This window comes from Streptomyces sp. NPDC085524, from assembly GCF_044541755.1.
Classification (GTDB): Bacteria; Actinomycetota; Actinomycetes; order Streptomycetales; family Streptomycetaceae; genus Streptomyces.
The window spans coordinates 222185-277026 of record NZ_JBITTH010000007.1; the positions used below are offsets into that span (position 1 = coordinate 222185).

61 protein-coding genes (2 of these 61 running past the window's edge) are annotated in these 54842 nt (G+C 70.5%); 35 read left to right on the plus strand and 26 right to left on the minus strand.

Annotated elements, in window-relative coordinates:
• The 6 genes from ACIGFK_RS13300 to ACIGFK_RS13325 all read left to right on the plus strand — a co-directional run.
• Window positions 1–376, plus strand: partial view of a hypothetical protein gene (locus ACIGFK_RS13300; RefSeq protein ID WP_400051623.1) — the final stretch only. 395 nt of this gene lie to the left of the window's left edge; 376 of the gene's 771 nt are visible here — the last part of the coding sequence; its start codon lies beyond the left edge, outside the window; it ends in the stop codon at window positions 374–376.
• Between the two features lie 53 nt (window positions 377–429).
• Window positions 430–1017, plus strand: a complete 588-nt coding sequence (locus ACIGFK_RS13305; protein ID WP_400051624.1) for a hypothetical protein — start codon at window positions 430–432, stop codon at window positions 1015–1017.
• A 15-nt stretch (window positions 1018–1032) separates the two neighbouring features.
• Window positions 1033–1989 (plus strand): phage major capsid protein, encoded by a 957-nt coding sequence (locus ACIGFK_RS13310; RefSeq protein WP_400051626.1) that lies wholly within the window; start codon window positions 1033–1035, stop codon window positions 1987–1989.
• Window positions 1989–3002: a glycosyltransferase family 4 protein gene (locus tag ACIGFK_RS13315; RefSeq protein WP_400051628.1), complete on the plus strand. Its 1014-nt coding sequence runs from the start codon at window positions 1989–1991 to the stop codon at window positions 3000–3002. The genes ACIGFK_RS13310 and ACIGFK_RS13315 overlap by 1 nt, the downstream gene beginning before the upstream one ends.
• Window positions 3003–3012: 10 nt before the next feature.
• Window positions 3013–3429, plus strand: coding sequence for a hypothetical protein (locus ACIGFK_RS13320; RefSeq protein ID WP_384581290.1), 417 nt, complete (start codon window positions 3013–3015; stop codon window positions 3427–3429).
• A gap of 152 nt (window positions 3430–3581) precedes the next feature.
• Window positions 3582–3791: a hypothetical protein gene (locus tag ACIGFK_RS13325; RefSeq protein WP_400051630.1), complete on the plus strand. Its 210-nt coding sequence runs from the start codon at window positions 3582–3584 to the stop codon at window positions 3789–3791.
• Here ACIGFK_RS13325 and ACIGFK_RS13330 read toward each other — a convergent pair.
• Entirely contained in the window at window positions 3781–4110 is a 330-nt protein-coding gene (locus ACIGFK_RS13330) for a DUF4429 domain-containing protein (RefSeq protein ID WP_400051632.1), read from the minus strand. The two genes, ACIGFK_RS13325 and ACIGFK_RS13330, sit on opposite strands and share 11 nt — an antisense overlap.
• A 30-nt stretch (window positions 4111–4140) precedes the next feature.
• Between ACIGFK_RS13330 and ACIGFK_RS13335 the strand changes: the two genes are divergently transcribed.
• The 18 genes from ACIGFK_RS13335 (at window position 4141) to ACIGFK_RS13420 (ending at window position 18754) form a co-directional block, all read left to right on the plus strand.
• Window positions 4141–4467 carry an HK97 gp10 family phage protein gene (locus ACIGFK_RS13335; RefSeq protein ID WP_400051634.1) on the plus strand — a complete coding sequence of 109 codons (327 nt, stop codon included), beginning with the start codon at window positions 4141–4143 and terminating at the stop codon, window positions 4465–4467.
• Window positions 4467–4868, plus strand: a complete 402-nt coding sequence (locus ACIGFK_RS13340) for a hypothetical protein (RefSeq protein WP_400051636.1) — start codon at window positions 4467–4469, stop codon at window positions 4866–4868. The genes ACIGFK_RS13335 and ACIGFK_RS13340 overlap by 1 nt, the downstream gene beginning before the upstream one ends.
• 75 nt (window positions 4869–4943) lie before the next feature.
• Window positions 4944–5528: a phage tail protein gene (locus ACIGFK_RS13345; RefSeq protein ID WP_400051638.1), complete on the plus strand. Its 585-nt coding sequence runs from the start codon at window positions 4944–4946 to the stop codon at window positions 5526–5528.
• Between the two features lie 90 nt (window positions 5529–5618).
• A complete protein-coding gene (locus ACIGFK_RS13350; protein WP_400051640.1) occupies window positions 5619–5951 on the plus strand; it encodes a hypothetical protein in 333 nt (110 codons plus the stop codon).
• Between the two features lie 122 nt (window positions 5952–6073).
• Complete coding sequence (locus tag ACIGFK_RS13355; RefSeq protein ID WP_400051642.1) at window positions 6074–6367, plus strand: hypothetical protein; 294 nt, start codon at window positions 6074–6076, stop codon at window positions 6365–6367.
• 19 nt (window positions 6368–6386) lie between these two features.
• Window positions 6387–10550 (plus strand): hypothetical protein, encoded by a 4164-nt coding sequence (locus tag ACIGFK_RS13360; RefSeq protein WP_400051644.1) that lies wholly within the window; start codon window positions 6387–6389, stop codon window positions 10548–10550.
• A gap of 10 nt (window positions 10551–10560) precedes the next feature.
• Complete coding sequence (locus tag ACIGFK_RS13365; protein WP_400051646.1) at window positions 10561–11415, plus strand: hypothetical protein; 855 nt, start codon at window positions 10561–10563, stop codon at window positions 11413–11415.
• Between the two features lie 11 nt (window positions 11416–11426).
• On the plus strand, window positions 11427–12542 hold the full coding sequence (locus ACIGFK_RS13370; RefSeq protein ID WP_400051648.1) for a hypothetical protein: 1116 nt from the start codon (window positions 11427–11429) through the stop codon (window positions 12540–12542).
• 105 nt (window positions 12543–12647) lie between these two features.
• Window positions 12648–13625, plus strand: a complete 978-nt coding sequence (locus ACIGFK_RS13375; protein WP_400051737.1) for a hypothetical protein — start codon at window positions 12648–12650, stop codon at window positions 13623–13625.
• Window positions 13622–14200, plus strand: a complete 579-nt coding sequence (locus tag ACIGFK_RS13380) for a hypothetical protein (protein ID WP_400051649.1) — start codon at window positions 13622–13624, stop codon at window positions 14198–14200. The genes ACIGFK_RS13375 and ACIGFK_RS13380 overlap by 4 nt, the downstream gene beginning before the upstream one ends.
• 154 nt (window positions 14201–14354) lie before the next feature.
• Window positions 14355–15035 (plus strand): glycoside hydrolase family 25 protein, encoded by a 681-nt coding sequence (locus tag ACIGFK_RS13385; RefSeq protein WP_400051651.1) that lies wholly within the window; start codon window positions 14355–14357, stop codon window positions 15033–15035.
• 2 nt (window positions 15036–15037) lie between these two features.
• Window positions 15038–15769: a hypothetical protein gene (locus ACIGFK_RS13390; protein ID WP_400051653.1), complete on the plus strand. Its 732-nt coding sequence runs from the start codon at window positions 15038–15040 to the stop codon at window positions 15767–15769.
• A 2-nt stretch (window positions 15770–15771) separates the two neighbouring features.
• On the plus strand, window positions 15772–16032 hold the full coding sequence (locus tag ACIGFK_RS13395) for a hypothetical protein (RefSeq protein ID WP_400051655.1): 261 nt from the start codon (window positions 15772–15774) through the stop codon (window positions 16030–16032).
• An 11-nt stretch (window positions 16033–16043) separates the two neighbouring features.
• The gene (locus tag ACIGFK_RS13400) at window positions 16044–16427 is read left to right on the plus strand and encodes a hypothetical protein (RefSeq protein ID WP_400051656.1); all 384 of its coding nucleotides are present in this window, start codon (window positions 16044–16046) and stop codon (window positions 16425–16427) included.
• A complete protein-coding gene (locus tag ACIGFK_RS13405) occupies window positions 16428–16862 on the plus strand; it encodes a hypothetical protein (protein ID WP_400051658.1) in 435 nt (144 codons plus the stop codon).
• On the plus strand, window positions 16852–17205 hold the full coding sequence (locus ACIGFK_RS13410) for a hypothetical protein (RefSeq protein WP_400051660.1): 354 nt from the start codon (window positions 16852–16854) through the stop codon (window positions 17203–17205). Before ACIGFK_RS13405 ends, ACIGFK_RS13410 begins: the two co-directional genes overlap by 11 nt.
• A 278-nt stretch (window positions 17206–17483) precedes the next feature.
• A complete protein-coding gene (locus ACIGFK_RS13415) occupies window positions 17484–18518 on the plus strand; it encodes a tyrosine-type recombinase/integrase (protein WP_400051662.1) in 1035 nt (344 codons plus the stop codon).
• 29 nt (window positions 18519–18547) lie between these two features.
• Window positions 18548–18754: a hypothetical protein gene (locus ACIGFK_RS13420; protein ID WP_400051663.1), complete on the plus strand. Its 207-nt coding sequence runs from the start codon at window positions 18548–18550 to the stop codon at window positions 18752–18754.
• 149 nt (window positions 18755–18903) lie between these two features.
• On the opposite strand, the gene ACIGFK_RS13425 is transcribed toward ACIGFK_RS13420, so the two are convergent.
• Genes ACIGFK_RS13425 through ACIGFK_RS13435 form a run of 3 tightly spaced genes read right to left on the minus strand, consistent with a single transcriptional unit; the run spans window position 18904 to window position 19699 of the window.
• Window positions 18904–19113 carry a hypothetical protein gene (locus ACIGFK_RS13425; RefSeq protein ID WP_400051665.1) on the minus strand — a complete coding sequence of 70 codons (210 nt, stop codon included), beginning with the start codon at window positions 19111–19113 and terminating at the stop codon, window positions 18904–18906.
• Window positions 19110–19337, minus strand: coding sequence for a hypothetical protein (locus ACIGFK_RS13430; RefSeq protein ID WP_400051667.1), 228 nt, complete (start codon window positions 19335–19337; stop codon window positions 19110–19112). Before ACIGFK_RS13430 ends, ACIGFK_RS13425 begins: the two co-directional genes overlap by 4 nt.
• A 23-nt stretch (window positions 19338–19360) precedes the next feature.
• Window positions 19361–19699, minus strand: coding sequence for a DUF6233 domain-containing protein (locus ACIGFK_RS13435; protein WP_400051669.1), 339 nt, complete (start codon window positions 19697–19699; stop codon window positions 19361–19363).
• Window positions 19700–19764: 65 nt separating this feature from the next.
• Here ACIGFK_RS13435 and ACIGFK_RS13440 point away from each other — a divergent pair, with 65 nt between their 5' ends.
• The 3 genes from ACIGFK_RS13440 to ACIGFK_RS13450 are packed head-to-tail and all read left to right on the plus strand — an operon-like array spanning window position 19765 to window position 20439.
• Window positions 19765–20079 (plus strand): hypothetical protein, encoded by a 315-nt coding sequence (locus tag ACIGFK_RS13440; RefSeq protein ID WP_400051670.1) that lies wholly within the window; start codon window positions 19765–19767, stop codon window positions 20077–20079.
• 2 nt (window positions 20080–20081) lie between these two features.
• On the plus strand, window positions 20082–20216 hold the full coding sequence (locus ACIGFK_RS13445; protein WP_400051672.1) for a hypothetical protein: 135 nt from the start codon (window positions 20082–20084) through the stop codon (window positions 20214–20216).
• Window position 20217: 1 nt separating this feature from the next.
• Window positions 20218–20439: a hypothetical protein gene (locus ACIGFK_RS13450; RefSeq protein ID WP_400051674.1), complete on the plus strand. Its 222-nt coding sequence runs from the start codon at window positions 20218–20220 to the stop codon at window positions 20437–20439.
• Window positions 20440–20625: 186 nt separating this feature from the next.
• Here ACIGFK_RS13450 and ACIGFK_RS13455 read toward each other — a convergent pair whose 3' ends face one another.
• The 7 genes from ACIGFK_RS13455 to ureA form a co-directional block, all read right to left on the minus strand.
• Window positions 20626–20916 (minus strand): hypothetical protein, encoded by a 291-nt coding sequence (locus ACIGFK_RS13455; protein ID WP_400051676.1) that lies wholly within the window; start codon window positions 20914–20916, stop codon window positions 20626–20628.
• Window positions 20917–20925: 9 nt separating this feature from the next.
• Window positions 20926–21087 (minus strand): hypothetical protein, encoded by a 162-nt coding sequence (locus ACIGFK_RS13460; RefSeq protein WP_400051678.1) that lies wholly within the window; start codon window positions 21085–21087, stop codon window positions 20926–20928.
• Window positions 21088–21097: 10 nt separating this feature from the next.
• On the minus strand, window positions 21098–21856 hold the full coding sequence (locus tag ACIGFK_RS13465) for a helix-turn-helix domain-containing protein (RefSeq protein ID WP_400051680.1): 759 nt from the start codon (window positions 21854–21856) through the stop codon (window positions 21098–21100).
• Window positions 21857–22407: 551 nt separating this feature from the next.
• Window positions 22408–22641, minus strand: coding sequence for a helix-turn-helix transcriptional regulator (locus tag ACIGFK_RS13470; RefSeq protein WP_400051682.1), 234 nt, complete (start codon window positions 22639–22641; stop codon window positions 22408–22410).
• A gap of 360 nt (window positions 22642–23001) precedes the next feature.
• Window positions 23002–24042 (minus strand): agmatine/peptidylarginine deiminase, encoded by a 1041-nt coding sequence (locus ACIGFK_RS13475; protein WP_400051684.1) that lies wholly within the window; start codon window positions 24040–24042, stop codon window positions 23002–23004.
• Between the two features lie 33 nt (window positions 24043–24075).
• Window positions 24076–25758: an urease subunit alpha gene (locus ACIGFK_RS13480; protein WP_376656565.1), complete on the minus strand. Its 1683-nt coding sequence runs from the start codon at window positions 25756–25758 to the stop codon at window positions 24076–24078.
• 56 nt (window positions 25759–25814) lie between these two features.
• A complete protein-coding gene (gene ureA / locus ACIGFK_RS13485; RefSeq protein ID WP_400051686.1) occupies window positions 25815–26606 on the minus strand; it encodes an urease subunit gamma in 792 nt (263 codons plus the stop codon).
• Window positions 26607–26764: 158 nt separating this feature from the next.
• Between ureA and ACIGFK_RS13490 the strand changes: the two genes are divergently transcribed.
• Complete coding sequence (locus ACIGFK_RS13490) at window positions 26765–28201, plus strand: cytosine permease (RefSeq protein ID WP_386464716.1); 1437 nt, start codon at window positions 26765–26767, stop codon at window positions 28199–28201.
• A gap of 67 nt (window positions 28202–28268) precedes the next feature.
• On the opposite strand, the gene ACIGFK_RS13495 is transcribed toward ACIGFK_RS13490, so the two are convergent.
• The 4 genes from ACIGFK_RS13495 to ACIGFK_RS13510 all read right to left on the minus strand — a co-directional run bounded on the left by ACIGFK_RS13495 (window position 28269) and on the right by ACIGFK_RS13510 (window position 31985).
• Window positions 28269–29354: a branched-chain amino acid aminotransferase gene (locus tag ACIGFK_RS13495; protein ID WP_376656553.1), complete on the minus strand. Its 1086-nt coding sequence runs from the start codon at window positions 29352–29354 to the stop codon at window positions 28269–28271.
• Between the two features lie 225 nt (window positions 29355–29579).
• Window positions 29580–30620 (minus strand): 3-isopropylmalate dehydrogenase, encoded by a 1041-nt coding sequence (locus tag ACIGFK_RS13500; protein WP_376656552.1) that lies wholly within the window; start codon window positions 30618–30620, stop codon window positions 29580–29582.
• 88 nt (window positions 30621–30708) lie between these two features.
• A complete protein-coding gene (locus ACIGFK_RS13505; RefSeq protein ID WP_376656551.1) occupies window positions 30709–30843 on the minus strand; it encodes a hypothetical protein in 135 nt (44 codons plus the stop codon).
• Between the two features lie 260 nt (window positions 30844–31103).
• A complete protein-coding gene (locus tag ACIGFK_RS13510) occupies window positions 31104–31985 on the minus strand; it encodes a LysR family transcriptional regulator (RefSeq protein WP_376656550.1) in 882 nt (293 codons plus the stop codon).
• A gap of 98 nt (window positions 31986–32083) precedes the next feature.
• Between ACIGFK_RS13510 and ACIGFK_RS13515 the strand changes: the two genes are divergently transcribed.
• Entirely contained in the window at window positions 32084–33100 is a 1017-nt protein-coding gene (locus tag ACIGFK_RS13515) for an NADP-dependent oxidoreductase (protein ID WP_376656549.1), read from the plus strand.
• A 119-nt stretch (window positions 33101–33219) separates the two neighbouring features.
• The gene (locus tag ACIGFK_RS13520) at window positions 33220–35250 is read left to right on the plus strand and encodes a phosphocholine-specific phospholipase C (RefSeq protein WP_400051689.1); all 2031 of its coding nucleotides are present in this window, start codon (window positions 33220–33222) and stop codon (window positions 35248–35250) included.
• A gap of 48 nt (window positions 35251–35298) precedes the next feature.
• Here the strand turns inward: ACIGFK_RS13520 and ACIGFK_RS13525 are convergent, their stop codons facing one another.
• Window positions 35299–35625, minus strand: a complete 327-nt coding sequence (locus ACIGFK_RS13525) for a hypothetical protein (RefSeq protein ID WP_400051691.1) — start codon at window positions 35623–35625, stop codon at window positions 35299–35301.
• 137 nt (window positions 35626–35762) lie between these two features.
• Here ACIGFK_RS13525 and ACIGFK_RS13530 point away from each other — a divergent pair, with 137 nt between their 5' ends.
• Window positions 35763–36464 carry a nitroreductase family protein gene (locus tag ACIGFK_RS13530; RefSeq protein WP_400051693.1) on the plus strand — a complete coding sequence of 234 codons (702 nt, stop codon included), beginning with the start codon at window positions 35763–35765 and terminating at the stop codon, window positions 36462–36464.
• 82 nt (window positions 36465–36546) lie between these two features.
• Here the strand turns inward: ACIGFK_RS13530 and pruA are convergent, their stop codons facing one another.
• Both pruA and ACIGFK_RS13540 read right to left on the minus strand, forming a co-directional pair.
• Window positions 36547–38178 carry an L-glutamate gamma-semialdehyde dehydrogenase gene (gene pruA, locus ACIGFK_RS13535; RefSeq protein WP_376656545.1) on the minus strand — a complete coding sequence of 544 codons (1632 nt, stop codon included), beginning with the start codon at window positions 38176–38178 and terminating at the stop codon, window positions 36547–36549.
• Between the two features lie 31 nt (window positions 38179–38209).
• Window positions 38210–39136 (minus strand): proline dehydrogenase family protein, encoded by a 927-nt coding sequence (locus ACIGFK_RS13540; protein ID WP_376656544.1) that lies wholly within the window; start codon window positions 39134–39136, stop codon window positions 38210–38212.
• Window positions 39137–39296: 160 nt separating this feature from the next.
• Here ACIGFK_RS13540 and ACIGFK_RS13545 point away from each other — a divergent pair, with 160 nt between their 5' ends.
• Together ACIGFK_RS13545 and ACIGFK_RS13550 are read left to right on the plus strand one after the other, a co-directional pair.
• On the plus strand, window positions 39297–40487 hold the full coding sequence (locus ACIGFK_RS13545; protein WP_376656543.1) for a PucR family transcriptional regulator: 1191 nt from the start codon (window positions 39297–39299) through the stop codon (window positions 40485–40487).
• 98 nt (window positions 40488–40585) lie between these two features.
• Window positions 40586–41563: an NAD(P)-dependent alcohol dehydrogenase gene (locus ACIGFK_RS13550; protein WP_386464701.1), complete on the plus strand. Its 978-nt coding sequence runs from the start codon at window positions 40586–40588 to the stop codon at window positions 41561–41563.
• Between the two features lie 7 nt (window positions 41564–41570).
• On the opposite strand, the gene ACIGFK_RS13555 is transcribed toward ACIGFK_RS13550, so the two are convergent.
• Together ACIGFK_RS13555 and ACIGFK_RS13560 are read right to left on the minus strand one after the other, a co-directional pair.
• The gene (locus ACIGFK_RS13555) at window positions 41571–42485 is read right to left on the minus strand and encodes a hypothetical protein (protein ID WP_400051696.1); all 915 of its coding nucleotides are present in this window, start codon (window positions 42483–42485) and stop codon (window positions 41571–41573) included.
• Window positions 42486–42624: 139 nt separating this feature from the next.
• Window positions 42625–43206: a TetR/AcrR family transcriptional regulator gene (locus ACIGFK_RS13560; protein WP_386464698.1), complete on the minus strand. Its 582-nt coding sequence runs from the start codon at window positions 43204–43206 to the stop codon at window positions 42625–42627.
• 102 nt (window positions 43207–43308) lie between these two features.
• Here ACIGFK_RS13560 and ACIGFK_RS13565 point away from each other — a divergent pair, with 102 nt between their 5' ends.
• Window positions 43309–44877: an MFS transporter gene (locus tag ACIGFK_RS13565; protein ID WP_376656539.1), complete on the plus strand. Its 1569-nt coding sequence runs from the start codon at window positions 43309–43311 to the stop codon at window positions 44875–44877.
• A 155-nt stretch (window positions 44878–45032) separates the two neighbouring features.
• Here the strand turns inward: ACIGFK_RS13565 and serA are convergent, their stop codons facing one another.
• The 6 genes from serA to ACIGFK_RS13595 form a co-directional block, all read right to left on the minus strand.
• Window positions 45033–46622: a phosphoglycerate dehydrogenase gene (gene serA, locus ACIGFK_RS13570; protein ID WP_376656538.1), complete on the minus strand. Its 1590-nt coding sequence runs from the start codon at window positions 46620–46622 to the stop codon at window positions 45033–45035.
• A 266-nt stretch (window positions 46623–46888) separates the two neighbouring features.
• Window positions 46889–47890, minus strand: a complete 1002-nt coding sequence (gene ilvC / locus ACIGFK_RS13575) for a ketol-acid reductoisomerase (RefSeq protein WP_376656537.1) — start codon at window positions 47888–47890, stop codon at window positions 46889–46891.
• A 99-nt stretch (window positions 47891–47989) separates the two neighbouring features.
• Complete coding sequence (gene ilvN / locus ACIGFK_RS13580) at window positions 47990–48514, minus strand: acetolactate synthase small subunit (RefSeq protein ID WP_376656536.1); 525 nt, start codon at window positions 48512–48514, stop codon at window positions 47990–47992.
• A 31-nt stretch (window positions 48515–48545) separates the two neighbouring features.
• Window positions 48546–50432, minus strand: a complete 1887-nt coding sequence (locus ACIGFK_RS13585) for an acetolactate synthase large subunit (protein WP_376656535.1) — start codon at window positions 50430–50432, stop codon at window positions 48546–48548.
• Between the two features lie 203 nt (window positions 50433–50635).
• Window positions 50636–53509 carry a putative bifunctional diguanylate cyclase/phosphodiesterase gene (locus ACIGFK_RS13590; RefSeq protein ID WP_376656534.1) on the minus strand — a complete coding sequence of 958 codons (2874 nt, stop codon included), beginning with the start codon at window positions 53507–53509 and terminating at the stop codon, window positions 50636–50638.
• A gap of 282 nt (window positions 53510–53791) precedes the next feature.
• Window positions 53792–54739 carry a 2-hydroxyacid dehydrogenase gene (locus tag ACIGFK_RS13595; protein ID WP_400051701.1) on the minus strand — a complete coding sequence of 316 codons (948 nt, stop codon included), beginning with the start codon at window positions 54737–54739 and terminating at the stop codon, window positions 53792–53794.
• 73 nt (window positions 54740–54812) lie between these two features.
• Between ACIGFK_RS13595 and ACIGFK_RS13600 the strand changes: the two genes are divergently transcribed.
• Window positions 54813–54842, plus strand: the 5' portion of a protein-coding gene (locus ACIGFK_RS13600) for an aldo/keto reductase (RefSeq protein ID WP_376656532.1). 978 nt of this gene lie beyond the right edge of the window; 30 of the gene's 1008 nt are visible here — the first part of the coding sequence; the start codon lies at window positions 54813–54815; its stop codon lies beyond the right edge, outside the window.

Below are 54842 nucleotides of genomic sequence, written 5' to 3' on the forward strand. Positions count from 1 at the left end.
CCAGGCGGAGAAGAAGGCTGAGGCGGTTGCTCAGAAACTGGTGACCGACCAGGGCCGCGGCACCGTCCGGGAGGCGGTGCGCCAGGACCCGCAGGCAACCGCCTGGGCCCGTTCGGCCGCCCTTGGCGCGTGCTCCTTCTGCAAGCTCCTCGCCATCCGTGGCGCGGTCTACAAGCGGGACACGGCGGGTTTCCGGTCGCACGACGGCTGCCACTGTGGCGTCCTGCCCGTCTTCAAGGGGCAGCGCTTCGAGCTGGCCACCCATACACGCGAGTGGGAGCGGCTCTACAAGGAGTTCGCCGCGCCCTACTCGGGCGATCAGCTGCGGCGTTTCCGGCGCGCTCTCGCCGACAACGGGCACCTGCCCGCTCTGTAACCCCTGGCCGCCCTGGAGGTGGCCTTTCTCAGCCCCTGGAGGGCCGGTTCACCATGCCTGAAGAGACCCAGACCGAGCAGGTCGAAGAGCAGTCGCAGGAGACCGAAGCCGCCCCGGAGGCGGATACCTCCGAGGAGGAGCCCTTCGACCGCAAGCGGGCCGAGGCCGCGCTGCGGAAGAAGAACTCCGAGGCGGAGAACCTGCGCAAGCGGCTGCGCGAGCTGGAGCCCCTCGCCGCGAAGGCGAAGGAGCTCGAGGACGCGCAGAAGACGGAGGCCGAACGCCTCGGCGAGCAGCTCACTGCTCAGCGCGAACGCGCCGAGAAGGCAGTGCGCGCCGCGGTGGCCTCGAAGGTGGAGGCGTTGGCAGCCAAGCAGTTCGCGGATCCGGAGGACGCGGTCAGTGCACTCGACCTTGCCACCTACGTGGACGGGGACGGCGTCATCGACACCGACCAGATCCGGGCCGACCTCAGCGAGCTGCTGAAGCGCAAACCGCACTGGGCTCTGCCCGACGACAGCGGCCCCCGCCGTCCCGCTCCCGACCGCACGCAGGGCTCCTCAGGCAACGGCGCACGTACCCCCACCAGCCCCGGCGACGAGTTCGCCGGGTTCATGCAAAGGGCCCTCAAGGGCCGCTGAGAGAGGTAGCCCAAGATGGCACACACCAATCCGATCAAGCTGTCGGACGTTGACAGCACCTTCCTGCCGAAGACCCTCGTCGGACCGATCTTCGCGAAGTCCGTCGAACAGTCCGCGGTCATGTCGCTGGCCAAGCGCGTCCCGCTCGCCATGACCGCCAACACGGCGGTGCCGGTGCCGCTGGACGTTCCCACGGCTGACTGGGTCGAGCAGGCCGGTCGTAAGCCGCTGTCGTCCGGCGGGGTCAGCATCAAGCAGATGACCGGCAAGAAGATCGCCGTCCTCATCCCCGTCGCGATGGAGGTCGCGGACAGCAACGCCGCCGGCCTGTGGACCCAGCTCCAGCAGGATCTACCGACCGCGTTCGCCCGCGCCTTCGACCGCGCGACCGTCCACGGCAAGACCATGAAGGGCGCCACCGGCCCCTTCGCCGACTACCTGGCCGCGACGACCAAGTCGGTCACCATCGGCACGGCCTCCCAGGCCACGGGCGGCATCTACAAGGACATCGTCAACGGCATGAAGGAGGTCATCGACGACGACTGGGACTACACCGGATCGGTCCTGGACCACCGGATGAAGCCGTCCCTGCTCGGCGCGACCGACACCACCGGCCGCCCCATCTTCGTCGACACGACCGTCCCCGGGACCGGCGCCGCGCTCGCGGGCACCCTCGTCGGCGAACCCGTCGCCTACTCCCGGGCCGTCTCCGGCAAGCTGCGCCGCCAGTCGGGCACCGTCGACACCGGCCTGCGAGGCATCGGCGGCGACTGGTCCCAGGCCGCATACGGCGTCGGCATGGACATCACCGTCAAGATCAGCCGCGAGGCGACGTACATCGACGAGGACGGCGGCGTCCACTCCGCCTTCCAGGAGAACCTCGTGCTGCTGCTCGCGGAGGCCTACTACGGCTTCGTCCTCGGCGACGCCGAGGCGTTCGTGAAGTACCTGGCCGCGGGCGGATCGTCCTGATGCCCGGCGTGGAGGGTGGCCGGGCGCCGATGCGGATCGTCGCCCGGCTGCACGGCTACCCGCCGCGCCACAACGCCGGAGCCGAGTGGATGGCCCACTCCATGCTGCGGGCCCTCGTCGAACGCGGGCACGACGTGTCGGTGTGGCTGTCCCGGTACACCGCGGACAGCGCCGACTACGAGCTGGACGGCGTCAAGGTGGTCCCGCTGCAGTCCCGCCTCGATGCAGGCTCGGCGATCCGGCAGTGCGACGTCGTGGTCTCGCACCTGGAGAACGTCCCCTCGGCCGGCGCACTGGCCCGCGGCTACGGCAAGCCGCTGGCTGTCATCTGCCACAACACCCACCTCCAGTCCTTCCGCGAGATGGCGCAGGGCGCGGAGCTGACCGTCTACAACTCCCACTGGATGAAGCGGGAAGCCGAGCTCTTCTTCGCCGAGTACCCGAAGGGTGTGCGACCTCGCGCGGAGGTGATCGTCCGCCCGCCGGTCTTCGCCGAGGAGTACAGGACGAAGCCGGGTACGAAGGTGACCCTCGTCAACCTGAACGAGGAGAAGGGCGGCCGGCTCTTCGAGAAGCTCGCCCGCCGCATGCCGGACGTCCAGTTCCTCGCGGTCGTCGGCGCCTACGGGGAGCAGATCATCCCTGACTTGCCGAACGTCGAGGTCATCGACCACATGTGCGGCCACGAGATGAGGGACGCCGTCTACCGCAAGACGAAGATCCTTCTGATGCCGTCGTCCTACGAATCGTGGGGCCGCGCCGGCGTCGAGGCCATGGCCAGCGGTTTGCCCGTGATCGCCCACCCGACGCCGGGACTGTGCGAGTCGCTGGGTGAGGCCGGCGTGTTCATCGACCTGCACGATGTGGACGGCTACGAGATGGCCATCCGCAAGCTGCTGTCATCCCGGACCGAGTACGGACTCGTCTCGAAGAGGGCGAAGGCGCGGTCCGCTGAACTGGACCCGTCGGCGGACCTTGCCACGTGGTGCGATGCCGTGGAGGCCCTCGCCTAAGGAGGCACCGGTGACCTTCATTCCTCCGACGGCCGAGCAGCTGGGCCTGTACCTGGGCCTGCCGGAGATCGACGGCGACCGGGCCGACCTCCTCATCGAGCAGGCCGTCGCGCTGGGACAGTCCGTGGTCAAGCCGCTGCCCGACGAGGCCACTGCGGTCGTCCTGTCCGTGGCCGGCCGCGCCTACGTCAATCCGCAGCAGGTGTCATACGAGACGATCGGCCCGATGTCGGTCCAGCGCCCGACGGGCAGCGGCGGCCTGTACCTGACCAAGGCTGACAAGGCGGCCCTGAAGTCGCTGGCCGGACGTGGCGGCGCCTTCACGGTCGACCCCACACCGGAGACGGCCGACCCGTCGCCGACATGGCCTGTCGACGACAGCTACGGGCCTGGGCTGACCTACGAGCCTGGCTGGGGGTGGGTGTAGTGCCTGCCCCGTATCCCTACGGGGAGACCGTGGTGCGTCTGCGCCGCGGTGTCTCACCGGGCCGTGATCCGCGTGGGCAGCCGATCCCGGGGGCGCTGACGGAGACCCCTGTCGCGGGCTGCGTGGTCGCACCCAGGGCGGAGACTCCCCAGGTGGGCGGCGAACAGCAGCAGGCCCGGGACACGGTCATCGTCGGCTACACCGTCTACGCCCCGTCCGGATCCGACTGGAAGACCACGGACCAGGTACGGATACGGGGCGAGGTCTGCGACATCACCGGCGAGCCCGGCAACTGGGGCCGGAGCCCCTTCACCGGCCTGGCCGGTCCCATTCAGTTTGCCGCGGACAGGGTCACCGGCTAGGGCGGGCCTGCTCGACGGCCGCGATCAGCTTCACCGCGGATTCGTTGCTCTTCCGCGGAATGGACAGGCTGTAGGGGTCTTGGTAGGGCGGCCGGCCGCCACCCGCATGCCCCATTGCCTTCTCCGGGGCCTGACCGCTGCCGGGCAGCACGAACTGCACATAGCCGTGGAAGAGGCGGCTGCCGGGCTTGTACCGACTGGCCGTGACATCCGCGGCCCGGATCCGGACGGGCGCCGGCTTCGGGCCGACGGGCGTTTTCGTGATGGTGATCCACTCTCCGTCGAAACTGATGTGCCCGAGCACGCCCTTGACGTCCACGTGTCCCCCTTCAGGTGAGGAGCTGAGGGTATGGCAGCGCGCTTCAAGATGTCCCGGAAAGGCGTAGGCCAGCTCCTGCGCTCACCCATGATCCTGGCGGAGATGGTCCGCCGCGCCGAGCTGATCCAGAGCACCGGCGAGGTGATCGCGCCTGTCGGCGGGCCTTCCGACCCGCACTCGGGGCGCTACAAGGAGAACTTCTTCGTCACCTCGACCACCCGCGGCGGGCGGCGCCGTGACAGGGCCACCGCCACCGTCGGCAACGGCTCCTACTACGCACGCTGGGTGGAGTACGGCACGGAGAAGGTCGACGCCCATCACGTGATGCTGCGGGCCGCGCAGGCCGGGGGTGACTGATGGCTGCCGTCGGATCGGTCGACGTCGAACTCCTGCTCATCCAGTGGATCCAGGCGCAGCTCGGCAGCACAGTGGTGGTCCGGGACGAACTCGACAACGAGCTCCTCGACGAGCTGCCGACCGTGCAGGTCGAACGCGTACCGGCCGGTGACGACGACGGATTCCGGCTGGACCGGGCCCTCGTCGACATCGATGTGTACGCCGCGACCCGGGGCAGCGCCATCGCGCTGGCCCTGCAGATCCGCGGGCTGCTGCTCACCCAGCTGCCCGGCTCCACCACCGGCGGCGCCGTCGTGGGACGCGTCAGAACCGTCTCAGCGCCCGGCCCCCGCCCCTACGAGAACGTCGGGCTGCGCCGCATCGGCGCGACCTACGAGCTGTACAGTCACCCGGTCTCCTGACCGGCTGACGGGACCGCGCCGGCCCCTGTCCCGACCCCGTCCGCAGGCGGGGTCTTCGCATGTAGGAGACCCTTCATGGTCAACATCACCCGCGCCGCGGACCTCACACAGATCGGCGCCAACGGCGGCGGCTGGGTCGCGGACCTCGGCACCGCTGCGCCCGCCACCCCGCTGACCCAGCCCGCCGCGGCATGGAAGCCCCTCGGCTGCATCTCCGACGACGGCCTCGTGCAGGGATTCGACGAGGACAGCCAGGAGTTCACCCCTTGGGGCCTGACCTCCCCGATCCGCACCCAGATCACCAAGTCCCTGAGGACGTTCAAGCTGACGGCCTGGGAGACCAGTCGGACCACGGTCCAGTCGCTGCAGTACCGGATTCCGATCGGCGACCTCACCCCTGTCGGCTCCCTCACCTCCTTCGCGGAGACCGCCAGCCCGGTTCCCGACCGCCGCGCGTTCTGGTTCGCGATCTTCGACGGTGACACCGCGCGCGGGTTCTACGTCCCCGAGGGCGAGATCAGCGACCGCAGCGACGTCACGCACAAGCAGGACCAGATGGCTGGCTTCGAGTGGACCATCACCGCCTACCCGGACGCCGCCGGCAACACCGTCTACCACGCCGACATCGTTCCCGTCACGCCCGCCTACACCGGGTCCTGACCCCCTCAGCGGCGGACAGGCCGATACCTGGCGCGGTCCCGGCCTGTCCGCTTCAAGCCCCCGACCGCGCCCCCGTGAAAGGACCGCGCCATGACCGAGACCGACCCCGAAGTCACCCCTGCCGAGGCCCAGGAGATCGAGGCCTCCGGCCACTACGTCACCGCCGAGCTGTGCGGCAAGGCGCTGGAGGTAGTGCCCTCCGGTGCATGGAAGCAGAGCACCATGCGCATGCTCCGCAGCGGAGACATTGACGCGTTCATGGACCGGATCCTCAGCCCGGACTCCTACGACCTCTACCTCGACCTCGACCCGTCCAACGACGAGGTCGGCGAGTTCGTCAACGACGCCGGTGAGGCCGCCGGAGAGTCGGTGGGAAAGTCCAGTGGACCCACGGCGTCGCAGAGGCGCACGCGGAAGCGCTAGAGGCTGACCTCGCCCACTACTACCCCCGCGACGGCGACCAGCTCGCGGCCTACCACCGCGGGGAGCTGACCTCGAGGCGGCTGCGCGTCCTCATCCAGGGCCTTCCACCGGAGTCCGCCACCATGACGGCACTCCGCGCGGCCCTGCCGGACGAAGAGCTCGCCCAGCAGGCGGATGCCGGGGAGCCGGAGAAGGCGCGCTGGTCCCAGGCCGAGCTGCTCCTGGCGTCGGCGATCGATACCCTGCGCCGCGTCGAGTACGTGCTGATCTGCGCGAACACCGACAGCAAGAGCAAGAGGCCGGCTCCACCTGAACCGATTGCCAGGCCCGGCGTGACGACCCGGCGGTCCAAGCCGGTCCTCACCGAGGCCGGCGCAGGCCGGCTGTTTGAACTGATCAACGGAGGCGCGGCCTGACGCGCGGGAGGAGGCTCCTGTGGCGATCAGCGTGGGCTCGGTCGAAGTCGACGTCATCCCCAACACCCAGGGGATCTACGCACGCCTGCACGCAGGTCTCGTACCTGCCGCTGAGCAGGTCGGTGACGACATGGGGCGGGTCATCGGCCGTCGGCTGGAGGCCCGCATCGCCCCGGCGATCCGCGACGCGATCGAGGGAGGCGCCCGCGCCGCCCGGCCGTCGGCAACCAGGCAGGGCGACGAGACCGGCGGCGCATTTTCCCGCAGCCTGAAGACCAGGCTGGAGGCCGCCTTCCGCAGCCTTCCGAAGATCCGTATCGACGCGGACACCTCGGAAGCCGACTCGGATCTGCAGGCCCTCCGTGTCCGCATGGAATCCCTCGCCAACAAGAGGATCGGCATCGACATCGACGCCGGGGCGGCCCGCGCGGAAGTACGGCTGATCGAAGCAGAGCTGCGGCGCCTCGGCGCCGAACATCCGAACGTCCAGGTGCGCGCCGACACCGCGGCAGCGCGCGCCCAGCTTGCTCTCGTCCACGCCGAGATCGACGCGGTCGACGGCAAGCGGGCCCGCATAGACGTCGACACATCCGGCGCGCTCTCCGCCATCCTCCAGCTCACAGTGGCCATCGGCGGGGTCGCAGCACTGCCGGCCATCCCGATTCTCGCGGCCGGCGTCGGGGCGATCGGGTCGGCTGCCGTGGCGTCAGCTGCCGGTGTCGGTGCTCTGGCGGCTGTTGCCGCCCCGGCGTTCATCAACATCGCGGGCGCCCTGCAAGCCCAGAAGGCGGCACAGGACGCCTCCACCGCGGCCTCCGGCCGGGGTGCGCAGGCCGGAGCGCAGGCGGCATCTCGTGCTCTACAGATGGCCGGCGCACAGCAGTCCCTCGCCTCGGCCCAGCGCAACGCCGCCGCACAGATCGCGTCGGCGCATGACCAGGTTCGGCAGGCCGCCCGCGGTGTCGGCGACGCTGAACGGCAGCTCGCCGACGCCCAGAAGGCCTCGGCCAAAGCCCAGGAAGACCTGACCCAGGCGAGGAAAGAGGCTGCCCAGCAGCTCGAAGACCTCTCCACCCGATACGCGGACGCCCAGCTCTCGGTCCGGGATGCGGAGCTGTCCCTGGCCGAGGCCCAGCAGCGCCGCAGCGAAGTGGAGGGGGATCCGAAGGCAACCGCCCTGGAGAAGGAGCGCGCCGCCCTCGCGGTCGCGCAGGCCACCCAGCGTCTCAAGCAGCAGACCGTCGAAACCAAGCGCCTGGCCGAAGAACAGGCGGAGGCCGGCAAGACCGGCATCGAGGGGACCCAGGTCGTCAAGCAGGCGCAGGACCGCCTGGCCCAGTCCCAGCAGACGGTCGCCGACAGAACCCGCGGCGTCGCGGACGCGCAGGCCGCCGTCGCCAAGGCTCAGGAGAACGTCGCCCGCGTCTCGGCTCAGGCTGCCGACTCCATCGCCTCCGCTCAGCGTCAGATTGCCTCCGCGTCCGCCTCGGCGGCCGGGGGCGTGGATCAGGCTGCCCTCGCGCAGGCCAACTATCAGGCCGCCCTGGACAAGCTGACTCCCAGCGCCCGCGGAACGTTCGATGCCTTCCAGTCCCTGCGCACTGCGTTCAAGGGCTGGTCTGAGTCGCTGCAGCCTGCGGTCATGCCCATCTTCACGCGGGCTCTGGACGGCATCCGCAACAGCCTGCCCGGCCTGACGCCGTTCGTTCTGGCCGCCGCCGAGGCGATCGGCATTCTGCAGGACAAGGTGTCGGCCGGCTTCAAGTCGCCCTGGTGGAAGTCCTTCCGCGACGACCTCGCAGCATCAGTACTGCCGGCCACGGTCGGCCTCGGGGTCGCCCTCGGCAACGTTTTCAAGACGCTCGCCGGCATCGTGGACGCGTTCCTGCCGCACATGGACTCCATCTCAGAGCGGATGCAGCAGATCACCGGCCGCTGGGCCCGGTGGGCTACCGGTCTCAAGGGGTCAGACAAGTTCGAAGGGTTCCTGTCCTACGCGTCCACAATGGGCCCCGTCGTCGCCCAGGCGATCGGCGATATAGCCGGGGCATTTCTGGCGGTCGGTAAGGCCCTGCAGCCGATCTCAGGGCCGCTCCTGAACGTTCTGGGCGCCCTGTTCTCGGGGATCACGTGGATCGCGACGGAGTTCCCCGGCGCCATCCAGTTGCTGTACGGCATCTTCATCGCCACCCGGCTATGGGCGATCGGGATTCTGCTGGTGCAGGGCGCCATGTGGCTGGCCAATGCGGCCGTGGCCGCCTTCAACTTCGTGATGGCCGCTGGCCCCTGGGGCTGGATCATCATCGCCATCGTGGCTGTGGTTGCCGCGGTCGTGTTCATGTACAACCGTTTCGACTGGTTCCGGAACTTCATCGACGGGGTCTGGCAGGCGATCAAGACGGGCGCCGTATGGCTGTGGGAGAACGTGCTCAAGCCAGTGTTCTCTGCGATCTGGACTGCTCTGCAGTTCCTCGGCTCCGTGGCGATGTGGCTGTGGACCAACGCCATCAAGCCGGCCTTCGAGGGGATCTGGCTGGCGGCCCGCGTCCTGTTCGCCATCCTGGTCACGGTCGTGATCGTCCCGCTCGTCCTGGCCTTCAAGGGCCTCGCCGCAATCGTGACGTGGCTGTGGGAAAACATCTTCGCGCCCGCCTTCCGCGGGATAGCCGACGTCGCGATCTGGCTCTGGCAGAACGTGCTCAGCCCGATCTTCAGCTACATCGGCGACAAGGCGGTCGGCCTGTGGCGCGACTACATCAGCCCGGCCTGGGACTCCACGAAGCGGGGGACACGCTCACTGGGCGACGGGTTCCGGGAGCTGTGGACCAGCTACATCAAGCCCGTCTTCGAGTACATCGGAGACAAGGCGGCCTGGCTGTACGACAACGCGATCCGGCCTGCATTCGACAAGATGAAAACTGCTGTCGGCCTCGTGAAGGACGCCTTCAACCTGGCCAAGGACGGCATCAAGACCGCCTGGGATCAGCTCGTCGACATCACGCGCAAGCCCGTCCAGTTCGTCGTCGACACCGTCTACAACGGCGGCATCGTGCCCGTGTGGAACAAGGTCGCGAAGATCGCCGGACTCAGTCAGCTCGAGCCCTACAAGTTCGCCTCGGGCGGCAGCGTGTTCGGCGCTGGTACCGCGACCTCGGATTCCATCCCCGCGCTGCTCTCCAATGGTGAGCACGTGTGGACGGCGCGCGAGGTGCAGGCGGCCGGCGGCCACTCGGTCGTCGAGTCCCTCCGGTCGCGCGCGCTGCAGAGCGGATCCACCTTCGCGACCGGTGGCGCCGTAGGGATCCCTCGCTTCGCAGACGGCGGCATCGTTGACTGGCTGTCCGGCAAGGCGCAGCAGATCGGCAGCGCCGTCATGAGCGCCTTCGACGTCGTGTCCAATCCTGGCAAGGCATGGGATACCGCTACGCAGGGCCTTCGGGACAAGATCAGCGAGAAGCTGACCGGCAACCAGTGGGCGCAGGCCCTCAGCCAGCTTCCGCTGCGCATGCTGAAGGGCCTGAAAGACAAGGTCATCAGCGGCGTCGAGAGCCTCATTGGGGGCGGCAACGCCTCCGGGTCCGTGGCCGCAGCCATGGGCTTCGCCCGCTCGCAAGCCGGCAAGCCCTACCAGTGGGGCGGCGCCGGCGACCCCAGCTGGGACTGCAGCGGCTTCATGTCGGGGATCCAGAAGGTCATCCTCGGCCAGTCCCCGCTCGGACGCCTCTGGAGCACATTCTCCTTCCAGGGCGACACCGCCCCGGCTGGCTGGCGACGCGGTCTGCGCTCGCCCTTCATGATCGGCATCACCAACGCTGGCGTCGGTCACACCGCGGGCACCCTTGCCGGCATGAACGTCGAGTCGAGGGGAGGTGCCGGAGTCGTCGTCGGTAGTCGCGCCCGCGGCTACAACGACAGCCTCTTCACAGACTGGTACGGCTTCGCTCCCGCACTCGGAAAGTTCGACTCCGGCGGCTACCTCCAGCCAGGCATGAACCTCGCCTACAACGGCACCGGTCGGCCCGAGCCCGTCTTGACGACGGCCCAGTGGAACACCCTCGCCGCCTCAGGATCCCGGCAACCGGCCGCCGATCAGAGGTCGTACCAGATCACGCTGCAAGGGTCGCACCTCACCAAGGCCGAGCAAGCCGCAGAGCTCGTGCGGCAGATGGCCTTCACCACATAGGAGGTGCACCTTGGTCACTCAAATCGGCGCCATCCCCGTGACCCTCGGATCGCTGCCTCTCAGCGTGGTGGATGACGCCGGAGTCACCTGGCTCAACACCGACCTGAAGGGCTGGAGCTCACCCGGAGTCCGGGCCGAGCTCCAGCTCCGACAGGCGGACCATGGGGCATGGGCCTCCCCCGTCTACCTTGAGCCCCGGCCCATCACCATCACCGGCGCGATCATGGCGCCCTCGACAGCCGCACGTGATGCCGCTGTCGAGCAGCTGATCGCCGCTGTCGCCCTCACCGACACCCTGCTCGTCGTCCAGGAGACCATCCCCAAGCAGGTCACGGTGCGCCGGTCGGGGGATCTCCTGGTCAGCAAGGTCGGCCCATACGGCGCCGAGTACAGCCTGCTCGTCACGGCAGCCGATCCGCGCCGCTACTCCACGACACTCCAGTCCCGATCGGCAGCACTGCCCTCCGTGACCGGCGGTCTGACCCTGCCGATCACGATGCCGCTCACCATCACCGCGACCACCGCCTCCGGTTCCATCACCCTCGTCAACGAGGGCTCGATCGCTACCCGGCCAACGCTCACCGTGACAGGCCCGACGGTCGGCGGGTTCACGATCGTCGCCACACGCCCGGACGGCGTGACCACCCAGCAGACCTACAGCGACACCCTCAACACCGGCGACAGCCTGGTCCTCGACGCCTCATCGCGGCAGGTCACCCTCAACGGCCAGGTGAGCCGACGGCTGTATATGTCCGGGACATGGCCTGAGATCCCGACACAGTCCCAGATCACCTTCAGCTGGACCTGCCCCAACTACGACGCCGGCGCGCTGCTGACCGGCACCGCCCGCTCGGCCTGGATGTAAGGAGAGCCCCTGTGGTTGCAACCGATCCCCTCTGGCTCCCGTCGCTCTCCTACGACGAGACCGAGCTCCGCAAGATGGACTCTGCGCTCGTCATGGCCGACGGCACGGCCCTCGGCTCCCGGCCCGGCATCCGCCCCGGAGACCCCGGCCTTGCGGTCTCTCTCGCCGGTACCACGGTCAACGTGACCGCGGGCGCTGCGGTGCTGTACCGGTCCGGCCAGGGCGTCTACCGGGCCCAGCTGGCCGCAACAAGCCCCGGCACCCTCACCGCGGCGAACGCGACTTTCGCCAGGATCGACCTGGTCTATCTGCGGGTGTGGGACACAGCCATCGACTCCAGCGGCCTCCGCAAGGCGGACACGGTCCTACTGACGGGCACACCGTCCGGCAGCCCGGCCATCCCCACGCCGGGCGCCACCGAAATCTACATCCCCCTCGCCACGATCAACGTCCCGAACACCGGCGGCGGCGGGACCGGCGCGGCCACCGTCTCCTCGGCAATCCGGCAAGTCACCGTTGCCCCCGGCGGCGTCCTGCCCGTCCTGTCCACTGCTGCCCCCAGCACCGCCGGCCCGGGGACGATCCTCTACTACACCGACACCGGCGCGTACTGGTACTTCCAGGCTGACGGCACCACGAAGGCCCTGCTCGTCGACAGCCCCGGCGGTACAACGCTGGGCAAGACCATCGAGGCACTGAAGACCGGCGCCACGCAGACAGTCACCAGCAGCACCACACTGGTCAACGCAACGCAGCTGGTGCTGCCACTGGCTGCGAACGCCACCTACGCACTGTCTGGACTGGTCATCTACGACGGCGCCTTCGGCTCCGGCGACATCAAGGTGGACTGGTCGCTGCCCGCCTCGGCGACCATGCTGTGGACAGCGAACGGCATGGGCACCGCCGCCAACGGCCTGTACACCGCAAACACCGTGCCCGCCGGCACAACGATCGCGCTCGGCACCTACGGTGCGGGCCCGCCCTACACGTCGTTGTCCATCGAGGGCACGATCGTCACCGCAGGTACGGCAGGGAACGCGCAGTTCAGGTTCGCGCAGAACTCTTCCAACGCTGTCCCGACGTCGGTCTATGCGAAGTCCCGCCTGTCCGCACGCAGGATCGCGTGACGGATGAGCGCCGTCGTCTACACCTACCTCGCGTGTGACCTGCGGACCGGCCGCATCGCCGAGGAACTGCCATCACTCACGCCGTCCGGTGCACTGTCCCGACGGATGGGCGGTGTGGCAAACGCAAGCTTCAGCCTCGCCCTGGACGGGGCGCCGGACGAGTGGGAGGCGGCCACCGACCCGGCCCGTACCCTCATCGTCGCCGTTGACAGCGCGACGGGCCTGCCGGTCTGGTCGGGGATCCCGCTGCCCCGCGCCGGCGGCAGCTCCACCAGCATCACGCTGACTACGGCCACGCCGGAGGGCTACCTCGATCGGCGCTACGCCGCCTACACCGGGTCAGGCGTTGACCTGGCCACCGCCATGGAAGGCGTGTGCGCGCCCCTGCTGGTCGATGGGCCCCCGTTCGTCTTCGACACCACGGCGACCGGCGTCACCGTCGACTACGCCGTCCTCGACGAGGAAGACAAGTCGGTCCTGTCCTGCCTGCAGGAGCTCGACGCCCTGTCTGACATCGGCGAATGGACCGTGGACACCGTCTGGGCGGACGCCGCACAGACCCGCGTGCAGCTGATGCTGCGCATCAAGCCCACCATCGGCATCCAGGCGTCCACTCCGGAGGCCACCTTCGAGATGCCGGGTGCGATCAGCGAGTACACGCTCACCGAGTCCTACGAACGCGGCAAGGGCGCCACCGCCGTCATCGCCCGCGGCGAAGGCCAGGGCGCCGACAGGGTCACGTCATCCGAGCATGTCGCCACCGCGCAGATCGCCAGCGGCTGGTGCCGGTGGGAGCACCGCTACCAGCCGGCGCAGGGCATCACCGACGTCGACCAGCTCGAGGCCCACGCGGCGCAGGCGCTGGCCCTGCTGCAGCGAGGATCCCGGGCGTGGACCCTGCAGGCCGTGGCGTCGGCCGCCCCGCGGCTCGGCTCCGCCTGGGGGCTCGGCGACAGCGTCTCCCTGGTCATCGAGCGCTCACCTCGCCACCCGGCCGGCATCAGCACCGTCGCCAGGGTCTTCGGCTGGGACATCGAGCCGGGCGCCGACAAGGTCACGCCGATCCTGCTGGAGGACGAATGAGCCTGCGCCTCGACCAGCTGCCCGGCGGCGCCTCCGACCTGGCCCGCCGGATCGCCCGCGTCGAACGGACCCTGCGCGAGCGGGCGGCGCAGCTGTCGTCGATCGTCCGCCGTACCGACAGCAGCATCGCCATGCGGATCGACGCCACCTGGCAGCTCCTCGACAAAGACGGCGAGACGCTCGTGGCCGAGGACGCGGCGGGCGGCCTGGCCGTTCCGTACATCCCGATCACGTTCACGACGGCCCGCTACACCGACTGGCCGGCATCAACGAGCGCGACGTTCGAGGACATCCACCGGGCGACGATTAAGCGCCTGCAGCCCTACGGCTACGTCAGCATCGGGCACACCGCTGATGCTGCCGCCACCACCGGCGAGATCCAGGTGTACGCCAATGGCGCGCAGATGGGCGACACCATCGCCGTCACGTTCTCCCAGGCCGCCACCACAGTCGGGCCTTTCGCAATGCCCGGCGCCTATAAGGGCCAGGTCGACCTCACCGTCCGTGCCCGCAGGACCGGCGGCGCGGGCGCGATCCGCTGCACCGTCCTCGCCGCATCCGGCATCGAGTCCTAGGAGCCGACGTGGCCACACCTCCCATCCCGCGGACACCCCCGCCACCTCCGCCGCCAGGGACGCCTCCGGGACGCGCCGACGTCGTCCTGCCCGAACCCCTCTCCGAGCAGCTCGACGAGGGCGCAGAGGGCGAACAGACGGAAGGAGAGAGCTGATGGGCATCACCGGACAGGACTGGGCCTCGTACCAGCCCAGTACGCCGAGCACCGCCGGTCTCTCCTTCGCCTTCGTCAAGATCACAGAAGGCCTCTCGTACACCAGCCCCAAGTGGACCGTCCAGCGAAACCACGCAAAGGCCCACGGCCTGGTGTGGGGCGGCTACCACTACCCCCACATGGCCAACGACCCGCACACCGAGGCCGACTACTTCCTCGAGCAAGTCGCCTGGCAGCCCGGGGACCTGATCGTCCTCGACTGGGAGGGCTACGACGCCGCGAACAGCCGCGTCAGCAAGGCACGGCAGCTCGCCTACAAGGAATCGTGGCTCCGCTACGTCAAGGCCCGAATGCCGCACAACCCAGTCGGCATGTACTGCAACACGGACTACTGGCGGAACGTCGACACCACGGACTACTACGGCGACTTCCTCTGGATCGCCACCACAGGCCGCAAGGCCGGCGATCCCGGCATCAAGGCGCCGTGGCTCTTCCACCAGTACACCGACAGCCCCATCGACACGGACTACTGCCACCTGAGCAGCGTCGATGAGCTGCGGGCCTGGGCAATGTCCTTCGCGGCGCAGCCGAAGCCTTCCTCCAAGCCTCCGTCCGGCCCCGCCCCCGTGCCGCCGGCCGGGCGCCGTCGGCCGGGCATCTTCCGCATGATCGGAGCCTGATCATGTCCACCGGTTCCCAGTTCTACCCCGGGGCCTCGACCGCCTATCGGTACGACGGCACTTACAAGGGCCTGATGCAGGAGATCAACTGCTGCGTCACCCACACCACAGAAGGCACGTCGCTGCCCGGCTACAGCGGCGGCGCAGAGGCTCCGAACAGCACGCTGCTGCCGGACATCCCGAACCGCCGTCTGAGGGTGTACGCGCACTTCCCAGCCGACATGTCCGCCCGCGCCCTCGTCGACAACCCGAACACCGACGTGCGGACCAACCGCAACAACTGCCACCAGGTGGAGCTCGTCGGATCCTGCGACCCGCGCCGCCGGGTCTCGTGGAACACGCTGCGCGCCGGCGTCGACTACATCTACTGGCCGGAGGCCCCCGACTGGGCGCTGCGCGAGTACGCGCGCTACATCGCCTGGCTCTACACAGAGCACGGCGTCCCGCTCCGTTCGACGCCCCGACCATGGCTGCCCTACCCGGACAGCTACGGCAACAGCGCTGCCCGCATGACGCTCGCCGAGTGGGCCGACTTCCGCGGCCACTGCGGCCACATGCACGTCCCCGACGGCAACGACCACGGCGACCCGGGCGCCACGCGCATGGACCTGGTCATCAGGCACGCCCTCGAGCTGGTATCCGGCAAGCCGTCCGTCCCTGCCGAGCCCACCCCCACCCCCATTCCCGCGCCCCGGTACCGCCGGCCGCGCATCTACCGAGCGATCGGAGCCTGACCATGAGCACCCCCGCACCCAAGGTCCCGCGCCCGGCTGGCGTCCTCCTCGCCAAGTCGGCAGGCGGCGGACGCGCATCCTCTTCCGGCGCTGACGACAACACCGTCTTCGCGATCTTCCCGAACGGCGTCATCCGCCGTGCCACCAAGGCCGAACTCGCCTGCTGGGACAACGCGGCCATCGACCGCGTCATCCCCCTCGGCCGCGCCGACGACCCCGAGTGGCTCGACCTCGTCGCCTACGACAACGCCCTCCGGGCCTGAAAGGAACCCTGATGAAGATTTTCGGCAGGGAGCCCGCGCTGCTCCTGGGATTCGCCGCAGCCGCCCTCAAGCTGGCTGCCGCCTTCGGCCTCCACGTCAGCGACGCCCAGCAGGCCCTCATCAACGCTGTACTCGCCTCCGCCGTCGGCGTGTGGCTGGCCATCGTTGCGAAGGACGGGGCGCTCGGCGCCGCCATCACGCAGCTGGCCCAGGCGTTCATGGCGCTCTTCATCGGGTTCGGTCTCGACTGGACCGCTGCCAAGCAGGCCACCGTGATGGCGACGCTCGCCGCCGCGCTCGCCCTGTGGGAGCGGACGCAGATCACCGCACCCGTCGCGGTGACCGCCCTCGAGCAGACCAGTCCCTACAGTCCCTCCGCACCCCGGGGCGTGTAGGTGATACGCCGTGCGGCCCGGCGGCTGCGTCGCAGACTGGGCCGCCGCGGCGCGATCCTCACCTCCTACGGACTCGTCTGGCTGCTGTACGGCTACGCCCAGCTCGTCACCCCGCAGCCCGACCAGCGGGGTCTCGCCCTGCTGCTGCGGCTCATGCCGCTCGACGCGTGGGCATGGGGCTGGATCGTCGCCGGCACAGTCGCTTTGGTGTACGCATGGGCTCCGCCGGGCCAAGATGCCGCCGCCTTCCTCGCCTTGGTGCTGATCGTCGTGCCATGGACAGCCACCTACCTGGTGGCCTGGCTATCGGGGGGCTACCCCCGGGGCTGGGTGGCGGCAGCGGTATGGACGGTCATCACCGTCCCCGTCCTGGTGGTTGCGGGATGGCCCGAGCCGTCCCGCCGTAAGAGAGCGGAACCCCCGTATGAATGCTGAGACGTGGGCATCGATAGGAGTGTCGGCCGTTACCGGCATGAGCGGGGTGTGGGCCGTGCGGGCCGCACGCCGCACGCCCCGGCAGGAACGCCGCGATGACTTCACGGCCATAAGCGAGCAGCAGGGCAAGGCCATCGAGCGTCTCGAGCAGCGCATCAAGGCTCGCGAGTCGGAGGCCGAGTCGCAGCGGGAGCGTCTCGCGGAGTGCGATGAGGCCACGGCGTGGCTCCTCGTCCGGGTTCGTGACCTCGTCGCGTACATCCGTAAGTCCGGCGGGGAGCCGCCGGCGCCACGCCCCATGTCCCCCCGCGCGGCTCGCGTTCTCGAGCGCAGCGACGTGTGAGAACTGGAGTGCGAGCAGCCCCCACGCTTCGGCGTGGGGGTGTTTTGCTGTGTCCGGCCCCACTGGGTCGCGATAACCCCCACATAGCCATCGCGGCGAACGCCTGACGCGGCCCAACCTACTAGTGAATAATGACAGTTATCCACCACTAGAGAGGGAGTCGTCATGGAGACGCGTGAGCGCGCCTACTGGACGTGCGGCGCATGCGGTACGGAGAACCAGCCCGAGGACGAACACTGCGGCGCGTGCGACGAATGGCGCACCGACCAGGAGGAGGAGTGACCGACTCGGCCGCCCTCGTCCCGCGCCAGTCGTCCGAGGTCTCCACCCACCGGCACGACCCCCGCGACGACTGGCCCGCCGAAGCCCGCGCCCTCCGCGACCACCTCGCCGCCCTCTACGACGAGCCACTGCCCACCGTCGCCGGAGCCTGGCTCGCCCGCCAGAAGTCCCGCCACACCCGACTCGCCTACAGCCGGAACTTCAAGCGGTGGGAGGAGTACGCCCGCGCCGCCGGGATTCACCCGCTCCAAGCCCGGCTTCCGCTCGCCGACGCCTACGCCAACCACCTCGCCCAGCTTCCCGGCCGCAAGCCGGGCACCACCATGTCGGCCTCCGGCGTCGCCCAGGCCCTCGCCGCAGCCGGCTCCTTCTACACCTACGCCGTCCGCGTCGAGGCCGCCGCCGCTGACCCGTTCGCCAGCGTCGACCGGCCCTACATCGACCCCGACTACTCACCCACCGAAGGCATGCTGCCCGCCGAGACCGAACGGCTCATCGCCACAGCCAAGGCCTGGGCACCCCGCTCCTACGCCCTCGTCGCCCTCCTCTACCTCCTCGGCCCCCGCATCGACGAGGTACTGTCCCTCGACGCCGACCAACTCGGCTACGACCGCGGCCACCACACCCTGCCGCTCCGCCTCAAAGGCGGGAAGCGCAAGCGGGTCCCGCTCCCTCCGCTCGCCTACGACGCCCTCGTCACCTACCTCGGCGACCGCCGCGACGGCCCCCTCTTCCAGACCGAGACCGGCGCCCGCTGGACACAGCCGCAGGTGTGGACCCACCTCCGCGTCCTCGCCAAGCACGCCAGCATCCCGCAATCGACCAGCATCAAGCCCCACATGCTCCGGCACGCCTTCATCACCGACAGCCTCGACGCCAAACTCCCGCTCCAAGACGTCCAGGACGCCGTCGGCCACAGCGACAGCCGTACCACCCAGCGGTACAACCGGCGTCGCCGGCAGCTCGACAACCACCCCGCCTACACCCTCGCCGCCGGACTGGCCGAACGGCTTCAGCCCGGTAGCGAGTAGTCAGTCGTTATGCGTTACAGGGAGGGTCCATGAAGGTAGTGATCGGCGACGGGTGGGAGCTTGAGCTGACGGCGCCTCCCCGCGTCGGCGAGATCATCGCCAGCGGTACGGAGGTCCACCGCGTTGCTGAAGTCGTCTGGCTCATGCCGGACGCCACAGGAGATGAGGTTCGCGTTCACGTTCGACTGGAGGGAAGCGTTGGCCCGCCCCGTGCCACACTGACCTCGAGCCCCTGATGCGGGCAGGCGTGCCAGGCGCTGGATCGGCGTCTGCGCGGGGCGGGCAGCGCGAACCCGTGCGCCCGGGAGGGACGTGAAGTCCCGGCCCGCCACCATCGTCGAGGAGCCCTCACCTTCGGGTGGGGGCTTCTTCGGTTGCCGCGCGCCTACTCGGCGGGCAGCCGCATCCCGATCCGGGCCTGGATCTCGCCCGCCGCTCGCCGCAGGTTCTCGTCGGCGCCGTCGGCGAGCTGGCCGAGGAGCGCGATGAGCGCGCCGGCCTCGCCGCGGGTGAGAAGCGGGAGCCGCTCGCCGGGCTGGGTCATCAGGTCGTCGAAGTCCATGCCCAGGTAACTGCGGGGCGCTGCGGGCGTCACGCCTGCCTGGGGCCGTCGGGTGCGGGCCAGGTGCCGGGGCCGCCGCCCCTCCATTCGATCATCGGCGATGCCGCGATCTGCTCCGTCTCCCAGTCGAGGCCAGCCCGCCTCAAGAACTCCTTGATGTCTTGAAGCGAGTAGGCCAGCCCGAGGATCTCCGAGTCGACGTGCACGCGACGGCCGCCGGAGGAGTCTGGGGCATGCACCACGATGATCTGGCTCATACGTCCAGCCTGCGGCGGGCCTGTCAGTCCAGCACGCCGAGCTCAGCGTCCGGCCGGCAGTAGGGGCAGGCCTCGAGCCGGTCGACGCCGAGGAGCCGCAGCGCGTCGGTGCGGGTGACGGGCCGGGAGCGGAAGCCCTTGCCGCCCATGGTGCAGCCGCCGACGTGGACCTTGGTGGGGTGCTTGCTGAGGTCCAGCTCGAGCTCCCATTCCGGCGGCGGGGCGGGCGGCAGGCGCGCGGACAGCTCGGCCTGCCGCTTCTCCTCTGCCGCGATCCAGCCGCGGGTCCGCTCGAGGTCGCCGACCTGCACCCGCTCGAGGAAGCGGAGGAGATCGAGACGGGACGGCGAGCTATCGGACACAAGTTCGATTCTACTCACACCATCCAAGGTCTTGACTTGAAGTCTTGAGTTGCTAGCTTGAATGCATGACAAGAAGTGAGCGTGAGCGCCTCATCCCCACCGGCTTCTGCTGGTGCTGCGGCAAGGAAATCGGCCTCGGTAAGTTCTTCGCCCAAGGCCACGACAAGGCAGCTGAAGCCGCCTACATGGCTGTGCACCATGAGGGATCCGTCGCACGGCTGCTCGCCGACACCGGCTTCGGCCCCGGAGCCGACGAGACCATCCAGGAGGCCGCCCTCGACCGCGGAGGCTGGCAACTCTGCCCTCGGGGATGCGGGTACGCCGGAGCCCCGGCCAGCGTCGCCAACCACGTCCGGAAGTACCACACCAAGGAGAACTGACCATGAAGACCTACACGCTCACCATGACCATCGAGGCTGACGACGACGTCCCCCCGGCCCAGATCCGCGAGGAACTCTATGACGCGTGCGGCGACGTGCCGTTCGGCTTCGAGATCACGGCCATCGAGGAGAACTGACATGGCCTCTATGCACCGCATCCGCCAGGAGACCATCGAGCGCCTCGGCCCCGAGCCGACCACCCCGCTCGAGAGCCTCGCCCACACCCTCGCCGCGCACGCCGAGCAGTCGGACGACTGGGTTGTCGTCGAGGCGACGAACAACGTCTACGGCGATGGTGTTCGCACCGGCCTGACGCTCGGCGACCTCAGGGCGCTCCACCAACAACTGGCCAACGACTAAGACGCAGCGATGCCCCGCCCAGGATCAGTGGGCGGGGCATCTGCACGTCAGCGTACCGGCCCGTTGTCAGTGCCCGCCGCTAGCCTGTTCGGTATCCCATTCACGGGTTGAGGCGGGCTGCCTCGCTGCACGATCCCGCCCCACCGGACCCCACACGGGGACAGCGCCCGGCGGGGCGGAGGTGTGTCACGACTCGTCGGCCGGCTTCGGATGCCTCACCGCGGCATTCACCGCAGCCTCGAGCTTCCCGCGATCCTGCCCCGACGCCTTCGCATGCTCGGAGATGGCTTGCTGGACCTCGTCGGCCCGGTCCCGCCAGGCTTCCACCGCCACATTCCAGGCGGTGTGCTGCTCCTCAGTCCAGCCGCCCTCCTGGGTCGGCTTCCCGTACTCCTCTTGCAGCCGGCGCACCTCGGCGTGCGCATCATCTGCAGCCTGCCGCAGAGCGATCAGGTCGTCGTTCAGTTCGATTGCCACCAGCGGATCTTATGCCGCGGCCTCGACCTCGGCGCGCATCGCCTCGCCCCACTCGACGAGCAGCTCCCGGTACCGGTCCGTGCCCGCCCCACCTGCGGCGACGAGCGCCCGGATCTCGGCGTTGACCTCGGCTGGAGAGCGCGCGGGACCGGGGGCAGGGGATACGGACATGTGTCCGATCCTACGAGCCGCCACCCACAAGAGATACCTCCCGGCCTCGCCCCCACAGCACCCCGACGTGCGTCGAGAAGCGGTCGTAGAGGCCGTCCTCCTCGAGGCGCCGCAGGTGGAAGAGCGGCGACTCGTGGCCGAGCCCGTCGCCGATGTGCGGGGTGTACAGCAGGTGGTCGTCGAAGATGAAGACGCTCTGGGACAGGTGGGCCGGTGAGTCGCTGAAGCGGGCCTCGACGCCCGGCGTCGGCCCCATCTTCTGCAGCTGGTCCAGGGTGATCCGGATGCGCGTCGACACCGTCAAGGGGACGCCCTCGAGCTCCTCCCGCTGCCGGGTCATCTCCGAGTCCGGATCCCCGAGCAGGAAGCGGATCTCGCAGCCGGCCGCAGCCTTCGCCTTCAGGCGTTCGGCGATACGCGGGTGGTCCTGCCACAGGAAGTAGCTGGTGTACCCGGCCATCACGATGCGCTTCCGGGCACTGTCCAGCAGGTCCGCCCACACACTCGTCGGGCAGAGGTTCCGGAACGGATAGGTACTGATGATCTCCCGGTCCGCACCCAGCTTCAGCGTCGACCTGACAGCCTGCGGCCACAGGGAATCCGCGCTCACCCTCAGCACCTCAGCCACCTTCATCCGCGTATTGGCGTGCGGCGCCCGCTCCCCAGAGAGCCACCGCTCGACCGTCTTCCCGTCCACGCCGACTTTACGAGCCAGGGCAAGCGGGGTCATGCCGGCATCGGCGATGGCTTCTCTCAGGGCGGTGTTCACGGTCCCCCTTGCGGCACGCGGGTGACGCGGCCGAAAGTGTCCAAGGTGTCCGCGCCGGACGCTTCAAGCGTCCCAAGTGTCCAGGCAGAGTACGGGACATGAGCCAGCCGCCGCAGCCCCTGAGCATCCCCCCGTTGGGGAGCCTCACCGAAGACCAGATCCGCGGAGCGACCTGCGTGCACTGCGGGACGCCTCTCGTCGGCGTACCTGCCGTAGACCTCGGTGAGCGCCGTACCCGCCGCGGCGGTCGCCTGGTCCGCTGGTTCCCGCGGGCCTGCCCCCGGGACGCCGGCACCTAGACCCCCGCCCCTCCTGCCGCGGCGGCAGCGGGAGGGGCGGGAATCAGACACGCCCGGGGGTATTCGCGCAGCAAATATTTCGGATGCATGTTCGATGTTTGAAGCTTCAAGGGTGCGCGAGCATGGGGCAGTTGTGACGCATTCGCACGGGGTGTGAACGCTGCGTGTGCATAATTGCATCCCACCACTACCGGTTCGTCATATGCCAGGGCAGGATGGATGCACCCGCCCGGTTGTCTGAAACCGGCCGCCCTACGGCATGAGGTCCCTTGCCGGAAGGTGCAGGGCTGCAGCGATACGAAAGAGGTGGCTGAGCTTGAGATCGTTCTGGCCGAGCTCTGCCCGCTGCACCGTGGAGCGGTCCACCTCGGCGCAATGCGCCAATTCTTCCTGAGTCATTTCCGCGTCCACCCGGGCGTCGCGAATCCTTAGCCCAACCCGACGGCGGGCATCGAGGATCCAGTCGGGTTGATCTGCGGGACGCACCTACAAAAACTGAACCGAAGATCATTAGAAGTCAGCAGCTATCTAGCCGCTTCGCTGACTCATTCCGATCGGGCGACCGACAGAAAGGCCCCGATCAACGAGACGACCGCCAGCCGGCCGCGTACCCCCTTTGGCGGCCGGCTGGCGGTAACGGCTCCCCTGAACGCCGAAGCCGGAGTGCGGTCCACCCCCCAAGGTGAGCACTCCGGCTTCGGTCTGTTCGAATCCCGCCACCCCCCATGGGAGTCGAATGGGAGTTGATCAACGTAAGCAACCGCACAGATCCGCTATCTTCCGCGAGGATCCGCTAGATAAATCGGATATCTGTGCAGGTCAAAACCCCATGTCAGCAGGTCAGCGTCAGACCTTCGGCTGCTGCTGGGTGATGCAGTGGATACCGCCACCCCCGGCGAAAATCGTACGTGCGTCGACGAGGGTCACCGTCCGCTCGGGGAACAGTCCGCGGAAGATCTCGGCAGCCTCCTCGTCGCGCGGGTCGTCGAAGGAGCACAGCACGACGCCGTCGTTGCACAGGTAGTGGTTGATGTAGGAGTAGTCCACCCACTCCCCGTCCTCCTCCAGCACGGTCGGCGCCGGGATCTCCACGACCTCCAGCCGCCGGCCCTGGGCGTCCGTGGACGCGCGCAGGATGGCCGCGATGGTCTTGCAGCGCTCGTGGTCCGGGTGGGCCGGGTCGGGCTGGCTGTGGACCATGACGACGCCGGGGCGGGCGAAGGCCGCGACGATGTCGACGTGGCCCTGCGTGCCGTAGGTGCCGTAGTCGCCGGCCAGGCCGTAGGGGAGCCAGATCGCCTTGGTGGTGCCGAGGTGGGCGTGGATCTCCTGCTCGACCTGCTCGCGGGTCCAGTCGGGGTTGCGGCCCTTGCCCAGCTGGACGGTGTCGGTGAGGAGCACGGTGCCCTCGCCGTCCACGTGGATGGCGCCGCCCTCGTTGACGAGCGGGGTGCTGAAGGTGCGGGTGCCGACCACGTCCGAGATGTGCCGGGCGATCTTGGAGTCGTGCTCCCAGCGGGCCCACTCCTGGGCGCCCCAGCCGTTGAAGGTCCAGTCGACGGCCGCCAGCTCGCCCGCGTCGTTGGTGACGAAGGTCGGGCCGATGTCGCGCATCCAGGCGTCGTCGAGGTCCCGCTCCACCAGCTCGACGTCCTCGCCGACGATGACGCGGGCGTTCTCGGAGTCACCGGGCGAGACGACGAGGGTCACGGGCTCGTACGTGCGCACCGCGCGGGCCACGGCCCCCCAGGCCTCGCGGGCCTCGGCGAGCTCCTGCTCGTTGGTGAAGGTGGGGTTGGGGCTGGGCCAGGCCATCCAGGTGCGCTCGTGGGGGGTCCACTCGGCGGGCATCCGGAATCCGTGGTTCACGGGCTTGTTCGTGGTCATGAGGGGTCCTTACGGGCTTGCAGGCTGCGCTGCTTACAGGAAGTACAGGCGGTTGAGGGAGACCGAATCGGCGGCTTCGGAGCGCAGCGGTTCCCCGTCGAGGGAGACGAGGCCGCTGCGCGCATCCACATCGACCGCGCCCACCCGGGAGTTGAGGAGCAGGTCCTTGGGGCCGATGCCGCGCGTGCCGCGGACGGCGACCCTGCGCCGGCGGGTCGGCATCTCGTCGCTGCCCAGAGCCGCCGCGGCGGCCGAGACGAAGGCGACGGAGATGTCGGCGGCCGTGGCCCCGTACGAGCCGAACTGCGGGCCGAGGACCAGCGGTTCGCAGGTGTCGGTGGCCGCGTTGGGGTCACCGGTGACCCCGTACGCCGGGAAGCCCGACTTGAGGACCAGCTGCGGCTTGGCGCCGAAGAACTGGGGACGCCAGAGCACGATGTCGGCGAGCTTGCCGACCTCGATGGAGCCGATCTCGTGGGCCAGGCCGTGGGCGATGGCCGGGTTGATCGTCAGCTTGGCCATGTAGCGCAGCACGCGGGCGTTGTCGTCGCCCTCGCCGTCGCCCTCCAGGGGACCCAGTTCGCCCTTCATCTTCGCCGCCATGGCGAAGGTGCGCCGGACGGTCTCGCCCGCGCGTCCCATGCCCTGGGCGTCGGAGGAGGTGATGCCGATCGCGCCCAGGTCGTGCAGTACGTCCTCGGCGCCCATGGTGCCCGCGCGGATCCGGTCGCGGGCCATGGCGGCGTCGCCGGGGAGGTCCGGCTTGAGGTCGTGGACGGAGACGATCATGCCGTAGTGCTCCGCCACCGCGTCCCTGCCGAAGGGCAGGGTGGGGTTGGTGGAGGAGCCGATGACGTTCGGCACGCCCGCCATCTTCAGGACGTTGGGGACGTGCCCGCCGCCGCAGCCCTCGATGTGGAAGGCGTGGATGGTGCGGCCTTCGAGGACGCGCAGGGTGTCCTCGACGGAGAGGCATTCGTTCAGGCCGTCGCTGTGCAGGGCGACCTGTACGTCGTGCTCCTCGGCCACCCGCAGCGCGGTGTCCAGGGCCCGGGTGTGGGCGCCCATGTCCTCGTGGACCTTGAAGCCGGACGCGCCGCCCTCGGCGAGCGCCTCGACGAGCGGGGCGGCGTCGGAGGAGGAGCCGCGGGCGAGGAAGCCGATGTTGACGGGCCAGGCGTCGAAGGCGTTGAAGGCGTGCTTCAGCGCCCACGGGGAGTTGACGCCGACGCCCCAGACCGGGCCGAACTCCTGCCCGATGATCGTGGTGACGCCCGCCGCGAGCGAGGCCTCCATGACGCGCGGGGAGAGCAGGTGGACGTGGGTGTCCACGGCTCCCGCGGTGGCGATGAGGCCCTCGCCGGAGACGATCGACGTGCCCGTGCCGACGACCACGTCGACCCCGTCGAGGGTGTCGGGGTTGCCGGCCCGGCCGATCGCGTGGATCCGGCCCTCGCGGATGCCGATGGAGACCTTGCGGATGCCGAGGACCGCGTCGATCACCAGCACGTTGCTGATCACGACGTCACAGGTCTCGCGGACCGCGGCCGCCTTCAGGTGCAGGCCGTCACGGGCCGTCTTGCCGAAGCCGGCGAGGAACTCGTCCCCGGGCTTCTGGGCGTCGTGCTCCACCCGGACGGTCAGTCCGGAGTCGCCGAGCCGCACCCGGTCCCCGGCGCGGGGGCCGAAGACGGAGGCGTACTCGTGCGGGTCGATGTGGCGGCTGCCGGGGGCGCAGTGCGCGCTGTGGTCGCTGTGGGGGGTCTGACGGCTCACGCCGGGGTTCCTTCCTGACCTGTGGTGTCGTCGCCCGGGGCCGGGGCGGCACCCTGCGCGGCAGCCGGTGCGCCGTCGGCAGCCGGTGCGCCCTCGGCGGGCTCCCGAGCCGCGCCCAGGTACCCGCAGGCCGTTGCCCTGCTCAGCGCGAGCGACTTGGCGCCGGGGGCGTCGAGCGGGCCGTCGACCAGGCCCGCGAAGCCGATGGCGATGCGGTCGCCGCCGATCGGCACCAGGCCGACCTCGCCCTCGCCGTGGGGGTCGAACCGGACGGACGAGCCGGCCGGTACGCACAGCCGCATGCCGTAGGCGGCGGCGCGGTCGAAGTCGAGGCGCGGGTTGGCCTCGAAGAAGTGGAAGTGGGAGGTGACGCTCACCGGCACGGGGGCGGTGTTGCGCACCCGCAGGTGCAGCACCGGTTCCGGCTGGGGGACGCCGGGGCCGGGCACGACCGCGCCGGGGGCGTCGTCGCCGAGCCGCACGGCGCCCTGGATGGGCGACGAGACCACCGCGAGCCGCGATCCGTCGTCGAAGACGGCCTCCACGTGCACCTCGGAGACCACGTCGGCCACGCCGGGCAGGACGTCGTCCGGACCCAGCACGCCGCGGGCCTCCTCGATCGCCTCCGCCAGCCGCTTGCCGTCGCGCGCCGCCTCGCAGACCGTGTCCGCGATCAGCGCGGTGGCCTCGGGGACGTTGAGCCGCAGGCCCCGGGCCCGCCGGGCCCTGGCCAGTTCAGCAGCGCTGCGGAGCAGCAGCCGGTCGCGCTCCGTAGGGGTCAGCCGCATGCCGATCCACCACCTCTTGAGTCGATGGGTTAGAGCATCACTCTAACTCTTCATTTCCTCGCAAGGAATCATTGACCTGGGACCAGGGAGTAAGTCACATTGAGTGTCGCTCAAACGAAAAGTGCAACCGCCCCCCGCCCTGCCAAGGGAGTCCCCCCATGCCCATCGAACAGCGCGGAGTCGACACCATCCCGGAGGAGGAGCGGACGAGCGGTCCCCGTGACCTGATCTCGATCCTCCTCGGCTCCAACCTCTGCCTCGGTGTGATCGTCTTCGGCTGGCTGCCCCCGTCCTTCGGACTGGGCCTGTGGCCCTCGGTCACCGCCATCGTGACCGGCACCCTCGTCGGGATCGCCTTCACCGCGCCGCTGGCGCTGGTCTCCCTGCGCACCGCCACCAATCTCTCCACCTCCAGCGGCGCCCAGTTCGGCGTCCGCGGGCGGCTGGTCGGGTCGATCGTGGGTCTGCTGCTCGCGCTCGGCTACACCGCCCTCACGCTGTGGATCGGCGGCGACGTGATGGTCGGCGTGCTGTCCCGGCTCACCGGGCTGCCGGACACCGGCGTCTCGCGGGCCGCGATGTACGGCGTACTCGCCGCGTGTACCGTCGTCGGGGCCGTCTTCGGCTACCGACTGCTGCTGCGCATGAGCAAGGTGCTGTCCATCGGCATGGTGGCCCTGCTGGCGATCGGCATCTACGCGTACGCCCCGGACTTCACCACCGCCGCGCCGCCGGAGACCCCCCTCCTCCTCGGCTCCTTCTGGCCGACCTGGCTGCTCGCGGCCGTCGCCGCCGGCCTCAGCGGCCCCGTCGCCTTCATCACCCTGCTCGGCGACTACACCCGCTACATCTCCCCCCGCGCCCACAGCTCCCGCAAGGTCTTCTGGGCCACCTGCCTGGGCCTGCTGATCGGCCTGCTGGTGCCGCAGCTCTTCGGCACCTACACCGCCCTCGCCGCCAAGGCCGGCGCCGACTACGCGGGGCCGCTGGTGGAGGCCGCGCCCTTCTGGTACCTGGTCCCGCTGCTCGTCGCGGCCGCCGCCGGCTCCGTGGGCAACGCCGGGCTGATGCTGTACTCCATGGGCCTCGACCTGGACGCGATCGTCCCCAAGGCCACCCGCACCAAGGCCACCGTGATCGCCGCGACCGTCGCCACCGCGTTCGTCTTCTTCGGCTCCTTCGAGTGGGACGTCCAGTCCGCGATGACCTCCTTCGTGCTGCTGCTGACCGCGATCGGCACCCCCTGGGCCGTGATCACCCTGATCGGCTACGTGCGCTGCCGCGGCCGGTACGACGCCGACGCCCTCCAGGTCTTCAACCGCCGCTCGGTCGGCGGGATCTACTGGTACCGGGGCGGCTGGAACCTCGCGGCCACCGCCTCCTGGGCCATCGGCGCCGGCGTCGGCCTGCTCGCGGTGACCACCCCCTTCTACGAGGGCCCGCTGCTCGCCCTCACCGGCGGCGTGGACTGCTCCTTCGTCCTCTCCGGCCTGGTCGGCGGCCTGGTCTACACGGTCCTGACCCTCCGCACGGCCCCGGCGGCCGTCCCCGCGCCGGCCGCCGAGGAGCCGGAGCCGGTGGCCGCCGCCGCCTGAGCCGGCCCCGTACGCACGAAGGGCCCGCCTCCCTGTCGGGAGGCGGGCCCTTCTCGTGTCGCAGGGACTAGCCCAGCGGGTGCATCCAGCCGTGGGTGTCGGCGGCGTGGCCCGTCTGGAGGTCCAGGAGGGCCTTGCGGAGCTTCATGGTGACCTCGCCGGGCTCGCCGTTGCCCTGGGTCCAGTTGGCGTTCTCGGACTTGACCGAGCCGACCGGGGTGATCACGGCCGCGGTGCCGCAGGCGAAGACCTCGGTGAGGGTGCCGTTCGCGTTGTCCCGCTCCCAGTCCTCGGTGGTCAGGCGGCCCTCTTCGGCGGTGTAGCCGAGGTCGCGGGCGATGGTGAGGAGGGAGTCGCGGGTGATGCCCGGGAGGAGCGAGCCGGTGAGCTCGGGGGTGACGATGCGGTCGCCGTACACGAAGTACAGGTTCATGCCGCCCATCTCCTCGATCCAGCGGTGCTCGACGGCGTCCAGCCAGACGACCTGGTCGCAGCCGTGCGAGGCCGCCTGGGCCTGCGCGACGAGGGAGGCCGCGTAGTTGCCGCCGGTCTTGGCCGCGCCGGTGCCGCCCTTGACGGCGCGGACGTAGTCCTCGGAGAGCCAGACGGAGACGGGCTTCACGCCACCGGAGAAGTACGCGCCGGCGGGCGAGGCGATCACGATGAAGAGGAACTCGTTGGCCGGGCGGACACCGAGCCCGACCTCGGAGGCGAACATGAAGGGCCGCAGGTACAGGGAGGCCTCACCGGAGTCCGGGACCCAGGCCCGGTCCTGCTGGACGAGGGCGTCACAGGCGGCGATGAACAGCTCGGTCGGCAGCTCCGGCATGGCCATGCGGCGGGCGGAGGCCTGGAAGCGCTCGGCGTTGGCCTCCGGGCGGAACGTGGCGACGGTGCCGTCGGGCTGCTTGTACGCCTTGAGGCCCTCGAAGATGGTCTGCGCGTAGTGCAGGGTCATGTTCGCCGGGTCGATCGACAGCGGCGCGTACGGGACCAGCTCTGCGTCGTGCCAGCCGCGGCCCTCGGTCCACTTGATCGTCACCATGTGGTCGGTGAAGTGGCGGCCGAAGCCGGGGCTGGCCAGGATCGCCTCGCGCTCCGCGTCGGACAGCGGGTGCGAGGAGGGCTTGAGCTCGATCGTGGGCGTCGTCATGAGTGCTTGTCCTTCACCGGTTGTGTATGGCGACCGCGCTCACGGCGTACTAGGACGTCCGAGCATCCCCGCATTCCGCGGCCTCGCGTTCGATTATCGCGCGAGCGAAGGCTTCGGAGAAGCGGGGACAGCGGCCCAGGGGAGATGGTGGCACCCGGGGCCGCGCAGGAAAAGCCGCCGGGTCGCCTGTGTGACCCGACGGCTTCCTGGAATGGTGCAGCCGGGTCAGCCGGCTACTCGCGCGGCGAGTGCGTCGCCGATCTCGTCGGTGGAGCGGAAGGTGCCGTCGCGCTCCGCGAGGTCGACGGAGACCGCGTCCTCGATGCGGGCGGCCTGGGCCTCGTAGCCCAGGTGACGCAGCAGGAGGGCCACGGAGAGGATCGTCGCGGTCGGGTCGGCCTTGCCGGTGCCCGCGATGTCCGGGGCCGAGCCGTGGACGGGCTCGAACATGGACGGGAACGCGCCGGTCGGGTTGATGTTCCCGGAGGCGGCGAGGCCGATTCCGCCGGTCACGGCGGCGGCCAGGTCGGTGAGGATGTCACCGAAGAGGTTGTCCGTCACGATGACGTCGAAGCGCTCCGGCTGGGTGACGAAGAAGATCGTCGCGGCGTCGACGTGCAGGTAGTCGGTGGTGACCTCGGGGTACTCCTGGCCGACCTTGTCGAAGATGTTCTTCCACATGTGGCCGGCGTACACGAGGACGTTGTTCTTGTGGACCAGCGTCAGCTTCTTGCGGGGGCGGGCGTTGGCCCGCTCGTACGCGTCACGGACGACGCGCTCGACACCGTACGCGGTGTTGATGCTGACCTCGGTGGCCACCTCGGCGGGGGTGCCGGTGCGCAGGCTGCCGCCGTTGCCGGTGTACGGGCCCTCGGTGCCCTCGCGGACCACGACGAAGTCGATCTCCGGACGGCCGGCCAGCGGGGTGGCCGTGTTCGGGAAGAGCTTCGAGGGGCGCAGGTTGATGAAGTGGTCGAAGGCGAAGCGGAGCTTCAGCAGCAGGCCGCGCTCCAGCACGCCGGACGGGACCGACGGGTCGCCGATGGCGCCCAGCAGGATCGCGTCGTGGTGCTTGAGGGCTTCGAGCTCCGCGTCCGGGAGGGTTTCACCGGTGCGGTGCCAGCGCTGGGCGCCGAGGTCGTACTGCTTGGTCTCCAGCTTCACATCCTGGGGCAGGACCGCGGTAAGGACCTTGAGGCCCTGAGCCACGACTTCCTGGCCGATGCCATCACCGGGGATCACTGCGAGATTGATGCTGGTCGACATGGCGGAACCGTACTCCCTGTCCCAGCCCTCAGACATATTGCGTCCGCCATGTGGACGCGTGGCGCAATATGTCCGATGAGCGGGTTGATCAGTGGCCGGTCGCTCCGCCGTTGTCACGGCGGTCGAGCGCGCGCTGCAGGGCGGCGGCGGCGTTCTTGCGGTCCGCGTCGGCCGTGGAGGAGCGGCGGACGCGGCGGGCTGCGGTGGCGGTGGTGGTCTTCATGGGTGATCGACTCCTTGAGATCACGGCGTGGCGGGGCCACGGATGAGGGGTTCCTTCAAGGCGCCGGAAGAGGCGGGGAGCAGTGCGCCGCAGGGGTTGCCTGCCGGGGCGCGCGCTCTCGACCGCCATTCGCCTGATCGGCGAGACGTTCGGCTCCTACAAAGCTAGGGCAGCTCCCGCTGTCTGTCTCCGCAATTACTCGGACTTCCTACTATCTGAGACGCCGGACCGCCCGGAAAGCCGCTCCGGGAGCTCCGTTTTCAGCTGCTTCCGGAGCGAAGTTCCCTGATCAGAGCCCTTACGGCCAAGGTGGCGGCGGATTCCGGCGTGGTGACGTATCCCACGCGCCTCACCGGCCCCCCGGGACCCAGACAGGTGATGTCGACGGCCTCGGTCGCCTCCCGCAGGGACAGCTCGGGCATGATCGCCATGCCCAGCCCGCGCCCGACCATGGTCAGCACCATCGCGTCGTCCTCCGCCTTGACGGTGGCCCGGGGGATCCAGTCCTGCGCCCGCCACCACGCACGGGTGTACGAGCCGCAGTTCTCGTCCCAGTCCATCAGCGGCAGCGTCTTCGGCTCGGGATGCCCTGCCGGGTGCACCAGCGCGTACGCCTCCTCCACCAGCACCCCGCTCAGCAGGCCCGGCGGCACGCCCTGCGCGACGCCCAGGGTGGCGATGCCGAGGTCCGCGCGGCCCGCGGCGACCTCCCCCGCCGTGCCGGGGCCGATCTCCCGGACCACCCTGACCTCGGGGCGGATGCCGGGGTGGCGGGCGGTGAGCCGTTCCAGGGCGGGCGGCAGCAGGTGCAGGGCCGCGCTGCGGAAGGCGGCGATGCGCAGCACCCCGTCCACCGGGTCCGCGTCCCGGCCCGCGCCGCGCACCTCCGCGCCCATCACCTCGTACAGCCTGAGGATCCGGCGGGCGTGGCCGGCGGCCCGCTCCCCCGCCGCGGTGGGCGTGGCGCCGCTGCGGCCGCGCTCGAAGAGGACCGCGCCGAGCTTGGCCTCGCTGCCGCGCACGGAGTGCGAGACGGCCGATTGGGTGAGCCCCAGTGTCTCCGCCGCGGCGGAGAAGCCGCCGCTCTCGGCGACGGCGACCAGGACCCGCAGCTCCTGCGGCGCCAACTCGCCGGCTGCCATGGCCTTCACCTCGTTCTATGAGCGCTGTTCATGGATGTGCCGCTTCCATGAGCCAAACCCTCTGCCCGGCCCGCTGATTCCTTCCTAGCGTCTGCGCCATGACCACGAACACCACCGCCCACGCCGTCCACCAGATCGCCCGCCCGACCGGCTTCCCCCGGGCCTGCGACTTCACGTACGTCCGCACCCCCGTCCCCGAGCCGGGGCCCGGCACCGCCCTCGTCAAGAACCTGCTGCTCTCCGTGGACCCGTACCACCGCGGGATGATGGACGGCGGCGAGGGCGGCTTCGAGCTCGGAGCCCCGCTCGAAGGCCGCTCCGTGGGCCGCGTGATCGCCTCCCGCGACCCGGGCCTGGCCGAGGGCGACCTGGTCTTCCACCGCGAGGGCTGGCGTACGCACGCCCTCGTCACCCTGGGCGCCGGCGGTACGCGCAAGCTGCGCGGCCACGAGGGCGTCCCCCTGGAGGCGTACCTCTCCGTCCTCGGCGGCACCGGCCTGACCGCGTACGCCGCCCTGACCCGGACCGCGGCCCTGCGCGAGGGCGAGGACCTCTTCGTCTCGGCCGCCGCGGGCGGGGTCGGCACGGCCACCGGCCGCATCGCCCGGCTGCTCGGCGCCCGCCGGATCATCGGCAGCGCCGGCTCCGCGGCCAAGGTGCGCCACCTCACCGGGGTCCTGGGCTTCGACGCGGCCTTCGACTACCACGACGGGCCCGTCGGCGAGCAGTTGGCGAAGGCCGCCCCCGACGGCATCGACGTCTACGTGGACAACGTCGGCGGGGAGCACCTGGAGGGCGCGATCGACGTGCTGCGCGAGTACGGGCGGATCGCGTGGGTCGGCGGCCTCTCCCTGTACAACGGCGACCGGTCCCCGGCCGCGCCCCGCAACCTCTTCGAGGTCGTACACAAGTCGCTACGGCTGGAAGGGGTATTGGTTCGCAATCACACCAATCTGCAGGACGAGCTGGAGGACTTCCTCGTCCCGCACCTGCGCAGCGGCCGGATCGGCACCGACACCACCGTTGTACAGGGCTTCGATCACACGGTGGATGCCTTCCTGGGCATGTTCCGGGGGGACAATCTGGGCAAGATGCTCGTGCGGATCGACGACTGAATCCAGCCACCCGGATGTTCACCGAGTTCTTACCGCACGGATGTAGACCTTTGCATCGGCTGCCGCCACTCTATGCGTCAATGTGCCAACCGGGCACTGGAGTTGGAGGCGAGGACTCAGTGACACCGATCAGCCGCAGAGGTTTCGTGGGCATCGGCGCGGGACTGGTGGCCGGGGCGGCCCTGCCTCCGCTCCTGCCGACGACGGCGGCCGCGGCCGCCGCGACCGGCACCATCACCGACGTGAAGCACGTGGTGATCCTGATGCAGGAGAACCGCAGCTTCGACCACTACTTCGGCAGGCTGAAGGGCGTCCGCGGCTTCGGCGACCGCGCCGCCGGCAACATCCCGGGCGGCTGGGGCACCTTCAACCAGTACAACTGGGGCGGCCGCCAGTACCCGTTCAAGCTGTCCTCCACCCCTCCGGCCGGCGGCGCGGACAGCGAGACCCTCGCCCAGTGCACCGGCGACCTCCCGCACAGCTGGAGCTCCCAGCACGGCGCCTGGAACAAGGGCCGGATGGACAACTGGGTCACGGCCGTCGGCATGACCCACACCCTCGGCTACCTCGACCGCGGCGACATCCCCTTCCACTACGGGCTCGCCGACAACTACACGATCTGCGACGCCTACTTCTGCTCCACGCTCAGCGCGACCGGCCCGAACCGCACCTTCCTGTGGAGCGGCAAGGTCGACGCGGGCAGCAAGGACGGCGGCGACGAGTCCGGGCTGACCTGGGAGACGTACGCGGAGGCCCTCCAGCGGGCCGGCATGACCTGGAAGGTCTACCAGAACGCCCAGGACAACTACGGGGACAACGGGCTCGCCTACTTCAAGAAGTTCACCGACGCCAAGCCGGGCGACCCGCTGTGGGACCGCGGCATGGGCTCCGTGCCGAAGGTGACCGGCTCCACCCCGGACGACATCGCCGCCGCCATCCGCGCCGACGTCGTCGCCGGGACCCTCCCGCAGGTCTCCTGGGTCGTGGCGAACGAGGCCTTCTCCGAGCACCCCTACGCCCCGCCGGGCGACGGCGCGCACTTCGTGGACCTGGTCTACCGGGCGCTCGCCGCGAACCCGGAGGTCTTCGACTCCACCGTCCTGTTCCTCAACTACGACGAGAACGACGGCTTCTTCGACCACGTGGCGCCGCCGGTCGCCCCGCCCGGCACTCCCGGCGAGTACATCGACGGCACCCCGATCGGGCTCGGCTTCCGCGTCCCCATGATCGTGATGTCGCCGTGGACCCGGGGCGGCTGGGTCAGCTCCGAGGTCTTCGACCACACCTCCGTGCTGCGCTTCATGGAGACGTGGACGGCCGCGCTGGGCACCCCCGCCACCTGCCCGAACATCAGCGCGTGGCGCCGCAAGGTCACCGGCGACCTGACCGGCGTCTTCGACTTCGCGCACCCGGTCTACGGGGTGCCCGCGGGCCTGCCCGGCACGGCCAAGGTCATCGGCCAGTCGACCTGCGGCCCGCTGCCCAACCCCGCGCCGCAGGACAACGCCCTGCCCGCGCAGGAGCCCGGCACCCGCCCGGCGCGCGCCCTGCCGTACCAGGTGAACGGCAACATGGACCGGCTGGAGTTCGGCGCGGCCGGAAAGATCCTGGCCTGGTTCTCCATGACCAACCAGGGCGCCGAGGCGAAGCGGCCGGCGCACTTCTCGATCCACCCGCACCAGTACCGGGACACGGCCGCCTGGCAGTACACGGTGGACCCGGGTGCCACGTCGAGCGACTACTTCAACATCGGGCTCGGCAGCGGCTCCGGCAAGTACGACATCTCGATGTACGGCCCGAACCGCTTCCTGCGCCGCTTCCTCGGCGACGCCACGAAGCCGGGCAAGTCCCTGGAGGTCGCCGCCCGCTTCGCCGTCGAGGCGGGCACCGGCAAGACCGCGATCTGGTTCAAGATGACGAACGCCTCGGGCTCCCCGGTCACCTTCACGATCCGGTCGAACGCCTACCGCACCGACGGCCCGTGGACCTACACCGTCCCGGCGAACTCCTCCACCGAGGACTACTTCAATGCGGTGGCGTACAGCAACGGCTGGTACGACTTCACGATTCTCGCCGACTCCGACGGCACCTGGTCGCGCCGCTACACGGGCCACATCGAGACGGGCGCCCCGAGCATCAGCGGAAGCTAGGGCCGTCCCCGTCCCGCCGGTCGGCGTCGGGCCGCCCGGCGGGGTCCGTCACTGCTCCAGCCATGCGGTGTACCGGGCGCGGAAGTCCGGGCTCTCGGGCACGCGGCTGCCGAAGTCCTGGTCCACGTGCCGGACCTGGCCCGCCGGGGGGCCGGTGACCACGAGCCGCGAGTAGGTGCCGCAGCCGTGGTCGGCGAGGACGAGCGTGCCCCGGGTCAGCCCCTCGCGCGCGTCGAACCTCCGGTCCGCGCCGAACGGCCGCGGCTCCGTGATCGGACAGGGCGCGGCGAGGCGGCCCGGCCTGCGGTCGTCCTCCCACTCCGCCTCCGCGGCGCCGTCCTCGTCGGCGTCCGGGCGCGGGGTGACCAGGGGCATCAGCCCGTACCCGGGACCGGCGGGCCCGTCGCCGACGGCTGGGCGACCGCATTGCGGACGCGGAACGCCGTCCACCGGCCGCCTCCGGGCCGACGCGGCTCTGGCGGTCTGGACCATTGCCCCGGCAGACTCGCCCCATGTCGCCCGATACCGAAGCCTGGACCCCGATCCACGGCCTGCCGTACCGTCCTGCGCCCTACCGCCCCGCACGGATGCCCGCCGGGGAATCCCTCGCGCGCGCCGCCGAGTTGCGGGCGCGGATGGACGAGCGCAGGACCGTGCGCCACTTCTCCCCCGACCCCGTGCCCGAGCAGGCGGTCCGCGACGCCGTCGCGTGCGCCACGACCGCACCCTCCGGGGCGCACCAGCAGCCGTGGACCTTCGTCCTGGTCAAGGACCCCGCCGTACGGCAGCGGATCCGGGCCGCCGCCGAGCAGGAGGAGGAGCTCTCCTACGACGGCCGCCTCGGCGACGAATGGCTCGCCGCCCTGCGCCCCCTCGGCACGGACGCCGTGAAGACCCACCTCACGGACGCTCCGGCCCTGATCGTGGTCTTCCAGCAGCGCTACTGGCTCGGCCCGGACGGTACGAAGCGCAAGCACTACTACGTGGACGAGTCGGTCGGCATCGCGGTCGGCATGCTGCTGTCCGCCCTCCACCTGTCGGGCCTGGCGGCGCTGGTCCACACGCCGAGCCCGATGCGCTTCCTCTCCCAGGTGCTGGACCGCCCGGAGAACGAGAAGGCCTTCGCGGTGATCCCGGTGGGCTACCCGGCGGACGACTGCGAGGTCCCGGACCTGGTCCGCAAGTCCCTCGACCAGGTCATCGTGGAGGTCTGAGCACCTCAGGGCCCCGAAATGGGGACCGCCCCCGCTCCGGACTTGGGGGTACCGGAGCGGGGGCGGGGTTCTGCGGGGGCGGTCAGCCCATGTGGGGGTAGCCGTACTCGGTCGGCGGGACCAGGGTCTCCTTGATGGAGCGGGTCGAGGTCCAGCGCTGGAGGTTGGTCGCCGCGCCGGCCTTGTCGTTGGTGCCGGAGGCACGGCCGCCGCCGAAGGGCTGCTGGCCGACCACGGCGCCGGTCGACTTGTCGTTGATGTAGAAGTTGCCCGCCGCGAAGCGGAGCTTCTCCATCGCGTCCGCGGCCGCGTAGCGGTCGGCGGCGATGATCGAGCCGGTCAGGGCGTAGGCCGAGACGGACTCCATCTGGGCCAGCATCGCGTCGAAGTCGGCGTCCTCGTAGACGTGGACCGCCAGGATCGGGCCGAAGTACTCGGTCGTGAAGACCTCGTTCTCCGGGTCGGTGCACGCGATGACGGTCGGGCGGACGAAGTAGCCCTCGGAGTCGTCGTACGTGCCGCCCGCGACGATCTCGCAGGTCGGGTCGGCCTTCGCGCGGTCGATGGCGGCCTTGTTCTTCGCGAAGGACCGCTCGTCGATGACGGCGCCGATGAAGTTGGTCAGGTCGCGGACGTCACCCATGGCGATGCCGTCGACCTCGGCCGCGAAGGCCTCCTTGAAGCCGTCGTTCCAGATGGAGGCCGGGACGTAGGCGCGCGAGGAGGCCGAGCACTTCTGGCCCTGGAACTCGAAGGAGCCGCGGGTCAGGGCGGTCTTCAGGATCGCGCGGTCCGCGGACGGGTGCGCGACGACGAAGTCCTTGCCGCCGGTCTCGCCGACCAGGCGCGGGTAGGACTTGTACTTCTCGATGTTGTTGCCGACCGTCTTCCACAGGTACTGGAAGGTCTTGGTCGAGCCGGTGAAGTGGATGCCCGCCAGCTCGGGGTGGTTCAGGGCCACCTCGGAGACGGCGAGGCCGTCGCCCGTCACCAGGTTGATGACGCCCTTCGGCAGGCCCGCCTCCTCCAGGAGCTCCATGAGGAGGACCGCGGAGTGGGTCTGCGTCGGGGACGGCTTCCACACGACCACGTTGCCCATGAGGGCGGGGGCCGTCGGCAGGTTGCCGGCGATGGCCGTGAAGTTGAACGGCGTGATCGCGTAGACGAAACCTTCCAGCGGGCGGTGGTCGCTGCGGTTCCACACGCCGGCGGAGTTCGCGACCGGCTGCTCGGCCAGGATCTGGCGGGCGAAGTGGACGTTGAAGCGCCAGAAGTCGACGAGCTCGCACGGGGTGTCGATCTCGGCCTGCTGCGCCGTCTTGGACTGGCCCAGCATGGTCGAGGCGGCGAGCTTCTCGCGCCACGGGCCGGCCAGCAGCTCGGCGGCGCGCAGGATGATCGCGGCGCGGTCGTCGAAGGACATCGCGCGCCAGGCCGGGGCGGCGGCCAGGGCGGCGTCGACGGCCTCCTGCGCGTCGGCCTCGGTGGCGTTGGCGTAGGTGCCGATGACGGACTTGTGGTCGTGGGGCTGGACCACGTCGAAGCGCTCGCCGCCGCCCATCCGCTTGACGCCGTTGATCGTCATCGGGAGGTCGATCGGGTTCTCGGACAGCTGCTTGAGCTGCGCTTCGAGACGCGCGCGCTCGGCGCTGCCGGGGGCGTACGAGTGGACCGGCTCGTTGACCGGAGCGGGGACCTGGGTCACTGCGTCCATGGCTCTGCTAACTCCTTGACCTGGTTCTGGACTAGTTCTTGGTGATCATCGAGCGGACGAAGAAGAGGAGGTTGGCGGGCTTCTCCGCGAGGCGGCGCATGAAGTAGCCGTACCAGTCCGTCCCGTACGCGGTGTAGACGCGCATCCGGTGGCCTTCGGCGGCGAGCCGCAGGTGCTCCTCGCTGCGGATGCCGTAGAGCATCTGGAATTCGTACTCGTCCAGCTTGCGCCCGGCGGCCCGGGCGAGCTCCTGTGCGATGGCGATCAGGCGCGGGTCGTGCGACCCGATCATCGGGTAGCCCTCGCCCTCCATCAGGATCTTCATGATGCGGACGTACGCCTTGTCGATCTCCGCCTTGTCCTGGTACGCGACCTCGGCGGGCTCCTTGTAGGCGCCCTTCACGATCCGGACGCGGCTGCCGGCGGCGGCCAGGCGCCGGGCGTCGGCCTCGGTGCGGAAGAGGTACGCCTGGATCACGCAGCCGGTCTGCGGGAAGTCCCGGCGCAGCTCCTCGTGGATGGCGAACATCGAGTCGAGGGTGGTGTGGTCCTCGGCGTCGAGGGTCACGGTGGTGCCGATGGCGGCGGCGGCCTCGACGACCGGGCGGACGTTGGCGAGGGCGAGCTCGTGGCCGCCCTCCAGCGCCTGGCCGAACATCGACAGCTTCACGGACATCTCGACGGTCTCGCCGAGGCCGAGGACCTCGAGGCGCTCGATGAGCCGGAGGTAGGCGTCGCGGGCGGCGTGCGACTGGGCCACCTCGGTGATGTCCTCGCCGACGACGTCGAGGGTGACTTCCAGGCCCTTGCGCGTGAGGTCCTCGACGATCGGGATCACCTGGTCGACCGTCTCACCGGGGATGAACCGGTTCACCACGGGCTTGGTCACCGGGGCGGCGGAGACGATTCGGCGCATCTTGTCGCTGCGCGAAGCGGCGAGGATCACGGGACCCAGCACGGGGGCACCTCCAGCGGGTGGCAGAAGAAAAGCTCAAGTAAAACCTCCGTGAAACCTAAGGATCGCTTCGATGCTCTGCCATCGACAGCTGTCACGCATCCGTGTCCCGGATCTCATACATCTGTCTGAAGAGCCGCTCGCCGAGTGGGAGAATGTCCGGGTGAAGGGCGATTACCAGGACCTGGTGGACGAGATTTCGGCGCTGCTCGGCGCTCCGGCGACGCTGGAGAACCGGGACTTCCGCCTCATCGCCTTCGGCGCGCACGACAGCGAGGACGACTCGGCGATGGACCCGGTCCGGACCCGGTCGATCCTCACGCGGCAGTCGACGGCGGCCGTCCGGTCCTGGTTCGAGGGCTTCGGCATCGCCCGCGCCACCGGGCCCGTCCGGATCCCGGCGGCGCCCGACGCGGGGGTCTTCCGGGGGCGGATCTGCCTTCCGGTGCGCTACCGCGGCATCGTGCAGGGGTACGTGTGGCTCCTCGACCAGGAGCCCGGCCCGAGTGCCGCGGCGCTGGACGCGGCCATGGAGGTGGCCGAGCGGATCGGGGTCCTGCTCGCCGAGGAGGCGAAGGCGGGGGCCGACCTCTCGCGGGAGTTCCTGGCGGTGCTCACGGCCGGCCGGGGCTGGCAGCAGGACATGGCGGTGTCCGCCCTGCGGCTCGCCCTGGGCGCGGGCGGGGACGGGCTGCACGCGACGGTGTGCGTGGGGCCGTGGGCCGGGGAGGCCCCGGCTTCGGTGCCGGGCGCGGCGGCGGTGTGCGTGGTCCCGCGCGCGGCGGGCAGGGGTGGTGATGCGGGCGGGGCCGAGGGCGGTGCGTCCGGGGGCGGCGACCTGGCGGTGCTGCTGCGACTGCGCTCGCCGGACGCCCTGGATCCGGCCCTGGCGGCGGTGGCCCGGCTGCTCCCGGGCCCGGCCGCACCGGGAGCGCGCCCGGCGACCGCAGGCGTGGCCGAGCCCGTCCGGGGCCTCGGGGCGCTGCCCGCCGCCTGGGAACAGGCCGTCGCGGCGGCCCGCGCGGCCGCGGCGCAGCCCCGGCTCGGCCGGGTCGCGCGGTGGTCGGCCATCGGCCCGTACCGGCTGCTGGCCGCCCTGGCCGCCGACCCGGTGGACGATCCGGCGGCCCGGGCCCTGCTGGACCCGGCCCACCGCGAACTGGCCCGTACGGCCGAGGTGTTCCTGGACTGCGCGGGCCAGGCGGGGCGCGCGGCGGCGGCGTTGGGGATCCACCGGCAGACCCTGTACTACCGGATCTCGCGGGTGGAGCAGCTGACGGGCCTGGACCTGGACGAGGGCGAGGACCGCCTGCTGCTGCACATGGCCCTCAAGACGGCCCGGCTGCACGGCTGACGGCGGAGGCCGGGCCGGGGTCTCCCTAGGGGCTCTCCCCGATACCGGTGCGGCCGCAGGTCCCCTAACGTCGCGAACACGCGACTCAAGGAGGCCAGATGAAGGCGATCGTCCAGGACCGGTACGGCTCATCCGATGTTCTGGAGTTCAAGGAGGTCGACCGGCCGGCCCCCGCGGACGGCGAGGTGCTCGTGCGGGTGCGCGCGGCCTCGGTGAACGCCCGTGACTGGCACATCATGCGCGGCGATCCGTACGTGGCGCGCCTGGCCTTCGGGCTGACCAGACCGAGACAGCCGATCCAGGGCTCCGACTTCGCGGGCGTCGTGGAGGCCGTCGGCACGGGGGTCACCCGGCTGCGTCCCGGTGACGAGGTGTACGGCGAGGCCGAGGGAGGGGCTTTCGCCGAGTACGTGTGCGCCCCGCAAGGTGTGGTGGGCCCGAAGCCGGCCGGCCTGACGTTCGAACAGGCCGCGGCGGTGCCGCTGGCCGGGAACACCGCCCTGATGGGCCTGCGCGACCTGGGGCGGCTGCAGCCCGGGCAGCACGTCCTGGTCAACGGCGCCTCGGGCGGGGTGGGGACGTTCGCCGTGCAGATCGCCAAGGCGCTGGGCGCGGAGGTGACCGGCGTGTGCAGCACCCGGAACGTGGACCTGGTCCGCTCGCTCGGAGCGGACCACGTCGTCGACTACAAGCAGGAGGACTTCACCCGGACGGACCTGCGGTACGACCTCGTCCTCGACCTGGTGGGCAACCGCACGCTGGCCGACCAGCGGCGCGCGCTGACCCCCACGGGGTGCCTGGTCCTCTCCGGCGGCGGTGTGTCCGAAGGGGGCAGCCTGTTCGGCCCGATGGGCCTCCTCATCCGCGGGACGCTCATGTCCCGCTTCGGGAACCTGCGGATCCACGTCCTGACGGCGAAGCCGAGCGCGGACAACCTGGCGGCGCTGCGCGAGCTCGTCGAGCGCGGTGCGGTGACGCCGGCCGTCGACCGGGCCTACCCGCTGAGCGAGGGGGCCGAGGCCATCCGCTACCTCGAGGTGGAGCACGCGAGCGCCAAGGTCGTCATCACCTGCTGACGGGGCTTCAGCGGCGCCTGGTCCCCCGCTCCAGCGGTGCGCCGCTCGCGGAGTCGACGACGAGCCGCTCCCCCAGCGGCCGGGTGAGGGTGACGGGGACGCTCTGCTCGTACATCGCGGCGTTGCAGCCCTCGCCGGGGCCGAGGTCCTTTCCGGGCAGGATCCGTCCGGCGAGGACCACGGTGTCCGCGCCTTCCAGGACGTCGACGGCGACCCCGCCGTCACAGCCGCCGTGACCCGCCGTCACCTCGAAGGAGGTCACGTCCGGGGAGGCGGCCGAGTGGCCGAACAGCGGGGCCGTGCCCCCGTCGAAGGTGGGCAGCGGTTCGATCGGGGGCTCGGGCAGTTCCTGCGGCCGGATCGCGATCCGGGCGAGCGGGGTGTCGTAGCCCCCGACCGTGAACAGCCACGCGGGCACCCGGGCCGGGCCGCGGCTGGTGCGCACGGTGGTCTCGCCGAAGGCGGCGGCCGTGACGGTCAGGGCGTGACCGGGCTGCACGGCGGCGCCGTCCGCCCGGACCAGTTGCCCGTACGCCTCCTGCGCGCTCAGCAGGGGCAGGGTGAGCTCGGCGCCGCCGGAGTCCCAGCGGACCGGGGTGGCGGGCGGCGGACCGGCCGGCAGCCCGGTGCCCAGGACGAAGGCGCCGTTCACCGCGGCCGCCTTGTCCTCGCCCGAGCGGAATCCGCCCGGCGGCGCCCAGTCCTGTTCGCCCAACGGGTGGAAGCCTTCCCGCCACTGCCGCAGGGCCGCCGAGCCGGTCCAGGCGGCGGCCACCCGTTCCATGCGCGGCCGGGTGTCCGCGGGAGCGGTCCGCTCGGCCCCTCCCCCTCCCCCGCGCGCCGTTCCGCATCCGGCCGTCAGCAATGCCGCCGCCAGCAGGCCGCACAGCGCCGCTCCGGTTCCGGTTCTCCCTGCCGCCATCGCAACTCCCCCTCGTCCCGGTCGGATTCGGGGGTGGGACGGGGCCGGCCGGGCGGTGGTTCCGGCTCCGCTTGCGCCGCCGGGCGCCGCGCACCACTGGGCGCCTTGCACCACCGGGGGTCTCGGTCCGGCCGGCGCCCTACTCTGCCGGACGCGCCAGCGCCGCCGTGGCGGCGGCCCGCATGCCCTCGGTCAGCTCCTGGGCGCTGGGCGCCGACTCCGGGTCGAAGAGCCACTGCAGCATGAGGCCGTTCAGCAGCGCCTGGTAGAAGGCGCCGAGCGTCCGCTCCTCCCGCTCGGTGATCTCCTCCTCCGGGGTCCCGGTGAGCATCGCGATCAGGCCCCGGCGCCCCTCGGTCTGGGAGGCCGCGAGCATGGCCCGCAGGTCAGGCATCCTGTCGCCGGCCAGCGCGACCTCCAGGCTGGCCGACCAGACCGGTCCGGCTTCGTCCCGGTGCGCCAGGAAGCCCGCCCAGACGCCCTGGAACCGTTCCAGCGAGCCGCCCTCGCCCCCCACACCCTCCTTGAAGACATCTCCGAGCTCCTGCATCAGCGCGATGAAGGCCTCGGCCAGCAGGGCGTCCTTCGAGCCGTAGTGGTAGCCGATCGAGGCCAGGTTCGCGCCCGACGCCTTCACGATGTCGCGCGCGGTCGTGCGCACGAAACCCTTCTCGACCAGGCACTTCTTGGCGCCTTCAAGCAGATCTTCGCGATGTCCCATGGCGCCACCGTAGCAAGACGGGCGTCACAGACGGAAGTCCAAGACGATCGTCATGTACAGATGTCATAGACAAACGTTTATTACGTCTGTACATTCCTTCTCATGACGAACCCCAGCGCCACCGCGCGACTCGCCGGCCGCCGCGAGTGGACCGCGTTCACGGTCCTCCTGCTGCCCCTGCTCCTGGTCTCGATGGACGTCTCCGTCCTCTACTTCGCCATCCCCGCCATCACCGAGCAGCTGGACCCGAGCGCCACTCAGCAGCTCTGGATCTTCGACAGCTACGCCTTCGCCCTCTCCGGCCTGCTGATCACGATGGGTTCGCTGGGCGACCGGATCGGGCGCCGCAGGCTGCTGCTGATCGGCGCGACCGCCTTCGGCCTCGCCTCGGCCGGCGCCGCCTACGCCACGAGCGCGGAGATGCTGATCGCGGCCCGCGTGCTGCTCGGCATCGGCGGCGCCACCCTGATGCCCTCCACGCTGGCGCTCATCCGCAACCTCTTCCGGGACGACAAGCAGCGCGGCCAGGCCATCGCCATCTGGTCCGGGGCCATGACCGGAGGGATCGCCCTCGGCTCGGTGCTCAGCGGCGTGATGCTGAACCACTTCTGGTGGGGCTCCGTCTTCCTGGTCAACGTCCCCGCGATGCTGCTCCTGCTGGCCCTGGTCCCCCTCCTGGTCCCCGAGTTCAAGGACCCGGCCCCCGGCCGCTTCGACCTGCTGTCCGTCCCGCTGTCCATGGCGGCCGTGCTGCCGGTCGTCCACGGGCTCAAGGAGATCGCCGCCGAGGGCCTCGAGCCGCTCCGCCTCGGCTGCCTGCTCGTCGGCCTGGCCTTCGGATACCTCTTCGTCCGCCGCCAGCGCTCCCGCGAGGACGCGATGGTCTCCCGGGACCTGTTCCGGGGCCGCGGTTTCGGGGCCGGCGTCGGCCTCAACACGATCGCCGCCTTCGCCATGATGGGCTCGGCCTACTTCACCACCCAGTACCTGCAGTCCGTGCTCGGCATGGGCACCCTGGAAGCCGCCCTGTGGAGCCTGGCCCCCTCGGTCGTCATCGGCGCCGCAGCCCCGGTGTCCGCCGCCCTCGCCCAGAAGGTGGAGCGCGCCTTCGTCATCGCCGGCGGGTTCGTCCTCGCCTCCGCCGGATTCACCCTGATGGCCCTGGTCGGCACCGACTCGCTGTGGCTGCTGCTGACCGGGGCCGGGGTGCTCGCCTCGGGCATCGTCACCGTGATGTCCCTGGTCTCGGACACGGCGCTCGCCTCGGCCCCCGCCGAGAAGGCCGGTTCCGCCGCGTCCCTGCTCGAGACCGGCCAGGAGTTCGGCGGCGCCCTCGGCATGGCGGTCCTGGGCAGCCTGGGCACCGCGGTCTACCGCAGCGACCTCGCCGCCGCCGACCCGGCAGCACGGGAGACCCTGGGCGGAGCCGTGGCCGTCGCCCACCGGATCGGCGGGGAGGCGGGCGGGCAGCTGCTGGCCCTGGCCCGGGAGGCCTTCGTGCACGGAATGCAGTACGCGGCCTGGGGCGGCACCGCCCTGCTGCTCGGCGCGGCGCTGCTCGCCGCGGCTCTGATGCGGGGAACCGCCACCCCGGCCGCAGCGGCCGCCCCCACCCCCGCCACCCGCACCTCCAGCCCCACGGCCGGCACCTCCAGCCCCGCCGGCGTTTGAGGCGCAGGGTCCGGGGCGGAGCCCCGGGGAACGGTGGAAGGGCGGATGGGGACGAGCCCCGCAGAGACCGGGCCCGAGCCGACGCACGGCCGCCAGGACACGGGAAAGGGCCCGGGGGAAGATCCCCCGGGCCCTTTCCCTCTGGTCCGTACCGGTCAGCCGAGGCTGACGGTGCGCGCGGAGACGGCGCCGATCTCGGTGGCGATGTCCGCGAGGACGTTCGCCGGGACCTCGGCGTCGACGGTGAGGACCGCGAGCGCCTCGCCGTGCTCCTCGGCGCGGGCGACCTGCATGCCCGCGATGTTCAGACCGGCCTCGCCGAGCAGCTGGCCGACCTTGCCGACCACGCCCGGACGGTCGGTGTAGCGCAGCACGACCATGAAGTCGGCGAGCGCCAGGTCGACGTCGTACTCGCCGACGCCGACGATCTTCTGAAGGTGCTTCGGGCCCGCGAGCGTGCCGGAGACCGAGACCTCCTGGCCGTCCGACAGGGTGCCGCGGACGGTCACCACGTTGCGGTGGTCCGGGGACTCCGAGCTGGTGGTCAGGCGCACCTCGACGCCGCGCTCCTGCGCGAACAGCGGGGCGTTGACGTAGGAGACGGTCTCGTCGACGACGTCCTCGAAGACGCCCTTGAGCGCCGAGAGTTCGAGCACCTTCACGTCGTGCTGGGTGATCTCGCCGCAGACCTCGACGTCGAGCCGGACCGCGACCTCGCCCGCCAGGGCGGTGAAGATGCGGCCGAGCTTCTCGGCGAGCGGCAGGCCCGGACGGACGTCCTCGGCGATGACGCCGCCCTGGACGTTGACCGCGTCCGGCACGAGCTCACCGGCGAGGGCGAGGCGCACCGACTTGGCGACGGCGATACCGGCCTTCTCCTGGGCCTCGTCCGTGGACGCGCCGAGGTGCGGGGTGCAGACGACCTGGTCGAGCTCGAAGAGCGGGGAGTCCGTGCAGGGCTCCTTCGCGTACACGTCGAGTCCGGCGCCCGCGACGCGGCCCTCCTTGATGGCCGAGTACAGCGCGGCCTCGTCCACGATCCCGCCGCGCGCGGCGTTGACGATGCGGACGGACGGCTTCACCTTGTGCAGGGCCTCGTCCCCGATGAGACCGAGGGTCTCCGGGGTCTTGGGCAGGTGCACGGTGATGAAGTCGGCGACTTCGAGGAGCTCGTCCAGCGCCAGCATCTTGACGCCCATCTGGGCGGCGCGCGCGGGCTGCACATAGGGGTCGTACGCGACGATCTTCATGCCGAAGGCCGACATGCGCTGGGCGACCAGGACGCCGATGCGGCCGAGGCCGACGACACCGAGGGTCTTCTCGCTGAGCTCGACGCCCGTGTACTTGTTCCGCTTCCACTCGCCGTTCTTCAGGGCGGTGTTGGCCTGCGGGATGTTGCGGGCGGTGGCGACGAGCAGGCCGCAGGCGAGCTCGGCGGCCGTCACGATGTTCGAGGTCGGGGCGTTGACGACCATCACGCCGGCCTTGGTGGCGGCGGAGACGTCCACGTTGTCCAGACCGACGCCGGCACGGGCGACGACCTTCAGCTTCTTCGCCGCGGCGATGGCCTCGGCGTCGACCTTGGTGGCGGAGCGCACGAGGATCGCGTCGACGTCGGCGATCGCGGGCAGCAGCTCGGCGCGGTCCGCGCCGTTGCAGTGCCGGATCTCGAAGTCCGGGCCGAGCGCCTCGACGGTCGCGGGCGACAGCTCTTCGGCGATGAGTACGACAGGTTTCGAGCTCACGTGGGTCATCCTCACAAGTCCAGTGCGGACGGCCGTCCCGACGGCCGCAGGCGGTGGAGGGGGTAGCCGCGTGGAAGACGCACGACACTGTGGGCCTGACGCGTATGTGTTGAGCAGTGTAGTGGCGGCAGCGGACCGGATTTCCGCCTGTACGGAAGGATCACCCGTCCGTGGTTGGCCGCGTTGGACAAGCCGGGGCCTCGGGGCCCGTCCGGTGATGCGCGGCGGGGCCGGGACGCAGTGTCCCGGCCCCGTCACTCAGCCGATCAGCTCTCGTCGCTGTCGACCCAGCTCATGAGCTTGCGCAGCTTCTTGCCGGTGGTCTCGAGCAGGTGCTCGGAGTCGGCCTTCTTGTACTCGTTGTACTTGGGCAGACCGGCCTTGTACTCGGCCATCCACTCCTCGGCGAACTTGCCGGACTGGATCTCCTCCAGGACCTTCTTCATCTCGGCCTTGGTGGCGTCGGTGATGATGCGGGGGCCGGTGATGTAGTCGCCCCACTCGGCGGTCTCGGAGACCGACCAGCGCATCTTCTCCAGGCCGCCCTCGTACATCAGGTCGACGATGAGCTTCAGCTCGTGCAGGCACTCGAAGTACGCGATCTCCGGCTGGTAGCCGGCCTCGGTCAGCGTCTCGAAACCGGCCTTCACCAGCGCGGAGGCACCACCGCAGAGAACGGCCTGCTCACCGAAGAGGTCGGTCTCGGTCTCCTCGGTGAAGGTGGTCTTGATGACACCGGCGCGGGTGCCGCCGATACCGGCCGCGTAGGAGAGGGCCAGGGCGAAGGCGGAACCGGAGAAGTCCTGCTCGACGGCGGCGATGCAGGGCACGCCGCGGCCTTCCTCGTACTGGCGGCGGACCAGGTGGCCCGGGCCCTTCGGGGCGACCAGGGCGACGTCCACGTTGGCCGGGGGCTTGATGAAGCCGTAGCGGACGTTGAAGCCGTGGCCGAAGAAGAGCGCGTCGCCCTCCTCCAGGTGCTCCTTGATCGACTCCTCGTAGATCTCGGCCTGGAGCGGGTCCGGGGTCAGGATCATGATGACGTTCGCCCACGCGGCCGCCTCGGCCACGGGGACGACCTTCAGGCCCTGCTCCTCGGCCTTCGCCTTGGACTTCGAGCCCTCCTTCAGGCCGACGACGACGTCGACGCCGGAGTCACGGAGCGACAGCGCGTGGGCGTGGCCCTGGCTGCCGTAACCGATGACCGCGACCTTGCGGCCCTGGATGATGGACAGGTCGGCGTCGTTCTCGTAGAACAGCTCGGCCACTGGGATATCTCCTTGGTGCGCTGGTGTTGCACCCACCGTACGGCGGGGAACGGAATCTGAGTTTTCGGTCTCGCTATGCGAACGTGCCGTGTCGACGCGTCAGGCGGTGCGGTCGAGCGCCCGCAGGCTGCGGTCCGTGATGGACCGGCCGCCACGCCCTATGGCGATCGTGCCGGACTGGACGAGCTCCTTGATGCCGAACGGCTCGAGCATCTTGAGCATCGCGCCGAGCTTGTCGGCGCCGCCGGTGGCCTCGATGGTGACGGCCTCCGGGGAGACGTCGACCGTCTTGGCGCGGAACAGCTGGACGATCTCGATGATCTGCGAGCGGGTCTCGTTGTCGGCGCGGACCTTCACCAGAACGAGTTCGCGCTCGATGGCGTTGTGCGGCTCCAGCTCGACGATCTTGAGCACGTTGACCAGCTTGTTGAGCTGCTTGGTCACCTGCTCCAGCGGGAGGTCCTCGACATTCACGACGATGGTGATGCGGGAGATGTCGGGGTGCTCCGTCACGCCGACGGCGAGGGAGTCGATGTTGAACCCGCGGCGGGAGAACAGCGCGGCGATCCGCGCGAGGATGCCGGGCGTGTTCTCGACCAGGACGGAGAGCGTGTGCTTGGACATGTGGGGCGTTCTCTCTCTCGGCTCTCTCGGCTCAGTCGTCTTCGTTGTCGCCGAAGTCGGGACGGACGCCCCGGGCGGCCATGACCTCGTCGTTGGAGGTGCCGGCGGCGACCATCGGCCACACCATGGCGTCCTCGTGGACGATGAAGTCGACCACGACCGGGCGGTCGTTGATCGCGTTGGCCTCGGCGATGACCTTGTCCAGGTCGGCCGGGTCCTCGCAGCGCAGCGCGACGCAGCCCATGGCCTCGGACAGCTTGACGAAGTCCGGGACGCGGGTGCCCATGCGGGGGGCGGCGGACTCGCCGAGCTGGGAGCCGACGGTGTCGTGCCCGGTCTCGTCCGCGTGCAGCACGGTGTTGGAGTACCGCTGGTTGTAGAACAGGGTCTGCCACTGGCGGACCATGCCCAGCGCGCCGTTGTTGATGATAGCGATCTTGATCGGGATGTTGTTCAGCGCGCAGGTGGCCAGTTCCTGATTGGTCATCTGGAAGCAGCCGTCGCCGTCGATCGCCCAGACCGTGCGGTCCGGCATGCCGACCTTGGCCCCCATGGCCGCGGGGACCGCGTAGCCCATGGTTCCGGCGCCGCCGGAGTTCAGCCAGGTGCGGGGCTCCTCGTAGTTCACGAAGTGCGAGGCCCACATCTGGTGCTGGCCGACGCCGGCCGCGTAGATGGTGCCCTTCGGCGCCAGCTGGCCGATCCGCTCGATGACCTGCTGCGGCGACAGGGTGCCGTCCTCGGGCAGGTCGTAGCCCAGCGGGTAGGTCTCGCGCCAGCGGTTGAGGTCGTTCCACCAGGCGGCGTAGTCGCCCGTGTTGCCCTCCGTGGCCTCGGCCTGGACGGCCTGGATCAGGTCGGCGATGACCTCGCGGGCGTCACCGACGATCGGAACGTCCACGGCGCGGTTCTTGCCGATCTCCGCAGGGTCGATGTCCGCGTGGATGACCTTGGCGAACGGAGCGAAGCTGTCCAGCTTGCCGGTGACGCGGTCGTCGAACCGGGTGCCCAGCGCGACCAGCAGGTCCGCCTTCTGCAGGGCGGTGACGGCGGTGACGGCACCGTGCATGCCCGGCATGCCGAGGTTCTGCGGGTGGGTGTCCGGGATGGAGCCCAGCGCCATCAGGGTGGTGACGACCGGGAGGCCGGTGAGCTCGGTGAGGACCTTCAGCTCGGCGGTGGCGCCGGCCTTCATCACGCCGCCGCCGACGTAGAGGACCGGCCGCTTGGCGGCGGCGATCATCTTGGCGGCCTCGCGGATCTGCTTGGCGTGCGGCTTGGTGACCGGCCGGTAGCCGGGCAGGTCCTGGCTGGGCGGCCAGGAGAAGGTGGTCTGGGCCTGGAGGGCGTCCTTCGCGATGTCGACCAGGACCGGGCCGGGGCGGCCGGTGGAGGCGATGTGGAACGCCTCCGCGATGGTCCTCGCGATGTCATCGGCCTTGGTGACCAGGAAGTTGTGCTTGGTGATCGGCATCGTGATGCCGACGATGTCCGCCTCCTGGAAGGCGTCCGTACCGATCGCCTTCGACGACACCTGGCCGGTGATCGCGACCAGCGGGACCGAGTCCATGTGCGCGTCGGCGATCGGCGTGACCAGGTTCGTGGCGCCCGGCCCGGAGGTGGCCATGCACACGCCCACCTTGCCGGTGGCCTGCGCATAGCCGGTGGCGGCGTGGCCGGCCCCCTGCTCGTGGCGGACCAGGATGTGACGGACCTTCTTGCTGTCCATCATCGGGTCGTACGCCGGGAGGATGCAGCCGCCGGGGATGCCGAACACGGTGTCGCACCCCACCTCTTCGAGAGAGCGGATGAGGGACTGCGCACCCGTGACGTGCTCAACTGCGGCGGACTGCTGTCCGCCGGAACGGGGCCGCGGCTGCGGATGGTGGGCCCCGGTGGCCTGCTCGGTCATCGGCATTCTCTTCTCGAAGCTGAGGGTTTTACGGGATTCGGCTCTGTGCCAGTGCAACAAAAAACCCCTCGTGCCGTTGGGCAAGCGAGGGGAGCGCGTCGGGTGCGTTCAGCGGGGACATGCTGGTCCCGGCTTCAGCCGACGCGCTTTCCAAGTACGAGAATTCGGGTGCGCATGGCACCGACCTTCCCTCCGGCGGGAGGTCGATGTCAAGTAGGTGGGACGGCCGTCTCATTATGTGAGCCTCTGTGGATGACCATGGAGCCCGTGGGGGAACCACCGGCCAGGGCCGGCTGAACCGCTCCGCCCGGTACTGGGAACGTACCTCGCACGAGCGCGCGGCGCAGCCGGTATTCGTCCAGCGGGCCGGAGAAGGCCATTCCCTGGCCGTGGGTGCAGCCCATCGCGCGCAGGGCCATCACCTGCTCCGGCAGGTCCACTCCGTCCGCCACCGACCGCATGCCGAGATCGTTCGCGATCCGCAGGAGGCCGGCGGTGATCTTGTGCAGGCGGGGGGACTCGACGACGCCCTCCACCAGGCCCCGGTCCAGCTTGAGCATGTCCACGGGCAGCCGGCGCAGGGCGCTGATGGCCGCGTAGCCACTTCCGAAGCCGTCCAGGGCGATACCTACGCCGAGCCGGTGCAAAGCCGTCAGGCGGCGCTCCAGGTCGTCGAACGGCACCCTGGGGTCGGAGACGGCCAGCTCCAGGACGAGGGCCCCGGAGGGCAGTCCGTGGCTGGTCAGCAGAGCCTCGACGGAGCCCAGCGGCACGGCGCGGTCCAGCAGCCGCTGGGCGGTCATCCGCACGGCCACCGGTACGTCGTGCCCCGCGCGGTGCCGGTCCGCGGCCTCCTCCACGGCCTGCTCCAGCAGCCAGCGCCCCAGGGCGGTGCGGGAGGGGTCCGGACCGGCGGCGGGGCCCGGGGCGGCCTCGCTGTGCTCGGCGACCCGGAGGAACTCCGCCGGGGTGAAGAGGATCCCCTGCGCCGAGCGCCAGCGGGCCTGCGCGGCCACTGCGGCGATCTCGCCGGTGGCCAGCGAGACCACGGGCTGGTGCAGCAGCGCGAACTCCCCCTCGTGCAGCGCGGTCCGCAGCCGCCCCGCGAGCTCGGCCCTGCGCACGACCTCGACCTGCATCTGCGGGGCGTACAGCTCCACGCGGTCCTTGCCGCCGGCCTTGGCGCGGTACATCGCGAGATCCGCGTTGCGCATCAGGTCCGAAGGGGTGATTCCGGGGTCGGCGAAGGCCACGCCGATGCTCGCGGCGACCCGGACCTCGCTGCCCGCGATCCGGTACGGCTGGGACAGGGTGGTGCGCAGCCGGTCCGCGATCTCGTGGACCTGGTACTCGCGGGCACTGCGGTCGCGGCTCCCGTCGCCCAGGATCAGCGCGGCGAACTCGTCGCCCCCGAGGCGGGCGGCCGTGTCCCCGGCGCGCACCGAGTCCTGGAGCCGGCGTGCGGCCTCGACGAGCAGTTCGTCGCCGGCCTGGTGGCCGATGGTGTCGTTGACCGCCTTGAAGCCGTCGAGGTCGATGAAGAGCACGGCGGTGCTGTGGTCCCCCGCCCGGCGGCCGGTCAGCGCCTGGCGCACGCGGCGGGTGAAGAGGGCCCGGTTGGGCAGGTCGGTCAGCGGATCGTGCTCGGCGCTGTGCTGGAGCTGCGCCTGGAGCCGGACCCGCTCGGTGACGTCCCGGCTGTTGAGGATCAGCCCGCCCTGGTGTCGGTTGACGGTGGACTCCACGTTGAGCCACTCGCCGGCGCCCGACTTGAAGCGGCACTCGATGCGGGTGGTGGGCTCCTCGGCGGGCGGCGCGGCGAGGAAGCGGCGCACTTCGTGGACCACCCGGCCGAGGTCGTCGGGGTGGATCAGCGTGGCGAGCTCGGTGCCGACCAGCTCCTCGGCGTCGCGGCCGTAGACCCCGGCGGCGGCGGGGCTGACGTAGCGCAGGGTGCCGGTCGGTGCGGCAATCATGATCACGTCGCTGGAGCCCTGGACCAGGGAGCGGAAATGGTTCTCCTTCTGGGCCAGTTCCTGGGTCAGCGCGATGTTGTCGAGCAGCATGATGCCCTGCCGGACGACGAGGGCGAGCACGACCGTGCTGCCGGTGACGACGACCACCTTGTCGACGCTGCGGCTCTCCAGCACGTTGTAGAGGATGCCGAGGGTGCAGACGGCCGCGGCGAGGTACGGGGTGAGGGCCGGCAGCGACCGGGCGATCGGGCGGCTGACGGGGTGCGGTCCGCGCGGCTCCGCCTGCTCGTGGACGGCACCGATCCGGCGGGCGCCCCAGGGCGCGTAGGCGAGCAGCAGGGATCCCGCGAACCAGCCGGCGTCGAGGAGCTGTCCGGAGCGGTACGTCTCCTTGAGCAGCGGCGAGGTGAAGATGGCGTCGCAGAGCACCGTCAGGGCGAGGGCCGCGATGGCGGTGTTGATGGCCGAGCGGTTGGTCGCGGAGCGCCGGAAGTGCAGCACGAGCACCATGGAGACGAGCGCGATGTCCAACAGCGGGTAGGCGAGTTCGAGCGCGGCTCCCGCCACGCTGCCGGCGCTGTGCGAGCGGGCCGCCTTGGCGAGCGCCAGGCTCCAGGAGAGGGTGAGCAGCGAGCCGGCGATCAGCCAGGAGTCGAGGGCGAGGCAGACCCAGCCCGCCCGGGTGACGGGCCGCTTGGCGAGGACGAGGAGGCCCACGATGGCGGGCGGCGCGAAGCAGAGGAAGAAGAACTGGGCCGGGGACGGACTCGGCATCTCCTCGTGGATGACGACCTCGTACCAGCCCCAGACCGCGTTGCCGCAGGCCGACATCAGGGACGAGAGAGCAAAGAGCACCCAGGCGAGCCGGTCTCGGTTCGCGTGGGTGCGCGCGTACTGGTAGCAGGATGCGGCGGCGATGAAGGCCGCGGCGGCGAGGCCGAAATCGCCCATGGCGTCGGCGAGTTCGCTGCCGCCCCAGCCGAAGCCGGCGCCCACCGCGTAGCCGCACCACACCACGGCCAGGAGCACCTGGACGGCCACCGCCCGGCCGTCTCCGCCCCGCGGGACGGACGGCCGGTTCAGGAGCGCCGCCCCCGGGGCACTCACCGGTCCCCCTCGCCCACTGCTTCCGGCGCGTTCCAGTCCCGGCAGCGCCGCCTCCGGCGGCTCTGCCGCATCGGATCCTTTGTCCATTGGCCGTACATCGCCCGTCGCCCCCCAAAGTGTCCGATCACTCCCCAGCGCCAGACGTTCACGGCGCAGCCCCTTCTTCCGGACGATACACCACTTTCGTCACTCAGCGACATAGGTTCTCTACTCTCCGTCACCAATACGGGAGTTAGGCCGCCCGGGTGCACCTGCGCGGACGCAGAGCGTGCGCGCCCGGCGTCACTCGGTGACCAGCACCGTGTGCTCCACGGGCTCCCCGGCGGCGAACCGGCCGAGCTGACGCACCAGCAGCCGCTTGGCCCGCGGCTCGAACGCCGAGCTGCTGCCGCCGACATGAGGGGTGATCAGGACATTCGGAGCATGCCAGAGCGGGTGGCCGGCAGGCAGCGGTTCCGGGTCGGTGACGTCGAGCGCGGCGCGCAGCCGTCCCGACTCCAGCTCGGCCAGCAGGGCCTTGGTGTCGACGACCGGGCCGCGCGAGACGTTGACCAGCAGGGCGCCGTCCTTCATGCGGCTCAGGAATTCGGCGCCGGCCAGACCCCGGGTGGCGTCGGTCAGCGGGGTCACGAGGATCACCACGTCCGCCGCGGGCAGGAGGCCGGGAAGGTCGGCGAGGGCGTGCACGGGACCGCGCTCCGCGGTCCGCGCGGAGCGGGCGACGCGGGTGACCGGCCCGCACTCGAAGGGCACCAGGCGGTCCTCGATGGCCGAGCCGATCGATCCGTAGCCGGCGATCAGGACGGACTTGTCCGCGAGGGCGTCGTAGAAGCCGCCGCGCCATTCCTCGCGGTCCTGGCCGCGGACCATGCCGGGGATGCCGCGCAGCGAGGCCAGCGTCAGGGCGAGGGCGAGCTCGGCGGTGCTGGCCGTGTGGACCCCGACGGCGTTGCACAGCCGGACGCCGGGGCGCAGGTCGCCGAGGCCGCCCAGGACGTGGTCGATGCCCGCGGTCAGGGTCTGCACGACCTCCAGGGCCGGCATGGCCGCGAGCGGGCGCACGGTGACCTCGGCGGACTTCATGTACGGGGTCACGTAGAAGACGCAGTCGGCCGGGTCGGCCGGGAAGGTCTCCTCGCCGTCCCAGAGGCGGTAGCGGAGGGAGTCGGGCAGGCCGGCGATCTCGTCGGCGGGGAAGGGGAGCCAGACGTCCCCGGTCTTTGAGGTCATGATCACGAGGCTATGCCAAGCCATCGCGATCAAGCCGTTAGTTTGTTTTCCGGAGCGGGAGGGGGACCCAGGGGTGGAGCGCAGGTCGATCGGGGCGGGGGCG

Bases quoted from the DNA above. Each gene is read 5' to 3' on its own strand.
- ACIGFK_RS13345 (WP_400051638.1), top strand. From the start codon at position 4,944: ATGGTCAACATCACCCGCGCCGCGGACCTCACACAGATCGGCGCCAAC.
- ACIGFK_RS13530 (WP_400051693.1), top strand. From the start codon at position 35,763: ATGTCGCCCGATACCGAAGCCTGGACCCCGATCCACGGCCTGCCGTAC.
- ACIGFK_RS13395 (WP_400051655.1), top strand. From the start codon at position 15,772: ATGAGCACCCCCGCACCCAAGGTCCCGCGCCCGGCTGGCGTCCTCCTC.
- ACIGFK_RS13380 (WP_400051649.1), top strand. From the start codon at position 13,622: ATGAGCCTGCGCCTCGACCAGCTGCCCGGCGGCGCCTCCGACCTGGCC.
- ACIGFK_RS13560 (WP_386464698.1), bottom strand. From the start codon at position 43,206: ATGGGACATCGCGAAGATCTGCTTGAAGGCGCCAAGAAGTGCCTGGTC.
- ACIGFK_RS13410 (WP_400051660.1), top strand. From the start codon at position 16,852: ATGAATGCTGAGACGTGGGCATCGATAGGAGTGTCGGCCGTTACCGGC.
- ACIGFK_RS13420 (WP_400051663.1), top strand. From the start codon at position 18,548: ATGAAGGTAGTGATCGGCGACGGGTGGGAGCTTGAGCTGACGGCGCCT.
- ACIGFK_RS13430 (WP_400051667.1), bottom strand. From the start codon at position 19,337: ATGAGCCAGATCATCGTGGTGCATGCCCCAGACTCCTCCGGCGGCCGT.
- ACIGFK_RS13505 (WP_376656551.1), bottom strand. From the start codon at position 30,843: ATGAAGACCACCACCGCCACCGCAGCCCGCCGCGTCCGCCGCTCCTCC.
- ACIGFK_RS13525 (WP_400051691.1), bottom strand. From the start codon at position 35,625: ATGCCCCTGGTCACCCCGCGCCCGGACGCCGACGAGGACGGCGCCGCG.
- ACIGFK_RS13490 (WP_386464716.1), top strand. From the start codon at position 26,765: ATGCCCATCGAACAGCGCGGAGTCGACACCATCCCGGAGGAGGAGCGG.
- pruA (WP_376656545.1), bottom strand. From the start codon at position 38,178: ATGGACGCAGTGACCCAGGTCCCCGCTCCGGTCAACGAGCCGGTCCAC.
- ACIGFK_RS13555 (WP_400051696.1), bottom strand. From the start codon at position 42,485: ATGGCGGCAGGGAGAACCGGAACCGGAGCGGCGCTGTGCGGCCTGCTG.
- ACIGFK_RS13495 (WP_376656553.1), bottom strand. From the start codon at position 29,354: ATGACGACGCCCACGATCGAGCTCAAGCCCTCCTCGCACCCGCTGTCC.
- ACIGFK_RS13355 (WP_400051642.1), top strand. From the start codon at position 6,074: ATGACGGCACTCCGCGCGGCCCTGCCGGACGAAGAGCTCGCCCAGCAG.
- ACIGFK_RS13445 (WP_400051672.1), top strand. From the start codon at position 20,082: ATGAAGACCTACACGCTCACCATGACCATCGAGGCTGACGACGACGTC.
- ACIGFK_RS13460 (WP_400051678.1), bottom strand. From the start codon at position 21,087: ATGTCCGTATCCCCTGCCCCCGGTCCCGCGCGCTCTCCAGCCGAGGTC.
- ACIGFK_RS13515 (WP_376656549.1), top strand. From the start codon at position 32,084: ATGACCACGAACACCACCGCCCACGCCGTCCACCAGATCGCCCGCCCG.
- ACIGFK_RS13510 (WP_376656550.1), bottom strand. From the start codon at position 31,985: ATGGCAGCCGGCGAGTTGGCGCCGCAGGAGCTGCGGGTCCTGGTCGCC.
- ACIGFK_RS13310 (WP_400051626.1), top strand. From the start codon at position 1,033: ATGGCACACACCAATCCGATCAAGCTGTCGGACGTTGACAGCACCTTC.
- ACIGFK_RS13500 (WP_376656552.1), bottom strand. From the start codon at position 30,620: ATGTCGACCAGCATCAATCTCGCAGTGATCCCCGGTGATGGCATCGGC.
- ACIGFK_RS13475 (WP_400051684.1), bottom strand. From the start codon at position 24,042: ATGACCACGAACAAGCCCGTGAACCACGGATTCCGGATGCCCGCCGAG.
- ACIGFK_RS13375 (WP_400051737.1), top strand. From the start codon at position 12,648: ATGGGCGGTGTGGCAAACGCAAGCTTCAGCCTCGCCCTGGACGGGGCG.
- ACIGFK_RS13335 (WP_400051634.1), top strand. From the start codon at position 4,141: ATGGCAGCGCGCTTCAAGATGTCCCGGAAAGGCGTAGGCCAGCTCCTG.
- ACIGFK_RS13385 (WP_400051651.1), top strand. From the start codon at position 14,355: ATGGGCATCACCGGACAGGACTGGGCCTCGTACCAGCCCAGTACGCCG.
- ACIGFK_RS13400 (WP_400051656.1), top strand. From the start codon at position 16,044: ATGAAGATTTTCGGCAGGGAGCCCGCGCTGCTCCTGGGATTCGCCGCA.
- ACIGFK_RS13340 (WP_400051636.1), top strand. From the start codon at position 4,467: ATGGCTGCCGTCGGATCGGTCGACGTCGAACTCCTGCTCATCCAGTGG.
- ilvN (WP_376656536.1), bottom strand. From the start codon at position 48,514: ATGTCCAAGCACACGCTCTCCGTCCTGGTCGAGAACACGCCCGGCATC.
- ACIGFK_RS13440 (WP_400051670.1), top strand. From the start codon at position 19,765: ATGACAAGAAGTGAGCGTGAGCGCCTCATCCCCACCGGCTTCTGCTGG.
- ACIGFK_RS13450 (WP_400051674.1), top strand. From the start codon at position 20,218: ATGGCCTCTATGCACCGCATCCGCCAGGAGACCATCGAGCGCCTCGGC.
- ACIGFK_RS13305 (WP_400051624.1), top strand. From the start codon at position 430: ATGCCTGAAGAGACCCAGACCGAGCAGGTCGAAGAGCAGTCGCAGGAG.
- ureA (WP_400051686.1), bottom strand. From the start codon at position 26,606: ATGCGGCTGACCCCTACGGAGCGCGACCGGCTGCTGCTCCGCAGCGCT.
- ACIGFK_RS13550 (WP_386464701.1), top strand. From the start codon at position 40,586: ATGAAGGCGATCGTCCAGGACCGGTACGGCTCATCCGATGTTCTGGAG.
- ACIGFK_RS13595 (WP_400051701.1), bottom strand. From the start codon at position 54,739: ATGACCTCAAAGACCGGGGACGTCTGGCTCCCCTTCCCCGCCGACGAG.
- ACIGFK_RS13390 (WP_400051653.1), top strand. From the start codon at position 15,038: ATGTCCACCGGTTCCCAGTTCTACCCCGGGGCCTCGACCGCCTATCGG.
- ACIGFK_RS13565 (WP_376656539.1), top strand. From the start codon at position 43,309: ATGACGAACCCCAGCGCCACCGCGCGACTCGCCGGCCGCCGCGAGTGG.
- ACIGFK_RS13350 (WP_400051640.1), top strand. From the start codon at position 5,619: ATGACCGAGACCGACCCCGAAGTCACCCCTGCCGAGGCCCAGGAGATC.
- ACIGFK_RS13315 (WP_400051628.1), top strand. From the start codon at position 1,989: ATGCCCGGCGTGGAGGGTGGCCGGGCGCCGATGCGGATCGTCGCCCGG.
- ACIGFK_RS13585 (WP_376656535.1), bottom strand. From the start codon at position 50,432: ATGCCGATGACCGAGCAGGCCACCGGGGCCCACCATCCGCAGCCGCGG.